This is a genomic window from Novosphingobium pokkalii (assembly GCF_014652855.1).
GTDB classification, from domain to species: Bacteria; Pseudomonadota; Alphaproteobacteria; order Sphingomonadales; family Sphingomonadaceae; genus Novosphingobium; species Novosphingobium pokkalii.
Genome location: NZ_BMZP01000002.1, coordinates 169,992 through 227,662, shown reverse-complemented (window position 1 = coordinate 227,662; position 57,671 = coordinate 169,992). Strand labels below are relative to the sequence as shown.

Genomic DNA, 57,671 nt, shown 5'->3' with positions numbered 1-57,671 from the left:
CCCGCGCCGTTCACGCTGGAAGGGCGGCTGCTGATGCTCGATCACGGCATGGGCCTGGGCAGCGCCTTTCTGCATTGCAGCACGCATCTGGTGCGCGAAGGTGACACCGTGGCGCAAGGCCAGCCGATCGGCACCGTTGGCATGACCGGCCGCGCCACCGGCCCACATCTGCACTGGGCGCTGGCCTGGCAGGTGGGCGACCGGCTGCGCCGGCTCGATCCCCTGCTGTTCCTCGCCTGAAATATCGCGAGGCAACCCGCCTTGCCCAGCGGCGAATGTCCGAGACATGCTGCATCTCGTCTCACCTGAAATCTTCGATGGTTTCATACGAAAGCGTCTGTTACGCGCGGGGACGTAATATTTCGCAATTAAACCTATAAATTTCATTCATTTGCGAATACTGTTGTCGCATTGTCACACAGGTGAAGCCATTTATTTTGGCTTTGCACAATGCACTTCCACGACAGCCGAAATCTCACAACAAACCGCGCCATCGATCCCGCCATTCGTGGAACTGGGCTGTGGTGCGCATCGTCGCAAAACAGCGCTGGAGTGTCGGGATTGCCGCTCTCGGCCGGTGCTTCGCGATGATGTTGCGGGGCACCGGCCTCAAAAGGGACAGTGATCGTGACCAAGACCCCCTCGTCGATCTATTATGCCGGCGCCGCCAGCCTGGCCATGGCGCTGGCTTCGCTCGCCAGCCCTGCTCTGGCGCAGGATGCCCCCGCTGCCTTGCCCACCACGCCTTCGGCCGATGTCGGTACCGTTGCCCCTGCCGACACCGGCAGCGAGATCGTGGTGACCGGTTCGCGCATTGAACGCCCCGACCTAGCCGCATCGAGCCCGGTCTCGGTGATCAGCGCGGACACGCTCAAGACCGTCAACACTGTTACGGTCGAGCAGATCCTGGCCGTGAACCCGCAGTTCGCCGCCGGGCTTAACGGCGCCAGCAACAACCCCGGCGATGGCTCGGCCACGCTCGACCTGCGCGGCTTGGGTTCCAAGCGCACGCTGGTGCTGGTCAACGGCAAGCGCCTGCCGGTCTACGACGCTTCGGGTTCGGTCGACGTCAACCAGATCCCCACCGCGCTGATCAAGAACGTCCAGGTCCTCACCGGCGGCGCTTCGGCGGTCTACGGGTCCGACGCCATCTCGGGCGTGGTCAACTTTGTGCTCGACGACAAGTTCACCGGCCTCAAGGCCGATGGCGGCGCCCAGGTTACCGGCTATGGCGATGGCGCCCAGTATGATGCCAGCCTGGTCGGCGGCTTCAATATCGGCGATCGCGGCCACCTGGTGCTGTCGACCAACTATTCCAAGCGCGAGGGCGTGAAGTATGCCGCGCGTAGCTTCTCCAACCGGACGCTCTGCTCCGACGACCTGACGGAAACCTGCGGCTCGTCGAACACCACGCCGACCGCATTCGACATTCCCGGCGCGACGCGCCAGCAGGTGACTGCTTCGGGCGGCCTCACCAGCGATGTCGCGGGCTACAATTACAACCCGGTCAACTATGCGCAGACCCCGTTCGAGCGCTGGGGTGGCATGGCGCTGTGGAACTATGACGTGAGCGACCACGTCGAGCTTTATGGCTGGGGTTCGTACCAGCACATCAAGACGGTGCAGACGCTCGCTCCCACGGCGACGGCGGGCTATCAGTTCAACATCTATTCGGACAACCCCTATCTGTCCGACGCGGAACGCACCGCGTTCTTCGACACGACCGCCAACCCCGATCTCCAGATCAACTCCGACGGTAGCTCCACGATCGGCATCCGCCGCCGCATTACCGAAACCGAAGGCCGCGTGGAACAGCACACCACCACCACCTGGCAGGCGCTGATGGGCCTGCGCGGCGATTTCTTCGATACCGGGTTCAAGTTCGATACCTCGGTGCAATATGCCCAGGTGCACAAGCACACCCTGCTCGAAAACGATCTGTCCTACACCAACCTGACCAACGCGATCGACGCGGTGTCCGACGGTAACGGTGGCGTTGAATGCCGCAGTGCCGCAGCGCGGGCTGCTGGCTGCGTGCCGATCGATGTGTTCTCGGTCAATGGCATCACCAGCAATGCGCTGTCCTACGTGTTGCAAAACGCCACGCAGGACGATCGCACCACGCAGTTCGTGGCCGAAGGCGACTTGTCGGGCGACCTGAAGTTCCTGCAAAGCCCGTTTGCCTCCGCGCCCGCCGCGCTGGCCGTCGGGGCAACCTATCGCCGCGAAACTGCCGACACCCGGGTGAGCGACAACTATGCTTCGGGCGACCTGATCTATTACGGCCAGGGCTTCAACATCCCGAACAAGAGCTATAACGTCAAGGAAGCCTACGCCGAGTTCAAGATGCCGCTGGTGCAGGACAAGCCCGGCATCCAGGCGCTCGATATCGAAGCTGGCTACCGCTATGCCGACTATTCCATCGCTGGCGGCGTTTCGGCGTACAAGTTCGGCGGTGACTATGCGCCGGTGGCAGGCCTCCGCTTCCGGGCCAACTTCCAGCGCTCGGTGCGCGCACCCAACCTTTACGAACTGTACCTGCCAACCACGGCGGGCACCGGCAACCTCCAGACCGATCCCTGCGCGGGCGCCAATGTTGCCGCTTCGATCCAGACGCTGTGCATCGCGCAAGGGGCCACGCAAAGCGAGCTGAACAAGGGCTTGATCCCCCAGCCGACCGCTGGCCAGGTCAATGCCTATTACGGCGGCAACGTTGATTTGAAGCCGGAAAAGTCTAACACCATTACGGTCGGTATGGTCGTCGAACCTCGCCGCGTGCCGGGTCTGTCGGCCACGCTGGACTATTACGACATCAAGATCGCCAATGCGATCACCTACAACTCGGCCACCACCGTGGTGAACCAGTGCTTTGCTTCGGGCGATGTCAACAACGTCTATTGCAAGATGATCCACCGCAGCACGGTCGACGGTTCGCTCAGCGGCGATACGTCGGTCGGTGTCGAAACGCTCTATGCCAACGTGGCAGTGATCCGCACGCGCGGCCTCGATGTCGGGCTGAACTATCATCGGGGCCCGCAATCCGGGTTCCACTACGGGTTCAACTTCGCCGGTACCTATGTGATCAAGAACTACTCGGTGATCGCTGGCGAAACCTATGAATGCGCCGGCAAGTTCGGCGCCCAGTGCGATACGCCCACGCCCAAGTGGAAGCATGTCGCCACGCTCAATGTCGGTTGGAAGAATCTCGATCTCACCACCCGCTGGCGCCTGATCGGTGCGGTGAAGGAAGACGAATACACCGATATCGAGAAGAGCCACATCCCGGCCTACAACTACTTCGACGAAACCGCGAATATCCGCGTCAACGACAAGTACACCTTCTCGCTCGGCATGCTGAACGTGTTCAACACCAAGCCGCCGATCGTCGGCGACACCAGCGGGGCCACCTCGGTGGCGGGCAGCACGTTCGCGACTGTCTACGACGTGATGGGGCGCACGTTCTTCGCGCGCGTGTCCGCCAGCTTCTGATCGAGCGCCCGGCAGAGCCGGTCCCGGCCTACCGGGGCTGACTGCCGCCAGCATCACATTCTGGGGGCAGGGTCATCGACCCTGCCCCTTTTTTGCGTGTGCGCCCTGTTCCAGCCCGATGCGCAGAGCAAAAGTCCGACACAGTTGAAACGAAATGTGGCTTTGGTGCCGCTTGGATTTGCATAAATTTCACACTGTTTGGTCAGCAGTCCTGCTTATGTTGCGTCGTTGCAACATAGCTGAAACGTTTTGAATCCGGGCGAGAGAACCTGCTTTCAATTGCGACAAAAAATCTCGCACAAGACGGGATCGGTCCCGGCTTTCGTGGAACGCTGCATGGTCCTGCGCTTGTGTGGGGGGTGCAATGGAAAGCCGGGATTGTCGCTCCTGGCAGCCCGCCTGGTCGGCTGCCATCAGAAGGGACTGAACAGTGACCAAGATCAAGACCACCGCCTATCGCGTCGGTGCTGCTGGCTTCGTGCTTGCCATCGCCTCGCTGGCCGCGCCTGCCTTTGCGCAGGATGCCGCCCCCGCCGATGCCGCGCCCGAGGGCCAGACCATCGTCGTCACCGGTTCGCGCATTGCGCGCCCCGACCTGACCAGCACCAGCCCGCTCAATGTTGTCACCGCCAGCGATATCGCGATGAAGGGCGGCTCTGCCAACATTGAAAACGTGCTGAACGATCTCCCGCAGATCACCCCGACCACCAGCAGCGCGTCGAACAACCCCGGCGGCGGTGTCGCCACCGTCAACATGCGCAACCTCGGCTCGCAGCGCACGCTCGTGCTCGTCGATGGTCGTCGCTACATGTCGTACGACGTCAGCCAGACGGTCGACCTCAACACCATTCCTTCGGCGCTGATCGAAGGCGTGGACGTGGTCACCGGCGGTCAGTCGGCGGTCTATGGTTCTGACGCCATTGCCGGCGTGGTGAACTTCCGCCTCAAGCGCAACTTCTCCGGCGTCCAGCTCAACAGCAGCTACAACCTCACCAGCAAGGGTGATGGCGCCATCTTCGACGTGAACGGCACGATCGGTGGCAACTTCAACGACAGCCGCGGCAACGTCGTGCTCTATGTCGGCTACACCAAGCGCAAGGGCGTGTTCGCCGCCGCGCGTGACTTCTCGAAGAACGCGCTGGTCGACAACGGCGAAGGCGGTTTCACGTTCGGTGGTTCGGGCTCCGTGCCGCAGGGCCGCGTCAACATTCCGGGCCTTGGCGCTGCCACCGGCCTGGGCTGCGACAGCCAAGACTTCGCCGGCAGCGTGAACTCGTGCTACGTCGGCGCCACCGATGCCTACAACTATGCACCGGTGAACTACCTGCAAGTTCCGCAGGAACGCTACATGGTCGCCGCGATGGCGCACTATGAAATCGACGAACACTTCGAGCCCTACCTTGAAGCCCAGTTCGTCAACAACCGCGTGTCTGCACAGCTCGCGCCGACGCCGATCAGCCAGGGCACGCCCTATGGCGATGGCACCATCGGCAGCATCAACCTGGACGTGAACTCGACGTTCTTCACGCCTGCGTTCCGCACGGCTCTGCAATCGCTGGACACCAACGGCGACGGCTACGTTACCGCGCCTTCGTGGGCGTATCGTACGCTCCAGCTCGGGCCGCGCATCAACAAGGATGACCGTAGCGCCTACCGCTTCGTCGCCGGCATGAAGGGCGATATCGGCGCTGGCTTCAGCTACGATGGCTACTACATGTATGCCCACACCAAGAACACCCAGCGCCAGTCGGGCAACGTTGCGATCGACAAGTTCATCAATGCGGTGACCACCACCACGGTTGGCGGCCAGACGGTTTGCGCCAGCGAAGCCGCGCGTGCAGCCGGTTGCGTCGCAGCCAACATCTTTGGCCTCAACAACCTGAGCCAGGCGGCCGTCGACTATCTGGGCATCACCGCCACCAACGTGGAAACCTACACCACGCAGGTTGCCTCATTCGCGGTGACCAACAACAATCTGTTCGATCTCGGTGCCGGCGGCGTGGGCCTCGCGTTCGGTGCGGAATGGCGCAAGGAAGAAGGCTCGGTCGAACCCGATACCTATCTCGCCTCGGGTAACGTGGCCGGCTTCAACCCCGGCAATCCGACCTCGGGCAGCTATTCGGTTCGCGAGTTCTTCGGCGAAGTCAACGTTCCGCTGCTGCGTGACCAGGTCATCCACCGCCTCGATCTGAACGGTGCGGCCCGCGCTTCGCATTACTCCAACGCGCCGGGCAACGTGTTCACCTGGGCGGCGGGCGTTGAACTGGCTCCCGTGCAGGACATCACGTTCCGTGCGCAGTACCAGAAGGCCGTGCGCGGCCCGAGCGTCAACGAACTGTACCTCGGCAACACCGTCAGCTTCGACGGCAACGCCGACCAGTGCGGCACCGCTGCGGCCACCGTGGCTGGCAGCGCGCTCAATGCGATCTGCGTTGCGCAGTTCAACAAGGCTGGCGCACCGCTGAGCAACATCGGCAACTCGGCGATCCAGGATCCGAACCTGGTGAATCCGCTGCGTCGTGTTGGCGGTAACGCCAACCTGCGGGAAGAAACGGCCAACACCTACACCATCGGCGTGGTGTTCCAGCCGACCTTCGCGCCGCGCTTCTCGGCAACGGTCGATTACTACAACATCAAGATCAAGAACTTCATCACCAGCGGCGTGGGTACCGATGCCATCGGTACGCTGTGCTTCGACAAGGGCATCCAGTCCTATTGCGACGCCATCACCCGCAACGCGCTTGGCGAAATCGACCAGTTCAAGGACGGTTACGTCAACAGCGGTGGTCTGAAGACCTCGGGCATCGACGTGAAGGCCAACTACGTGCTGCCGCTGGGCAATGCCTTGGGCACCAGCACCAAGCTCGTCTTCGCCTTCGACGGTACCCGCCTGATCAAGTATGACTTCACCAAGGTCATCGGTCTGGATCTGGTCTATCACTGCGCCGGTGCCTTCGGTGCCAACTGCGGCGTGCCCACCCCCAAGTGGCGCCACACCCTGCGCGCCACGCTGGCGACCCCGAAGATCGAGCTTTCGGGCATGTGGCGCTTCATCGGCGCTTCGAACGACGATGATCCGACGACCACGTATGCGTCGGAACACTTCGGCAGCGTCAGCTACTTCGACCTGGCGGCTTCGGCCAAGGTCAACAAGACCTTCACGCTTCGTGGTGGTGTGACCAACCTGTTCGACAAGACCCCGCCGCTCGCTGCCAGCACGCAGAACGGTGGTAACGGCGAACAGACCAACACCTTCCCGACCCTCTACGACGTTCTCGGCCGCCGCTTCTTCGTGAGCGCGACGATGAACTTCTGATCGGTCAGAAGTCGTTGATTGACGGAAAGGGCTCGGTCGAAAGACCGGGCCCTTTCTGTTTGCAGGGAGGTGATGCATCGCTTGGGCTGCCAGGGTCATGCTGCCCAAGGAATGCCAGCCCGGCCCTAGCCATGATTCTATCAGCTTGGCGATCCTGAGGCCGCATGCTGGGCAAACGCCATAGGGGCGCTCATCCCTGCCCAGATTGGCAACAACGCGCACCCATGCGCGCATAAAGAAAGCGCAGAAGCGACCGTCGCTTCTGCGCTTTCTTTATATTCCCGCCAGGGGCGAAACCTCGGCCGCGGTGCAGCCGGGCCGCGATACCTTACCGGTAGAACACGTGCCCTTCGATGCGGGCCACTTTGGTGCGGCCCTTCATCGGGCTGCTTACCGCGTGGAAGAACAGCGCGCCGGGAACCGGATTGTCGCCTTGGCCGTTGATGACCTGCGTGGCGATGGCAACGGCTTCGCGCCATTGGTCAGTGTCGCGCGGCGGGTTGTAGGCGTCTACGTCGAAGAACTGGCCGGGCTGGCGCACCACGGCGCAGGGCTTGGTGGCAAAGCGCGGGTCCTGGGTGCGGGCCTTGATCACCTGGGCCACGGCGGCGCGGCCGCGACGGGGCTGGTTGCCGGCTTCGTGAACGATGACCTTGGCCATGCATTCCACCTGGGCTTGGTCGACAGGTGCAGTGGTGGGCGCCAGAGTGGCGGCGTCAGCGGGCGATTCGGCCTCGGTCTGCTGGGCCGTGTCGGGGGCCAGAGCGGGCAGCGTGATCGCGGACTGGGAAAGAGGCTGGTTGGCCGCAACGGCGGGTGCGGACATTTGCAGCGCGGCCAGAACGGCGGCTGCGGAAAGAACACAAGCTATTTTGCCGATGGTACTTTTGGACATTCCTGGGCATCACACGGGCGCAAGGTCGCCAGGTCACACACGCGATAAAAACCCAAATCGAAAAGCGTGTGCGGGCTTCCCCACGTCTCGCCACCAGCAAGGGCCCCGGGCCCGGATTGACCCCTCCCCCCGGCTGGTCGGCTGAACGAAGGCGCCCCCCGTGGCCGCTGCGGCGCTCTGTGTCAATCATGTTGCGCCCATGCGCCGGGTGTCTGCGCCAGTCTGCGCGCGCCATTCATCGACGATTCAAGCCCGGAACGAACCGGCGCAGGCAAGGGCACCGTCCCCCTGCCGCGAGGTTTCCGTCATGCCTGCCATCCCTGCCGCCTACCGCTGGCTGGCCGATCTGCACCCCCTGCCCCGCATGATGCGTGAAGGATTGGCCCTGCTCGACACCGCCGAAGTACCCGGCCCGGCCAGCAATCCCGCGATCCTGCAATGGGCCGCCGAACTGGGCGGCGACATCGCCCGCGCCTATCGCGCCGACAGCACCGCCTGGTGCGGCCTGTTCGTGGCGCTGGTGGCGCAGCGGGCTGGCAAGCCGGTTCCCCCCGCGCCGCTCTGGGCGCTCAACTGGGCCAGGTTCGGCACCGGCGTGGCGCAGCCGATGCTGGGCGACGTGCTGGTGTTTCACCGCAGCGGCGGCGGCCACGTCGGGTTCTGCGTGGCGCAGGACGAAGCCGCCTATCACGTGCTCGGCGGCAACCAGGGCGATCGCGTCAGCATTGCCCGCATTGCCCGCCACCGCCTCTATGCCGCACGCCGGCCCGATTACCGGATCACGCCATCCACGGTGCGCGCCTATGCCGTGGCCGAAGGCGGCGCGCTCTGCACCAACGAAGCCTGAACAACGGGGCCTGAAGGCGGACAAACTGTCCCGTTGCCCCCTGGCGGTCATCGGCCTAACCATGGCGGCATGATCGCCAGCTATCCCCAAGCCCGCCTGCGTCGCACCCGTGCCACTGCCTGGAGCCGCGCCCTGCACCGTGAGGTGCTGATCACTCCGGCCGATCTGATCTGGCCATTGTTCGTGACCGAAGGCAGCGGCGTGGAGCAGCCGATCGCCTCGCTGCCCGGCGTGTCGCGCTGGTCGGTCGATGGCATCGTGGCGCGGGCGCGCGAGGCGGTGGACCTGGGCATTCCCTGCCTGGCGCTGTTTCCCAACACGCAGGCCGAGCGGCGCAGCGACGACGGGCGCGAGGCGCTCAATCCCGACAACCTGATGTGCCGCGCGATCAAGGCGATCCGCGATGCCTGCGGCGATGCCATCGGCATTCTCACCGACGTGGCGCTCGATCCCTATACCAGCCACGGCCAGGACGGGCTGGTCAACACCGCCGGCTATGTTGAGAACGACGCCACGGTGGACGTGCTGGTGGGGCAAAGCCTCAACCAGGCGGCCGCCGGTGCCGACATCATCGCCCCGTCCGACATGATGGACGGCCGCGTCGGCGCGATCCGCGACGCGCTGGAGCGCGACGGGCATGCCAATGTCCAGATCATGTCCTATGCCGCCAAATATGCCTCGGCCTTCTATGGCCCGTTCCGCGATGCGGTGGGCTCGCGCGGGTTGCTGAAGGGCGACAAGAAGACCTACCAGATGGACCCCGGCAATGCCGAGGAAGCGCTGCGCGAGGTGGAACTGGACCTGGCCGAAGGCGCCGACAGCGTGATGGTCAAGCCCGGCCTGCCTTATCTCGACATTGCCGTGCGCGTGAAGGAAGCCTTTGGCGTGCCGGTCTTCGCCTATCAGGTGAGCGGCGAATACGCGATGATCGAGGCCGCCGTGGCCGCTGGCGCGGGCGAACGCGATGCCCTGGTGCTGGAAACCCTGCTGGCGTTCAAACGCGCGGGCTGCTCGGGCGTGCTGACCTATCATGCCGCGCATGCCGCGCGGTTGCTGGGGGCCTGAGGCGATGACGCGCCCTGACGTCACCATCCTGCCGCTGCATGGCAAGGCGCCGCAGATCCATCCCAGCGCGTTCATCGCCCCGGGGTGCCGCATCGTGGGTGACGTCACCATCGCCGCGGGCGTATCCATCTGGTACAACTGCGTGATCCGGGCCGACGTCAACCGCGTGGTGATCGGCGCGCGCAGCAACGTGCAGGATGGCACGGTGATTCACTGCGACAGCCCCAAGCCGGGTCGCCCAGAAGGCTATCCCACGCTGATCGGGGAAGACGTGCTGATCGGCCATATGGCCATGGTCCACGGCTGCACGCTGCACGATCGCGCCTTCGTGGGGCTGGGCACCATCGTGATGGACGGCGCGGTGATCGAAAGCGATGCCATGCTGGCTGCCGGGGCCATGCTCACGCCGGGCAAGTGCATCCCGGCGCGCCAGTTGTGGAGCGGCCGGCCCGCTGCCTTCATGCGCGAGCTGACCGACGCCGCCCTGGCCGAGATGCAGCGCGGCGTGGCGCACTATGTGGACAATGGCGCGGCCCATGCCGCTGCCGTGGCGCAGGCTTGCGGTGGCGCGGCCCAAGGTTGAACTGCCGCCGGCCGCGGCCCTGCGCGCCCTGGCCGATGCCGAGAGCCGGCTGGCCGTGCGCGTCACCCCCGGCGCGCGGGCCGAAGGCGTGGCGATCGAGCAGGGCCGGGTGCAGGTGAAAGTGCGCGCCAAGCCGGAAGACGGCAAGGCCACCGCGGCCGTGATCGCGCTGGTGGCGCAGGCCCTGGGCGTCGCCGCCTCGCGCGTGGACCTGTTGCGCGGCGCAACTTCGCGCGAAAAGCTGCTCAGGCTTCCGCCGGAAGGGTAAGGCCGAGCGTGGCCATCAGCGCTGCCCACCCGGTGGCGATCCACAGGCAGCCGAGCGGCAGGCGATCCTGAAGGAACGCACCAAGCACGGCGCCGGCGAGCAGCCCGGCCCAGAGCAAGGCCCAGGAGCGCCATTCCCCGCCCCCGCGCTGCCGGCTCATCCCGGCCAGTTGCCGCGCCAGCCCCTGCCCCAGCTTGACCAGCGCCCCGGTCATGTAGGTCAGCCCCACGGCCACTTCGCCATCGCGCAGGAACGTGTTGTTGAGCACGCCCATCGCCAGCACCAGGCCTGCCAGCATGGCTTCATGCAGCCCGGCAACGCGGGCCAGGGCGGCGCCGAGCAGGGCGAGCGTGACCAGACCCAGCACCGCCGGCTTGCGCCGCGCCCCGGCGCGCAGGGCCACCAGCGCGCCCAGCGTGACGCCACTGACGAACCCCGCGATCAACAGCGCCGGCACCAGCGCACGCGGCACATCCGTGCCCAGCGCCACGCCCAGCCGAGTGGTGTTGCCCGACATGAACGAGACGAAATAGCCATCGGCCGAAAGGAAGCCGACGGCATCGACGAATCCGGCCATGGCGGCCAGGGCCATGGCAAAGCGGCGGCGGGATCGGTCGAGATTGTCCATCGCAGCGCCCTCTCAATACCCTTGCGCCCGGTCCACCAGACCCGCCACCGGCTGCCCGGCACGCCAGCGGGCGATGTTGGCGGCCATGGCGCGGGCGGCGGAACCGGGATCGGTGGGTGCGGCCACGTGCGGCGTGATGGTGACGTCAACGCGGCGCCACAGCGGATCGTCGGGCGGCAGCGGCTCTGCCGCGAAGACGTCGAGCACGGCGTGCGAGACCTGACCCGTATCGAGCGCGGCGAGCAGATCGGGCAGCACGACATGGTCGCCGCGCCCGGCGTTGACCAGCCCGGCGCCGCGCGGCAGGCGGGCCAGCGCGCGGGCATCGAGCAGCCCTCGCGTCTGCACGGTCAGCGGCAGCAGGTTGACCAGGATATCGGCCTGGGCCAGCACCCGCTCCAATCCCTCCGCGCCGCCTGCCACCGGCACGCCCGGCATGGCACCGCGCCCGCTGCGGCTCCAGCCGGTCACAGCAAAGCCGGTCCGCGCCAGCAGTGCCGCGCTGGCCTGGCCCATCGCGCCCATGCCAAGAATGCCCACGCGGCGCTCGGCCAGGCGCGGCTGGGGCAGCGGCGCCCACTGCGCCAGGGCCTGTTGCGCGCGATAGGCGGGCACCTGGCGATGCAGTATCAGGACATGGCCGAGCACGGCCTCGGCCATGTCGCTGGAAAGCTGTGGATCGATCAACCGCGCCAGCGGCACCTGTGGCAGCGTGCTGTCGGCCAACAGGCTGTCCACCCCGGCCCAGGCGCTCTGGATGAAGCGCAGGCCGGGGAGGCGCGCCAGGCAACCGGGGCGGGGATTGGCCGCCACGGCGACCTCCACATCGGCCAGAACATCCGGCGCGGGCGCGCTCGCCGCGTCTCCGGTCCAGGTCACGACCGGCTCGTCGCCCAGCGCTTCCTGCAAGGCGCTGGTCCAGGTGGCCAAGGCCGCCGGCGTCAGATCGGCGAGGAAGAGGATGGGCACGCTTTGTCGCTCCTTTCCGCCGCTCAATGCTTTCGCTGCGGGCGTTTCACGTGAAACAAGCCCCTTATTCCGCGCCGGTCTGCGCCAGGATCACGGCGGCAAACACCAGCAGGGCGATCATCGCGAAGACCAGCAGCGCCGCCGTGCGCCATAGCGCGCCGCCCACACCGCAGCCATAGGCGCCGCGCACCTGGCGGAACATGTGCAGCGGCGGCACCACCAGCGTCGCCAGGCTCACCCCGGGCAGCCCCAGCCGATCCGCCACCATCAGCACCACCGACAGCAGCGTCATGAACGACAGCGAATAGGTGACGAACACGGTATGATCGTAAAGCTGGAAGCGGCGGCTGAACGGAAACAGCAACCACAGCATCGGCACCGAAATCGGGATCAGCGCCCAACTGTATTTGTAGGCATAGGATTGCAGCTTGTAGAGTGCCAGGCCGGGGTTGGCGCGGAAGGCGGCGATCACATGGGCCAAGGCCGGAATGTCGCTGTCGATGTGGGGGCCGCTGTCCTTGCTGGCGCCGGGGTCCATGTTTTGCAGGATATCGAGCGCGGTCTTTTGCGAATCGATCTTGTCGTCGATCGCGGTGGTGTCTTCGTGCCGGCTCAGCATCTGCGCGCGTTGCGCCTGGAGCGTGGCCAGGGTGCGCTCGGTTTCGGCGCGGCCCTGTGCCAACGTCTTGCCATTGGTGCCAACGGCCGGGTTCCAGTGCCATTCGCCGCTGATCTGGTGGAACACCGCGAACATCAGGAACACGCTGAACAGGAACAGCGCCAGCGGCGACACGAAGCGCACCCGCTGCCCGTCGATATAGCGGCGGGTCAGTTCGCCCGGTCGCCACGCCAGCAGCGGCAGGGTGTGCCAGATGCGGCCCTCGAAGTGGAAAACCCCGTGGAGAAGATCGTGGAAAAACGCGCCCAGCGTGCGGTGTACGTGCGCCGCCTGGCCGCAGGCGTGGCAATGGCTGCCCACCAGCGGCGTGGCGCAATTGAGGCAGGTGGTTTCATGCGTGTGGCCATCCTGGCCAACCGCAAGCGCATTGTCCGACATCGCGTATTTCCCCGTTCGTCGGCATCAGAGTGCGGCGTTCCGCTGCCATCCGCAAGCCCCGCTGCGCCACTTTACGGGGTGTTAACCCTGATGCGGCAGGACAGCATCAGGGGTTGGGTTCAAGGCATCTGGTGAAGGGATCAGGCGGGCGTGCACGGCCCACGGGACACGTTTGGCAGCCACAGCAGCGGGATCGGCGGCGGCGGATTCGCCCGCAGCGCTGTGCCCGCGCGCTTTGGCACGCGCCGTGTCCCGGTGGCGCCGGCCTCCTCGCCGCCGGCCCCCTCGCCGCCGGCTGATTGGCGGCAATCGGCCCATCCCCTTGCCCGCCGCTGGCTCGCCACCTGTCTGCGCATCGAGCGTGCCGCCGCGCGCTGGTTGCACGTGCACGATCTGGCGCAGGATATCGGCAGCCGTCGCTGGCTGCATGGCGCCGCCACCTGCGCCACGCTTGCCGCTGCCGCGCTGGCGCTGTGGCCATCGTTCGCCCCGCTCCAAGCCGCGCCGCTCCAGCCGCTGGACGATGGCATGGCGCAGGAATTTGCCGCGCAGGGCATCCGCCCGCTGGCGCAAGGGGGAGGCAATGGCCGCCATTTTGCCGCCACCGCGCGCGTCGTCCACCTCGCCGCCGCGCCCGAGCGGCCCAGCATCACCATGACCGGCACGCTGGGCGAGAATGACAGCCTGGCGCGCATGCTGCAACGCTCCGGCCTGGCACCGGGCGACGCCGCGCAAGTATCCGGCCTGATCGCGCGCGCGCTTCCTCCGGACCAACTCGCGCCCGGCACGCGCTTCCAGATGACGCTGGGCGCCCATGCCAGCCCGCTCGATCCGCGCCCGCTGGAAACCCTGAGCGTGCGCGCGCGCTTCGATCTCGCCATCGATATCGTCCGCGCCGGTGGCGGGCTGGCGCTGCGCCAGCGTGCCATTCCGGTCGATACCGCGCCGGTGCGGCTGACCGGCATCGTCGGCAGCAGCCTCTATCGCTCGGCCCGCGCCGCCGGGGCCAGCCCTCAGGCAGTGCAGGACTATCTGCGCACGATCGACACGGTCCTGCCGTTCGAGGATATCGCCCCCACCGACGAATTCGACCTGGTCGTGTCCTACAAGCGCGCGGCCGATGGCCAGGGGCAGATGGGCGATCTGCTCTATGCCGGGGTGCGCCGGGGCGGGCAGCCGCGCGCGCAATTGCTGCGCTGGGGCAGCCAAGGCGAATTCATGAGCCCCGAGGCGATGAAAGGCACGATGGGAGGCGCTTCCTCCAGCCTGCTCGCCGCCCCGGTGGAGGGGCACATCACCTCCGGCTTCGGCTGGCGGCGCCACCCCATCCTGGGCTATGTGCGGATGCACGCGGGCATCGATTTCGGCGCCGCCTGGGGCGCGCCGATCCACGCGGTGAGCGACGGCACGGTCACCTTTGCCGGCTGGCACGGCGGCCATGGCGAATATGTCCGCCTCGATCACGGTGGCGGCATCGGCACCGGCTATGGCCACATGAGCCGCATCGCCGTGGCGCCCGGCAGCCATGTCGTGCGCGGGCAGGTGATCGGCTATGTCGGCTCCACCGGCCTTTCGACCGGGCCGCACCTGCATTACGAACTCTATCGCGGCGGCCAGGTGGTCGATCCCGCCTCGATCGGCCAGATCGTCCGCACCCAGCGCGTCGATCCGGCGCAACTCGCCGCCTATCGCACGCGGCTCCAGGCGTTCCTGGCGCTGCGTCCCGGCCTCTCGCGCTGATCCTTCGCGCTGATCGGCTGGTCCGGGCCGGCCGACCGATCCGATCGCCGCGAAGGCGTTGACGCCCTTGCTCGCCCTCCATAGGGACGGCGGCAGAAAGGCGGGACGGACTTCTTGGGCAAGCGCAGATGGATCATGGTGCTGGATCGCGGGGCGGTCCTGTTCATCGGCATTGCCGTGGGCGCCGTGCTGGGCCTGTCGTTCCGCACCGGGGGCAAGCCGTGGCAGGCCCTGCCCGGCTGGGAGCAGCCCCTGCCCGCCGATCTGACGACCGATAGCGGTGCCGATCGCCCGGCGGCGGCGGGTCCGGTGCCCGCCACCGCCCCAGTGCAACCGATTCTCGCACCGGGCTGCGGCGGGCAGTTCCCCAAGGGGCCGCGCGTGGCCGAAGCCTTGGCCGCGCATCGGCCGCTGCACATCGGCGTGTTCGGCGATTCGTTCGGCGATGGCCTGTGGGCCGCCACGGACCAGGCCTTCCGCAAGTATCCTGACGTCAAGGTCCACCAGTTCAGCCATGAAGGCACCGGTTTCACCCGCTATCGCACGCGCGACCTGCTGGAAGATGCCAAGGCCAGGGTGGCGGCCCAGCCTATCGACCTGGCGCTGATCAGCATCGGCGCCAACGATACCCAGGGCCTGTTCGTGGACGGCCACGCCGCGCCTTACATGAGCGCGGCCTGGCAGCAGACGATCGAGGGGCGGATGACGGCGCTGGTCCGCATGCTGCAACAGCGCGGTGTGGCCGTGGGCTGGGTCGGCCTGCCGCGTATGCGCGACGCTGATTTCGATCGCGATATCCAGGCGATGAACCGCTTCCAGGCCAAAGTCACTTGCCGGCTGGGCGTGCCCTTCGCCGATGCCGTCCCGGTCAGCCAGGATCGCCAGCGCCGCTTTGCCCTGCGCCTGATCGATCCGGCCACGGGCAAGGACTATCTGGCCCGCGCCAACGATGGCAAGCACATGACGTTCCACGGCTATGAAGTGATCAGCCGCCCGGTGGTCCAGCCGATCCTCGCGCTGCTGGCGCCACCTGCGGCCAAGCCGGCCGCTCCGGCGCCTGCGCCAACTGCGCCGGCCCCCAGTGCCACGGGAACGCCGCCGGTGCATCGCAAGCGGCCGCCGGTTGAAGCGCCTCACCCCGCCCCAACGGCCAAATCCACCGATTCGCCCACAGAGTTGTCTCCGCACAAGCCCACAGACTTGTCCACAGCGCCGGCCCGTTCCAGTGCCGATTCCAAGGAGGCCGGCAAGGACAAGGAAAAGGATCGCGACAAGGATCGAGACCGGGCCGAGCCCCGGACCAAGCCTTCGACGCCTGCCCCCACTGCATCGGCCAGCCCTGGCCCCTCCAGCCGGACACGCCCATGATCGCCCACCCTTCTGTCGGCCCATCTGCCCGCATCCGGCTTGCTCTGGCCGCCCTGGCAGGGGCCGTGCTCAGCCCTGCGGCAGTGGCGGCGCAAAGCGGAGCGCCGGTCGATCTGACGCTGCCGGCTGCGCCTTCTGCGCCACCCCTGCCCGCGATCACCGCGGCCGTGCCCGGGCAGTTGAGTAACGCCGCGGCGATCGCGCCTTTCCTCGCGCAACTGGCCACGGCACCGGCCACAGGCGTGCTTTCGATCGTGCAGATCGGTGACAGCCACACCGCCGGGGACATGGTCAGCCAGGGCCTGCGCGCGGCGCTCCAGGCGCGGCTGGGCAATGCCGGGCGCGGCATGATGCCGGCGGGCAAGCCCTACCAGGGCTATCTCTCGTGGGGAGTCACCGCGCGGCAGAGCGCCGAATGGCAGGGCAATGCCCTGTTCGGCCCGGAACGCCATGCCGATGGCGCGCTGCTCGGCTTTTCGGGCTTCACCCAGACCACGACGATGCCCGCCGCCACGATGAGCCTGACCGCCGATGGCCCGGCCACGCGCTTTACCCGCTTCACCCTGTGCGGGCTGACCGGTCCCGATGCCGGGGCGGTAACGGTCACTTTCGATGGCGAGCCGGCCGAACCGATCAGCTTTTCCGCCCCGGCGCCGGGGGCGGCCTGCTTCGTGCGCAATTCGGCCGTGCCGGTGACGCAGGCCACCGTCGCCACGCTCGATACCCGCACCGTCAGCCTCACCGCGTGGGAAACCCGCACCGGCACGCCCGGCGTGATCGTGGCCAATCTGGGCGTGGTCGGCGCGCGGGCGATGCACCTGGCGCGGGCAGACGATGCCGTGGCGGGGGCCGAACTGGCCGCCGCCCGCCCCGATCTGGTGATCCTGGCCTTTGGTACCAACGAAGGGTTCGATCCCGCGCTGGGCCTGGCTGATACCGAAGCCGTGCTGCGCAATGCCGTGGCGCGGGTGCGGCGCCTGGCCGGGCCTGCCGTGCCGATCCTGCTGGTCGGCCCGCCCGATGCCGCCAGCAGCCGCCCGGTCGTGGCTTTGCCCGCCCTGCCCGAAACCGTGGCCTGCGGCGGCGGCTGGTCGGTGCCGGGGCACCTGGCGCAGATGCGCACGCTCGAACGGCGCCTGGCGACCACGCTGGGCCTGGCCTTCTGGGACTGGCAGGGCGCCATGGGTGGCCCCTGCACCACGATGGGCTGGGTGGCGCAGGGCCTGCAACGCGGCGATCACGTGCATTTCACGCGCGAAGGCGGGCGCCTGATCGGCGGTGGCCTGGCGACAGACCTGCTGGCGGCGGCCCGCGCCCTGCCCGTGGCACGGGGGCATTGAGCCAGCCGCGATGCTCTTTCCCACGCTGGCCTTTCACGTCTTCTTCCTGGCGGTCTTTGCGCTCAACCGCCTGATGGCGCGCGCGCGCGATTGGCGCGTGATCCTGCTGCTGCTCGCCTCCTGGCTGTTCTATGGCCTGTGGGATGCGCGGTTCGTGGCGCTGCTGATGGCCAGTTCGCTGTGGAACTGGCTGTGGGCGCGGGTCATTGCCTGGGGCAAGGGGCCACGCCTGCTGTGGCTGTGGCTGGCGATCCTGGGCAATCTCGGCGTGCTCGGCTGGTTCAAGTATGCCGGTTTCCTGGCCGATCTGGCGGGCATGCCGCTGGCGCAGGCGATCATTCTGCCGGTCGGCATCTCGTTCTTCACGTTCCAGGGCTTGAGCTATGTGATCGATGTCTACAACGGCCGCACGCGCCCGGCGCGGCTGCTCGATCTCACTTTGCTGATGAGCTTCTTTCCCCATCTCGTGGCCGGGCCGATCGTGCGGCCCAGCCACCTCCTGCCACAATTGCGCCACGCCCCGCGCCTCGGGCGGCAGGAAGCGGCGGCCTGCCTCATCCTGATCCTGTGGGGCACGGTGAAGAAGGCGGTGATCGCCAACGACATTTCTGTGCACCTGGTCGATCCGGTGTTTGCCGATCCGGCGGCCCATTCCAGCCTGGAACTGGCGCTCGCGGCTTATGGCTATGCCGTGCAGATCTACTGCGATTTTTCCGCCTATACCGACATGGCGATCGGCCTTGCTGGCCTGCTCGGCTTCCGCTTCCCGCGCAATTTCGACCAGCCCTATCGCGCCGCTTCGCTCCAGGATTTCTGGCGCCGCTGGCACATCAGCCTGTCGAGCTGGCTGCGCGACTATCTCTACATCGGTGCTTTCGGCGGCTCGCGCCAGGCGCTGTGGCGCACCTGCTTCGCGCTGTTCGGCACGATGGTGCTGGGCGGGCTGTGGCACGGGGCGAGCTGGAATTTCGTGATCTGGGGCGCGCTGCACGGCGGCGTGCTGGTGGCCGAACGGCTGTGGCAGCGCGCGCGGCCCGCCGCCTGGCCCACCCTGCCCGCCTGGGCGGGCACGGTGATCACGTTCCATATCGTCGCGCTGGGCTGGATTTTCTTCCGCTGCACCGAGTTTTCCGGCGCGATTGCCTTCCTGCGCGGCATCGCGGCAGGCCGGGGCGGTGGCGCGCCGCTGGCCAGCGCCTGGGTGCTGGCGCTGATCGCGCTGGGCATGGCCTGCCACTTCGGCCCGCGCCATGCGGTGCAGCGCTCGGCCCGCGCGCTGGCGGTGCTGCCCGGCTGGGCGGTGGGCCTGATCGGCACCCTGGTGCTGCTCGTGGTCGAAGGCCTGCGCGGCGGGGGCATTGCCCCGTTCATCTATTTCCAGTTCTGAAGGTGGCGTGATGGACGATGGACTTCCCTGGGGCGAATCGCCGATCGACCTGGCAGAGGAAGACAGTGCCCCGATGCAGGCCGGCGTGCAGACCGGCTGGCGCTGGGCTTGGGGCGTGCTGGGCAGCAGCAGCCTGGCGCTGGTGCTGTTCAATTCCCACGCCCTGGCCAACTGGGCCGATCAATTGCCGCCCAACGACCTGACGGCGCCGATCGTCACGGCCGCCGATGCCTGGCATGATCAGGCGGGCAAGCTCGGCCTCAACACCGTGGTCGATAGCGTGGACCGCTGGACCAAGTCCGCGCGCGGCGACGAGCGGGCCAGCGAATAGAAAAGGGCCGGGAAAGCGTGGTGCTTTCCCGGCCCCGTTTTTCAGTCCGTCCTTGCGGGCCTCATGCCTCGTCGGCGTTGGGCTCGCTGGCGGCATCGCTCGCCTTGCGCTTGCCGGCCTTCTTCTTGACCAGCTTGGGCGCCGCCGGGGTCAGCTCGAAGTTCAGCCCGTCGTCCTTCAGGCTGACGTGCACTTCCCCGCCATTGGCCAGCTTGCCGAACAGCAGTTCCTCGGCCAGCGGCTTCTTGACCTTTTCCTGGATCAAGCGGGCCATCGGCCGCGCGCCATAGAGCCGGTCATAGCCGCGCTTGGCCAGCCAGGCGCGGGCATCGCCATCGAACTGGATATGCACGTTCTGCTCGGCCAGTTGCAGTTCGAGTTGCAGCACGAACTTGTCGACCACGCGGCTGACGACTTCGGGCGGCAGATAGCCGAACGGCACGATGGCATCGAGGCGGTTGCGGAATTCCGGCGTGAACAGGTTCTTCACCGCTTCGTCGCCCGCATCCTGCTTGGACACGTCGCCGAACCCGATGCCCTGCTTGGCCATGTCCGAAGCGCCGGCATTGGTGGTCATGATCAGCACGACATTGCGGAAATCGACCGTCTTGCCGTGGTGATCGGTCAGGCGCCCGTTGTCCATCACCTGCAACAGGATGTTGAACAGGTCGGGGTGGGCCTTCTCGATCTCGTCCAGCAGCAGCACGCAATGCGGTTGCTGGTCGATGGCATCGGTCAGCAAGCCGCCCTGGTCGAACCCGACATAGCCCGGAGGGGCACCGATCAGGCGGCTGACCGAATGGCGCTCCATGTATTCCGACATGTCGAAGCGTTGCAGCGGAATGCCCATGATCTGGGCCAGGCTGCGCGCCACTTCGGTCTTGCCCACGCCGGTGGGGCCGGAGAACAGGAACGAGCCGATCGGCTTGTCCGGATCGCGCAGGCCGGCGCGGCTCAGCTTCATCGCGCTCGACAGCACTTCGATCGCCTTGTCCTGGCCGAACACCAAGCGCTTGAGGTCGCGCTCCAGGTGCTCCAGCACCTTCTTGTCGTCGCTGCTGACGGACTTGGGCGGGATGCGCGCCATCGTCGCGATCACCGCCTCGATCTCGCGCGCGGTGATGGTCTTCTTGCGCTTGGACGGCGGCACCAGCATCTGCATCGCGCCCACTTCGTCGATCACGTCGATCGCCTTGTCGGGCAGCTTGCGGTCGTTGATATAGCGCGCGGAAAGCTCCACCGCCGTCTTGATCGCCTCGGGCGTGTACTTGACCTTGTGGTGCTCCTCGAACGCGGTGCGCAGGCCTTTGAGGATCTTGATCGTGTCTTCCACGCTGGGTTCGTTCACGTCGATCTTCTGGAACCGGCGCAGCAGGGCGCGGTCCTTCTCGAAGTGGTTGCGGAACTCCTTGTAGGTGGTCGAACCGATGCAGCGGATCGTCCCGCCCGACAGGGCAGGCTTCAACAGGTTCGATGCGTCCATCGCCCCGCCACTGGTCGCGCCGGCGCCGATCACGGTGTGGATCTCGTCGATGAACAGGATCGCGTGCGGCATCTTTTCCAGTTCGGAAACGACCTGCTTCAACCGCTCTTCAAAGTCCCCGCGATAGCGCGTGCCGGCCAGCAGGCTGCCCATGTCGAGCGAATAGATCACCGCCTTGGTGAGCACTTCGGGCACTTCGCCTTCCACGATCTTGCGCGCCAGGCCTTCGGCGATCGCCGTCTTGCCCACGCCCGGATCGCCCACGTAAAGCGGGTTGTTCTTGGAACGGCGGCACAGGATCTGGATCGTGCGGTCCACTTCCGGGCCGCGCCCGATCAGCGGATCGACCTTGCCCGAAAGGGCCTTGTCGTTGAGATTGACGCAGAACTGGTCGAGCGCCGAATCCTTCTTGTTGCCGCCCTTGGCTTCGGCCTTTTCCTCCTGCTTGGGGGTCTCTTCCTCGGTCGGCTTGGCCGTGCCGGAATTGACCTGGCGACCGCCCTTGCCGATGCCGTGGCTGATATAGCTGACGGCATCCAGGCGGCTCATGTCCTGCTGCTGGAGGAAATAGACGGCATAGGAGTCGCGCTCGGAAAACAGCGCGACCAGCACGTTGGCCCCGGTCACCGTGTCCTTGCCAGAAGACTGGACATGCAGGATCGCGCGCTGGATCACGCGCTGGAACCCGGCGGTGGGCTGGGGATCGGCTTTCTCGGCCGTCTTGAGCGACTGGTATTCCTGGTCGAGGTACTGGCGTACCACGTCGCCCAGATCGCCGAGGTCCACGCCGCAGGCCTGCATCACCTGCGCCGCGTCTGCATCGTCGATCAGCGCCAGCAGGAGATGTTCGAGCGTCGCGTATTCATGGCTGCGCTCCGAGGCATTGGCCAGGGCGCTGTGCAACGTCTTTTCGAGGCTCTGGGCGAAACTGGGCATAGGCTCGCTTTCTGGGGCTCACTCTTGGCCATGACGGAAGTATTCCGCCACGGGATGGTTCCCTCGCGGGAGGAAAGCACGGGGTTGGTTAACCGCCGCCGAACCAGGCTGGGCGGTCGCCACGGATGCTTCAATCGATGGTTGGGGCCACGGCCCCATGGAAAGGCAGGCCGGGCGCGTTGCTGGGGGCTTAACCGTTTTACGGGTCAGAACCGCTATATGGGGACGCCGCCCCGCAAGGTGAAGGGCGGCACTGCTCATCGTCCGGTTTCGCCGGAAGGGGGCGGGGCTGGTGGCCGGGCGCCGAACAGCGCGTCGGCAGCGGCGCGGGTGCGTCCGGCCTGGTCGCGGTGGCGGGCGGTGCGGGCGATTTCCGCTTCGAGCAGGGCGATGCGCGCGGTCAACTCGTCCACCGAAAGCGAATCGAGCGGCTCGGTGGCCAGGTGCCCGGCCAGGTCGCCCTTGCGGCGCGGAAGGTCGTCTGCGTCCATCGCACTGCACAATGTTGGACGGCAAACGCTTGCTGTCAACCTGTCCCATGGGTAGAGCCGGCGTCTGACACGATTATGACGTCAAAACATGGGGCGGCTGATGCTGGATCTTCCGGTGACGATGACGGCAGTGGGGTTTGCGGAGCATGGCGGGCCAGAGGTCTTGCGGCCCGAAACCGTGCCCGTGCCCCTGCCCGGCCCCGGCCAGGTGCTGGTCAAGGTGGCCTATGCCGGGGTCAACCGGCCTGACGTCATCCAGCGCCAGGGGCTCTATCCGCCCCCGCCCGGTGCCTCGCCCTTGCCCGGGCTGGAAGTGTCCGGCCAGGTCGTGGCGCTGGGTCAAGGTGTCGTCGCGCCGCTGCTCGGCCAGAATGTCTGCGCGCTCGTGGCCGGCGGCGGCTATGCCCAATATTGCCTGGCGGAAGCCGCGCAGTGCCTGCCCGTGCCCGATGGCCTGCCGCTCGATGCGGCCGCCGCCCTGCCCGAAACCCTGCTCACCGTGTGGCACAACGTGTTCGAGCGCGGCTGGGCCTGCGAAGGCGAAAAGATCCTGGTCCACGGCGGCACCAGCGGCATCGGCAGCATGGCAATCATGCTGGGCAAGCTGTTCGGGCTGACCGTGATCGTCACTTGCGGCGGGCCGGACAAGTGCCGCGCCGCGCTCAAGATCGGCGCGGATCACGCGATCGATTACAAGGCCGCCGATTTCGTCGAGGAAGTGCGCGCGATCACCGGCGGTGAAGGCGTGAACCTGGTGCTCGACATGGTGGCGGGCGATTATGTCGCGCGCAATCTCCAGTGCCTGGCCATGGACGGCCGCCACGTCACCATCGCGGTGCAGGGCGGCGCCAAGGCGCAGATCAACATGGCCCAGGTGATGAGCCGGCGCCTCACGCTCACCGGCTCCACCCTGCGCGCCCGCTCCGCCAGCTTCAAGGCGCTGCTCACCCAGGAAATCGCGCAGACCGTGTGGCCGCTGGTGGAACAGGGCAAGCTGCGCCCCATCATGGACCAGGCCTTTCCGCTGGACCAGGCTGCCGCCGCCCACACCCGCATGGAGGCGGGCCACCACATCGGCAAGATCGTGCTGAAAATGCCCTGATTGTGGCGCAATTGCAGGGGCATGCCGGATTGCTCTTGCCGTTTGGGCCGGGCTCGCTTACATCTCCACAGGCAAGTGGCCGCTCCGTGAAGGGGCGGCCCTTATTGTTTCCGCGCCATAAACACCGTTCTTCGCAACACAGCCGAACGCGCACGAAAAAAAGAGGACCATGCCGTGAGCAACCAGCCCACGTATCCGCTGATGCCGCATGCCACTGCTTCGTGGCTTGTCGACAATACGGCCCTGACGTTTGAACAGATCGCCGAATTCTGCGGGCTGCATATCCTTGAAGTGCAGGCCATGGCCGACGATCTGGCCGGCGCCAAGTACACCGGGCGCAACCCGCTGCACTCGGGCGAGCTGAGCCAGGGCGAAATCGATCGCGGCCAGGAAAACCCCAACTATCGCCTCAAGATGCAGCGCGCCCCGCTGGCCGTCAGCCGCACCAAGGGCCCGCGCTACACCCCGGTGTCCAAGCGCCAGGACAAGCCCGACGGCATCGCCTGGATCCTGCGCCACCACCCGGAAATCTCCGACGCGCAGATCGGCAAGCTGATCGGCACGACTCGCACCACCATCGCCGCGATCCGCGATCGCAGCCACTGGAACATCGCCAACATCAATCCCAAGGACCCGGTCACGCTGGGCCTGTGCTCGCAGCGCGAGCTGGACATGCTGGTGAGCAAGGCATCGAAGCGCGCCGGCGTGCCGGCCGAAGAGGAAGGCGCCGTGACCGATCGCCTGGGCTCTGACCGTGACGCCCTGATCGAGGAACTGCGCGCCCAGCGCGAGGCCCAGTCCAAGGCCGCTTCGGAAGCCGCCCAGCACGCCGAAGCCATGGCCTGGCTCGAAGCCCGCCGCGCCGAAGGCATCTCGGACAGCTAAGTTTACTGGAACGTCCTTCTCCCTCCCGCCAGCGGGAGGGGTTTTCGACGCCTGCATCACCCGGAAATCCGTTCGGGCTGAGCTTGTCGAAGCCCCCAGCGCTGTGCTCTGGCCCTTCGACAGGCTCAGGGCGAACGGGGGGCGGGATGCTTTCCTCTCCGCCCGCCCCCGGCGCTCAGGCCGACTGAATATAGACGCGCATCGCGTCGGCTTCCGCCTCGATCCGGTCGAGTCGATACTTCACCAGGTCGCCGATCGAGATGAAGCCGATCATCCGCCCGTCTTCCAGCACGGGCAGGTGGCGGAACCGGCGCCGGGTCATCAGCGCCAGCGCTTCCATCACCGAGGTTTCCGGGCTCACCGTCACCACCGGCGCGGTCATCACCGCGCTCACCGGCAGGCGCAGCGCATCCTCGCCATGGGCAGTGAGGGCGCGAATCACGTCGCGTTCGGAAAAGATCCCGGCCACGGCGTTTTCGCCATCGTGAACCGGCAGCGCGCCGATCTTGTGGCTGCTGAGCATCTCGATGGCATCGGCCACCGTGTCTTGCGCGTGGACAGACCAGACTTCACCGGAACGGCCGGCGATCAACCGTGCAATGGTCATCAGTTGGCTCCTCTTCCCCTTGGGGCAGTTGGTCCCGCCTCCGCCTGCAATCATGCCACGTTCCGGTTGCGCGGCAAGGGCCTTCCTGTACGCAATGCCATCGGGGAGAATGCACGATGGCAAACCGGTCTCCGCTGGACGATCCGCACAACGCAAGCCATGCCTGGGCGCGCTATCGCTGGCTGCTGCGGCGCATGGCGCTGGCCACGCTGCTGGTGATCGCGGCGGTGGATGGCTGGCTCTATGCCGGGGTCGGGCTGGTTTCGATCCACCTCTACATCGCCACGTCGCTGGGCGTGGGGCTGACGATGATGCTGATGGCCGCGCTGATGGGGCTGGTGTTCCTGTCCAGCGGCACCGGCCACGATGAAAGCATCGAGGATCGGCTCGACAGCTCGCACTGGGACGAATCCTGAAATTGACCTTGCCGCCCGGCAGCGCGCGCGGCAACGGGAGGGTCTGTTTCCACCCGGAGTGTGACCCATGAACCGCCGCCAAGTGCTTGCTTCCACCGGGATGGCCGCGCCGCTGGCGCTGGGCGGCGCGCGCGCGATGGCGCATGGCGGCCCGGCGTCTGGCCGCGCGCCGTCTGGTGGCCCGGCTCATCCTGGCCGTACCGGTCCGCGCAACCTGATCACTGATGTTCCCGGCATCACGGTCGGCTGCGCGCAGGATGCCGCCGTGCGCACCGGCACCACCGTGATTCTGGCCGAAGGGCTGGTCACCGCCGCGATCGATGTGCGCGGCGGCGGCCCCGGCACGCGCGAAAGCGACGCACTGGAAAGCCACAACCTGGTCCATGCCTGCAATGCCGTGGTGCTGTCGGGCGGATCGTCATGGGGCCTGGCTGCGGCCGACGGTGTGGCGGCGCAGCTTGGCGCGCGCGGCATCGGTTATGGCGGGCTGGCCGCCGATGGCGTGCCGGTCTCGCCGATCGTGCCGGCAGCGATTCTCTATGACCTCGGCAATGGCGGCAACAAGCGCTGGGGCACCCTGCCGCCTTATCGCGACCTCGGCATGGCCGCGCTGGCCGCTGCCGGCCCCGATTTCGCGCTCGGCACCAGCGGCGCGGGCTATGGCGCCATGGCCGGCGCACTCAAGGGCGGGCTGGGCTCGGCCTCCACGCGCACCCGCGATGGCGTCATGGTCGGCGCGATCGTGGCGGTGAACGCGCTCGGGTCCAGCGTGGTGCCCGGCACGCGCCATTTCTGGGCCGGTGCCTTTGAAATGGGCGATGAATTCGGTGGCCTCGGCCCGGTGGCCGCGCGCGTGGGGGCAGAGGAATGGGGCGGCACCAAGCTGCCCGCCCCGCGCGAGAATACCACGATCGCCTGCATCGCCACCGATCTCGATCTCACCGCCGCCGAAATGAAACGCGTGGCGATCATGGCCCAGGATGGCCTCGCCCGCGCGCTGCGCCCGGTGCATACGCCATTCGATGGCGATGTCGTGTTTGCCCTGTCCACCGCGCGTCGCGCGGTGACCGGCTCGCGCGATCTTGCCGTGCTCACCGTGGGCGCAGTGGCGGCCGATACGCTGGCCCGCGCCATCGCACGCGGGGTTCACGCCGCCAGCGCGCCGGCCGGCTGGGCGGTGCCCACCTGGTCGGCCCTACCCACCTTTTCGGCCATGCCGCAGGGCTGATCGCCGTGGCCCGCGCGCTGATCACGCTGGCGGTGCCGGCCCTGCTGGTGCTGCTTGCCGCGCTGGCGGTGCCGGCCGATGGCGGCGCGCTGCTCGGCATCGGTGCGCGCACCTGGGCGCTGTTTGCCTGCGCCCCGTTGACCAGCGCCTGGCTGTGGTGGCGTCAGCGCGGGATCGCGGCATGACGGCGGCGTTCCTCGCAGTCTTGGCGCTGTCGCTGGCCATTGCCGTCTGGGCACGGCGCGGAGCGGGACAGGGGCCGCGCGCCTATTTCGTGGCGGGCGGGCAGCTTGGCGCGATCCTGTTCTTCTTCCTCAGCGTGGGGGAGACCTATTCGATCGCCACGATGCTCGGCTTTCCCGGTGGGGTCTATGCCGGGGGCGAAGGCTTCGTGCTGTGGTTCTTCGGCTATATCCTGCTCGCGGCACCGGTGCTGTTCGTGCTGGGCCCGTGGATCTGGCGCGCCGGGCAGCTTCACGGCGCGGTGACCATTCCCGATTTCTTTGCCGCCCATTTCGGCAGCCGCGCGCTGGAGCGGGTGATCGCGCTGGGCGCGATTGCCCTGCTGCTGCCGATCGGCACGATGCAGTTTGCCGGCATCCGCCTGGTCCTGGGCGCGCTGGCGCCAGGGGTGCCGATGCCGCTGCTGCTGGCCGGGGCCGGGCTGGTCACGCTGGGCTATGTCCTGCTCGCCGGCCTGCGCGCGGCTGCGTTCGTCGCCGTGCTCAAGGATGCGCTGATGCTGGGCGCGATCGTGCTGGTCAGCGCCCTGGCCCTGGCGCATTGGCCGTCTGCCCCGGCGCCGCAGGTCGTGGCGGCGCCGCAAGTGCCGGTCGGCCTGCCTTTCGCGCTCAGCACCATTTTCGTCCAGGCGCTGGGCTTTGCCATGATTCCGCAGAACTGGGCCTTCCTGTTCGCCGCGCGCGGGCCGCAGGCGATTGCCCGCGCCCAGGCCGCCGCGCCGCTCTACATGGTGATGTTTCCGCTGCTGATGGCCGTGGCGGTGTTCGCGCGGCGGCTGGGCCTGCCTGTTGCCAAGCCCGATTTCGTGTTCCTGGCCACGGCGCAGCACGTGCTGCCCGGCTGGGCGGTGGGCGTGGTCATGGCCGCCGTGGTGCTGGCGGGGCTGGTCATCCTCTCCAGCGTGTGCCTGGCGATTGCCCCGCTGCTCACCCGCAATGTCCTGCCCGGGCTCGACGGCGCGGCGCAACAGCGCTGGGCCAAGGCGGTCATGGCGCTGTTCATCGCGCTTTCGGCCGCCGGCGCCCTGGCGCAGGTGCCCTTGCTGGCCACGCTCAACACCGTGTTCTACTTCGGCATCGTGCAGACCCTGCCCGGCTTCCTCGCCGCCCTGTGGGCACCGCGCGCCAGTGCCGCCGGCTTGCTCGCCGGCCTTGCCGCTGCGGCCCTCGCCATTCTCGCCATGAAGCTTGCGGGGCTGGGCCTCGGCGGCATCAATCCCGGCCTGATCGGCCTGATCGCCAATGGTGCGGTCCTGGCGCTATGGACCCGGGCCAGGCCGCGCCGCGATGGGCGCAGCGTGATCGAACTTCTGGGATAGGGGGCAGGGGGCTTCGACAAGCTCAGCCCGAACGGCTGTTGTTTTGAATTTCCGAGAGAAACCCGTTCGCCCTGAGCTTGTCGAAGGGCCTGTCCAGAGCCCGCCGAAGGGCGCTGGCGCAAGGCTGCGCTCAATCCTCGGGCGGATTGAGCCGATAGTCGGTCACGGGCACGCCGCCGATCACGTGTTCCTGGATGATCCGCTCCAGCACCGGCGGCGTGCAGGAATGATACCATACGCCCTCGGGATAGACCACTGCCACCGGCCCGGCGGCGCAGACGCGCAGGCAGCCGACCTTGCTGCGCAGCACGCCCTGCTTGCCGCCCAGCTTCAATTCGCCCAGCCGCTTTTTCAGGAACGACCAGGCCGCATCGCTGTCCTTGGCGGAACAGCACTTGTCCTTGTCCGAATCGGCGCAGATGAAGATGTGCCGCTGCGGGGCAAAGCCGCCCAGCTTGGCCAGCGTGCTTTCCGCTTCGGCAATGTCCTTGTCGGGCGTGTTGCTGCTCTGGCCCTTGCCCATCAGCCGCGCTTGCCGGCGATGCGGGCGATTTCGGCAGCGACCATCTTTTCCACCATCACCGGCAGGTTGCGTTCCAGCCACTGCGCCAGCATCGGGCGCAGCATGTCGCGCACCATGCCTTCCAGCGAGGTTTCGCCCGAGCGCACGATCTGCGGCTGCGCACCGGGCTGGGCCAGCATGGCCAGCGCCGCCAGCGAATCGCGCATCGAGGCGGCGGCTTCCTGCGGCACCAGGGCCTCTTCCTCGTCGTCCTCGTCCGATGCTTCGGACGAAGGCTTGCCATATTCGCCCATGATCTGCGCGGCCACGTCGGTCAGGTCCAGCACATCGGCGGGGCTGGCGGCGCGGGTCATGGCAATGGCCGGATTGGACGCGGCACGCGAAGCAGGCGCCCCTTCGCGCCCGGCCTGGGCCTGAAGCGCGGGGGCAATCGCGGCAGCGGCGGCGGCGGCCGACATCGGCGCACGCGGCGCGGCGGCCGTGGCCGGGGCATCGCCGCGCGCGTCACGGGCGATCACCTTCTTGATCGATTCGAGAATGTCCTCGACCGAAGGTTCACCGGCCTGACGCATGCTTGACCCCCATATTCCTTGCGCAACCGATCCGGCCTGATTGATCAGGGCAGCGGCTGGTCGGGGATTGTCGCATCCTGCGCGGGTGTGTCAACCGTGGCGGTTGCGCGGGCCACCGGCGCAGGGTCGCTGTCCCAGTCCCAGATGCGGTGGTGCACCCGTTCATAGTTGGACACCGGATCGTACAGCACCCCGCCGTCCAGCCCCAGGTCCTTGGCCTGGGCCTTGCCCATGGCCGAAAGCAGGGCAAAGCCGGCGACATATTCGTTGCGCTTGGCCGTCACCAGTTGCACCTGCGCGTTGAGCAATTCCTGCTCCGCGTCCAGGATGTTGAGGATCGTGCGGTTGCCTACGGTGTTTTCCGCGCGCACGCCCTCAAGGCTCAGCGCCGCCGCATCCACCGCCGTCTGGTTCAGCCCGATCACTTCCTTGGCCGCCAGCCAGGCCGACCAGGCCGATCGCACCGTGGCGATCACGGCCCGCTCGGTGCCGATTTCCTGCTCCATCGTCGCGCCTTGCGTGGCCTGCGCCTGGCGCACCCGCGCGCCGGGGGCGCCGCCCTGGAACAGCGGGATCGAGGCGGTCACCCCGGCCACCATGTTGCGATAGGCGTTGGGCACGCCGGGCAGATAGCTGCTCAGGTAATTGGTGCTGTTGGTCGATGCGCTGGCCGAAACCGTCGGCAGGCGGCTGGCGCCCGCCACTTTCACGTCATAGCCGGCGGCCTTGCTGGCCTCGCGCGCGGCGATCAGGTCGGGGTTGTTGTCCAGCGCATAGTCCACCGCGTCTTCCACGCTGGCGGGCATGCCGGCCAGGGCCGGCGGCGCTTCCAGCGTGCCCGGCGCGTGGCCGATGATCCGCACATAGGTTTCGCGGCTGGCCACCAGGTTGGCTTCGGCCGAACGCAGGCTGGCGCGGGCCAGCGCCAGGCGGCTGCGCGACTGCGCCACGTCGGTGCGGGTCACGTCGCCGATCTCGAAGCGGTCGCTGGTCGCCTGGAGGTTGACCTCCAGCACCTGCACGTTGTTCTTTTGCAGGCCCACGATCGCGGCATCGCGGATCACGTCCATATAGGCCGTGACGGTGTTGGTGAACACGCTCGATTCGGTGCCGCGCAGGCTGGCGCGCCCGGCTTCCACCCGCGTCTTGGCCGCCGCGATGCCGTTCTTCACCGCGCCACCGTTGTACAGCGGCAGGCCGGCATTGGCGCCCAGGCCCATCACCCGGTCGGGATAGCTCGTGGAGAAATACGAGCCGCCCTTGTCGACATATTCGTTGTAGCTGACACTGCCCGACAGCGAAGGCAGGGCGGCGGCCCGCGCGATCGGCACGTTCTCGTCGGTGGCGCGCAAGCTGTCGCGCGCGGCCTGGAGATCGGGGTTGGTCTGGTATGCCGCCGTCAGCGCGCTGCGCAGGTCATCCGCCAGGGCCGGGGCGCCCGGCGTTGTCGCCAGCGCCACCAGCAAGGGGGCCGCTGCCGCCGTGCGCCACCGGCTCTGCCGTGTCATGGGTTTCAGAAGCTCCAGCCCTTGGCGGCGGCGAATTCGGGCAGCACGGCGAAATCGGCATCGCCCAGCGCGGCCAGCGCCACTTGGCCCGCTGCCTTGCGGCCCAGCGCCAGGCGCGTCACGCGGCGGTCCACCAGGCCGGTCACCAGGCGGCCGTCATCAGCTACGGTCGCTTCCAGGGCGGGGGTGGCCTGCTCGATCGCGCCATCGACCAGGACCAGCACGAACTGGCCCAGCGCGGCGAGATCGTCGGCCGGGCTGGCCACGGTAACCACCAGGCCCAGTTCGCGCAGCAGCGCAGCCAGATAGGTGCCGGGCTTGCCCACCACCAGCGCGCGTTCGCCGGCCACCGGGGCAGCGGCGATCAGCATCTGCCCGTGGGTCAGCGCCGGGGCGAGCACGGTGCCATCGCCCAGCGGCACGGCGCGGTCCATATAGGCCAGGGCGCGGCGCTCGGCCGGAACGAAGTCTTCGCGCGGCACGGCGGCAAAGGCGGCCAGCACGGCCGGATCGTTCACGCCGCTCACGCGAAGCTGGCTTTCGATCATGGCCTTGCGTTCGCGCACCATTCCGGTCTCGGCTGCCTCAGCTACTGCCACGCTCATCGGTATTCCTCATCAAGTTCCGGGTGCGTGGGCATCGCTTCGCAGGTGCACACGCCATTGCCCAGCGTCTCTAGAATATTGCCCGCGCCGCGCCAAGCGTCTTGCATGCTGTTGATCGGGGCGTAATGGGCTTTGGCAGATTGCTGTAGCAGGAGCACAATTGCGATGGCGGAAATGGTGACGATCCGGGAAGCGGATCTGGTCGAAAGCGTGGCCGATGCGCTGCAATACATCAGCTACTTCCACCCGATGGATTACATCCGCGCCCTGGGCGATGCCTATGAGGCCGAACAAGGCCCCGCCGCCAAGGACGCCATCGCCCAGATCCTGACCAACAGCCGGATGTGCGCCGAAGGGCACCGCCCGATCTGCCAGGACACCGGCATCGTCAACGTCTTCGTCGAATGGGGCCAGGATTGCCGCCTCGAATCCGACAAGTCGTTGCAGGACGTGGTCGATGAAGGGGTGCGCCGCGCCTATCTCAACGCCGACAACAAGCTGCGCGCCTCGGTCCTGGCCGATCCGGCCTTCACCCGCCGCAACACGCGCGACAACACGCCCTGCGTGCTCCACGTGGAAATGGTCAAGGGCAACAAGGTGACGGTCGATGTCGCGGCCAAGGGCGGCGGCAGCGAGAACAAGTCCAAGTTCAAGATGATGAACCCCAGCGACTCGATCGTCGACTGGGTGCTGGACATGCTGCCCCAGATGGGCGCCGGCTGGTGCCCGCCGGGCATGCTCGGCATCGGCATCGGCGGCACGGCCGAACACTGCGTGCTGCTCGCCAAGAAAGCGCTGATGGAGCCGATCGACATGGCCCAGCTCAAGCAGCGCGGGCCCCAGACCGATATCGAGCGCCTGCGCATCGAGATCTTCGACAAGGTCAACGCGCTGGGCATCGGCGCGCAGGGGCTGGGCGGGCTTTCCACCATCCTCGACGTCAAGATCATGGACGCGCCGTGCCATGCCGCTGGCAAGCCGGTGGCGATGATCCCCAACTGTGCCGCCACCCGCCACGCGCACTTCACCCTCGACGGCAGCGGGCCGAGCTATCTGGAACGGCCCAAGCTCGATGAATGGCCGCAAGTCCACTGGGCGCCCGATGCCGCGGCCAAGCGCGTCAACCTCGACACGCTGACGGCCGAGGAAGTCCAGAGCTGGAAGCAGGGCGACCGCCTGCTGCTCAACGGCAAGATGCTGACCGGCCGCGACGCCGCGCACAAGCGCATCCAGGACATGCTCGCCAAGGGCGAGGAACTGCCGGTCGAATTCAAGGGCCGCGTGATCTATTACGTCGGCCCGGTCGATCCGGTGCGCGACGAAGTGGTCGGCCCCGCCGGCCCGACCACGGCCACGCGCATGGACAAGTTCATGGACATGATGCTCGACCAGGGCCTGCTCGCCTGCGTCGGCAAGGCCGAGCGCGGCCCGGCGGCCACCCAGTCGATAGCCCAGCACAAGTCGGCCTATCTCATGGCCGTGGGTGGCGCTGCCTATCTCGTGGCGCGCGCGATCAAGGAAGCCAAGGTCGTCGGGTTTGAAGACCTGGGCATGGAAGCGATCTATGAATTCACCGTGGAAGACATGCCGGTGACCGTGGCCGTCGACAGCGAAGGCCAGAACGTCCACCAGCTCGCCCCGCTGGTGTGGAAGAAGAAGATTGCCGACGAAGGCCTGTTGCCGGCCTGAAAACGGCACACGGTAGAGCCCCCTCGTGCGCCGCGCAGGAGGGGGCTTTGTTAACGGCGTCATGCTAAGGCCCTCCGCCATGAGGCAGATGGGGCAGAGGGCGTGGGTCTGGCTGGTGCAGGGGCACCGCACGGTGGCGATGCTGTTCGCGCTGGCGCTCGCCTTGCGCGCGCTGGCGATCCTGGCGGCGGTGGAGCCGACGTCGGACGCGGCGTGGTATTTCTCGCGCGCGGCGATGCTTGCCGATGGCCGGGGCTATCTGGGCGATCACGGTGCGCCCACCGCCTATTGGCCACCGGGCTGGCCGCTGGCGCTCAGCCTGGTGTTTCGCCTGTCCGGTCCGTCGATCTGGGCGGTCGGCCTGTTCAACCTTGCCCTCGCCGCGCTGGCCGGCTGGTTGACGCTCGCGCTCGGGCGGCGGCTCGGTGGGGAAGCGGTCGGTCGGCTCGCCCTGCTGCTCTGGGCGGTCTATCCCAATGCCGTGCTCTATGTGCCGCTGGCGCTGACCGAAGTGTTCTACACCACGCTGCTGCTGGCGCTGTGCTGGATCGTGGTGACGCGGCAGGATGCTGGGGCCAAGCGCGGCGGTTGGGGCTGGACGCTGCTGGCCGGCCTCGTGCTGGGGCTGGCCACGCTGGTCAAGGCGCAAAGCCTGATCCTGGCGCCGCTGCTGCTGCTCATCGCCTGGCTACGCGCGCCTGCGCTCTTGTCGAAACTGCCGCGCGTGGTGGGGCAGGGGCTGGTGATGGCGGCGGCGGCGCTGCTGGTGATCGCGCCATGGACGCTGCGCAACCATCGCGAACTCGGCGCCTGGGTCATGGTCTCGACCAATGGCGGTATCACGCTGCTCACCGGCAACAACGCCAGCGCGCGCGGCACGTTTACGCCCGATGACCCGGTGGTCCATGCGCTCGACGCGCGCCGCGACTTGTCCGAGCTGGCTTACGATGCCGAGGCGCGGCGCCTGGGGATGGACTGGATTCGCGCTCATCCGGCCGCGTTCCTCGCGCTGATGCCGCAAAAGCTGGTGCGGCTGTGGGGGCCGGATGGCGAAGGGCAATGGGCCTATGAAACCGGCTCTGCCGCCTATGCCGCCGCGCCGCGCGCGTTCCTGGCGCTGCGCCTGGCCAACCAGGCGTGGTACTGGGCGCTGCTGGCGCTGTTCGTGGCGGCGCTTCCCGTCATGATCCGCGCGCGCCGCCGCGCCGGGCAGCGGCTGATCGACTGGTGGCTGCTGCCCTATGGCATTGCCGCCTATCCCAGCGTGATCGCCATGGTCTTTTCCGGGCAATCGCGCTTCCACTATCCTGCCATGCCCTTCGTGGCGATCATGGCCGCCTGGCTGGTCGTGCATCTGCTGCGCGGGCGTGACAGGGCGTTGCCCTTGCGCTAAAGGCCCTGGCCATGGCCAGCCGTCTCGCCACGCTCACTACCACCACCCCGGTGCGCCGGGGGTGGGTTCGCGTGGGCGCCTGACCGGCTTTCCCCGCAACGCCGCCGCCCCGGTCCGGGCGGAACGGCATCTTCCTCCCGGATAGCGCGAAACCCGAGATGCCGCCCCTTTCGGCGTCGCGGCACTTGTGCCATGGCGCGCGTCATATCCCGCAAGAGAGATCCGATGTCAGACCTGCTCAAGATCACCCTGCCCGATGGCTCGCTGCGTGAAGTGGCGCCGGGCACCACGCCGGCCGATATCGCCGCCGCGATCGGCCCCGGCCTCGCCAAGGCCGCCATCGGCGCGCGCGTGAATGGAGAGCTGTTCGACATCACCCGCCCGTTCGAGGGCGACGCGCAACTCGCGCTGGTCACCGCGCGGGACGAGGCCGACGCCCTGGAACTGGTGCGGCACGATTATGCCCACGTCCTGGCCGAAGCGGTGCAGGCGCTGTTCCCCGGCACGCAGATCACCTTCGGCCCGGCCACGGACGACGGGTTCTATTACGATTTCGCCCCGGCAGAACGCCCGTTCACCGAGGAAGACCTGCCGGCGATCGAGGCAGAGATGCGCAAGATCATCGCCGCCGACAAGCCGCTGCGCCGCGAAGTGTGGAGCCGTGCGGACCTGATCGCCCGCTGGACCGAGCAGGGTGAGACGTTCAAGGCGCAATGGGCGGCCGAACTGCCGGAAAACGAGGAACTGACGGTCTACTGGTCGGGCAGCGACTGGCTCGACATGTGTCGCGGGCCGCACCTCGCCTCCACCGGCAAGCTCGATCCCAATGCCTTCAAGCTGACGCGCGTGTCGGGCGCCTATTGGCGCGGCGACCAGAAGAACGCAATGCTCAGCCGCATCTATGGCACCGGCTGGCTCAACAAGAAGCAGCTCGACGCGCACCTCACCCGGCTGGAGGAAGCGGCCAAGCGCGACCACCGCAAGCTGGGCGCGGAAATGGACCTGTTCCACCTCCAGCAGGAAGCCCACGGTTCGGTGTTCTGGCACCCCAAGGGCTATCGCATCTGGCGCGAGCTCGAAGCCTACATGCGCCGCGCCATCGACGGCGCCGGCTATCGCGAGGTCAAGACCCCGCAGGTGATGGACGCGCGCCAGTGGGAGCAGTCCGGCCACTGGGGCAAGTATCGCGAAAACATGTTCGTGATCCCCGATGAAGTGCCCAACACCGACGATGAAGGCCCGGTGATCAGCGGCGAGGCCGACTGGATGGCCCTGAAGCCGATGAACTGCCCGGCCCACGTGCTGATCTTCCGCCAGGGCCTCAAGTCCTATCGCGAGCTGCCGCTGCGTCTCTATGAAAACGGCTGCTGCCACCGCAACGAGCCGCATGGCGCGCTGCACGGGCTGATGCGCGTGCGCCAGTTCACCCAGGACGACGCGCATATCTTCTGCCGCGAAGACCAGATCGTGGACGAAGTGCGCGCCTTCTGCGAACTGGCCGACCGCATCTACAAGGATTTCGGCTTCACTTATTCGATCAAGCTCGCCCTGCGCCCGGAAAAGCGCTTTGGCAGCGAAGCAATGTGGGACAAGGCCGAGGCCGAGCTGCGCGACGCCGTGGCCACCGCCGGCCTCGCCACGCCGGACTATGGCTGGGAAGAACTGCCGGGCGAAGGCGCCTTCTATGCGCCCAAGCTGGAATGGCACCTGACCGATGCGATCGGCCGCACCTGGCAGGTCGGCACGATCCAGTCCGACCGCGTGCTGCCCGAGCGGCTCGACGCGGGCTATATCGCCGAGGATGGCGAGCGCCATCGCCCGGTCATGCTGCACCGCGCGATCTTCGGTTCCTATGAACGCTTCATCGGCATCCTGATCGAGCATTTCGCCGGCAAGCTGCCCACCTGGCTGGCGCCGGTGCAGGCGGTGGTGGCCACGATCGTGTCCGACGCTGATGGCTATGCCCTGGAAGCGACCGAGGCGCTGCGCGCGGCGGGCATCCGCGTGGAAAGCGACGTGCGCAACGAAAAGATCAACTACAAGGTGCGCGAACACTCGCTGCAAAAGGTGCCCTACCTCCTGGTGGTGGGCAAGCGCGAGGCCGAGGAAGGCACCGTCGCCATCCGCCGCCTGGGCGAGCAGGCGCAGCAGGTGCTCCCGTTGGCCGAGGCGATTGCCCTGATCCGGCAGGACGGCACCCCGCCCGATCTGCGCGGCTGACCATTGGCTTGATGTGCGGGCGAGGGCCGGCCCTTGCCCGCACATCGGTTCGGCACCATAGCTTGCACCTATGGACAAGCGCCCCAGCATCGATCCGCGTGCCTTGCTCACGTTCCGCACGGTCTGCCGCGAAGGATCGATCTCGGCCGCAGCGCGCGTGCTCAACATTGCCCAGCCTTCGGTTTCGGCCGCGATTGCCCAGCTTGAGGCGCGGCTGGGCGTGCAACTGTTCGAACGCCACCAGACGGGGGTGCGTCCCACCAGCGAAGGCGCGCTGCTGGCCGAGCGCGCCGAGGCGATGCACCACGTGCTGGTGGGCGCGCAGGAGGAACTGGACAACCAGGCGCGCGGCCTGGCCGGGCCGCTGCGCATCGGCGGCACCCCCGGCGCGCTGGTCAGCCTGCTGCCGTTCGTGATCGGCCGGCTGGAGGCGCGCATCGGCCCTTGCGCGCTCAGCGTGGTGGAGCGGCCCGATGGCGTGCTGGTCGATCTGCTGCGCCAGCGCCAGATCGATCTGGCTTTCGTCACCACCGAGATCGAAGCGCCACCCCCCGATCTCGCCGAGCGCACCTTTGCCCGCGATCCCTTTGCCCTCCTGGTCGGGCGGCGCCACGATGCGCTGCCTTCGGCGGTGTCGCTGCGCGACGTGGCGGCGCTGCCATGGGTGCTGCCCGAGGCGCAGGGCGCGTTCCGCCGCCAGGTGGATGCGCTGTTCATCGCCGCGCAGACGCCGGTGCCGGCCAACGTGGTGCGCTGCGATTCGCTGCTGACCACCAAGGCGATCGTGCGGCTGAGCGACCGCATCACCATCCTGCCGCGTCAGGTGGCCGCCTCCGAACTGTCGATCGGCGTGCTGCGCGGCATCGAGATTCGCGAGGCTGCGTTCCAGCGCAGCATCGGCGTGCGCCTGCGCGCGGGGGAGGCGCCGTCGCTGGCCGCCCAGGCCCTGCTCGATGTGCTGGCGGCCCGCTATAGTCAGGAGCTATAGCAAGATAGATAGATAATATTTTGAGCCGATAGACAACTTGCGCGAAAAGGCGGCAGCGGCCCACCGCGCCCGGCCATCGGGCCTTGATCGGGGGCAACGCCAGCGCGGGAGAGCAAGCGATGCGGACCCTTATCCGCAATGTCAGTATTTTCGATGGGAGCGGCAGCGCTCCCTATGCCGGCAGCGTGCTGGTGGAGGGCGAGCGCATTGCCCGCGTCGCCGCCGGGGCCGATGCCCTCGATGGCGAAGCCTGCGACACGCGCATCGATGGCGCCGGCCGCACCCTGATGCCCGGCCTGGTCGATGCCCACGCCCATCTTACCTGGGCTTCGTCGATCGAGAAGATCTACCACCAGTTCATCCTGCCGCCCGACCAGCTCAAGGAAGCGGCCTGGCGCAACGCCCGCGTGCTGCTCGACCAGGGCTTCACCAGCCTCTATTCGGCCGGCGCACTGGTCGACGGGATCGAGCCCGAACTCGCCGCCGCAATCGCTTCGGGCGAAACGCCCGGCCCGCGCTACGTGCCCTCCACCATCGAGCGCAGCCCGGAAGGCGATGAAGGTGTCGACACCGGCAACGTGTTCAACGGCCGTGGTGCCGAGGCGATGCGCGCGTTCGTCGGCTATTGCGCGGATCAAGGCGTGAAGTCGATCAAGCTGGTCGTTTCGGGCGAAGACGCGCTCAAGCCCGGCACGGCGCAGCACGTACTCTACACGCACGAGGAAATGGCGGCGGCGGGCGAAGCCTGCCGCGAGGCCGGGCTGTGGATTGCCGCCCACGCCTATTACCCTGAAGCGATCGGCCTGGCGCTCGATGCCGGTGCGCGGGTGATCTACCACGCTTCCTATGCTGACGAGGCCGCCCTGGCGCGGATGATCGCCGCCAAGGACACCACGTTCTATGCCCCCGGCCCCGGCGTTTCGGTGGCCGCGCTGGAAGCCAATCCGCCGCCGCATGTCAACATGGCGTCGATGAAGGCCAGCGCCGCCGACCGGCTGGAGCGCGAAAAGCGCATTGTCCCCGCGCTCAAGGCGGCCGGGGTCAAGGTGCTGATCGGCGGGGACTATGGCTTCCCGTTCAATCCCAATGGCCGCAACGCCCGCGATCTGGCCCATTTCGTCGAATACTACGGCTTTACCCCGGCCGAGGCGCTGGTTTCCGCCACGCGCCTGGGCGGCGAGCTGATGGGGCTGGACGTGGGCGAGGTGCGCGAGGGCTTCCTCGCCGATCTGCTGCTGGTCGATGGCGATCCCACGCAGGACGTGGCGATCCTTCAGGACGCCACCCGGCTGGCGATGATCATGAAGGGCGGCGCACTGTACAAGGCGCCTGCCACTGCTGAGGCCGCGTAAATGAACGAGCGTTGCGATGTGGCGGTGATCGGCTGCGGGCCGGTGGGGGCGCTCGCGGCCAACCTGCTCGGCCGTGCCGGCCTGCGGGTGGTGGTGCTGGAAAAGGAGCGGGAGCATTATCCCCTGCCGCGCGCCGTCCATCTCGATCACGAGATGATGCGCCTGTTCCAGACCGCCGGCGTGATTGACCGTGTGCTGGCCGACATGGTCGCCACCGACGGGCATCTGCATGTGGGCGCCGATCACGGCGTGATCCGCTACATGGGCACGGTGGGCAAGCCCAAGCCGTTCGGCTGGTCCAACGACTATTTCTTCTACCAGCCCGAACTCGAAGCGCATCTGCGCGCCGCCTTTGCCGACAATGGCGCGATCGATCTGCGCCTGGGCGCCACGTTCACTGCGCTGGAGCAGCAGGGCGATGGCGTCACCGTGCACTATGACCAGGATGGTGCCAGCCACACCCTGGCCGCGCGCTGGGTGATCGCCACCGACGGCGCGCGCAGCCCGGTGCGCAAGGCGCTCGGCATCGCGCTCGACGATCTCGATTTCGAGGAGCCCTGGCTGGTCGTCGATGCCGAAGTCGAAGGCCCGGTCACGTTCCCGCCGATCACCGGCGTGCCGGCCGATGCCGATCTCCAGCGCCTGTCGGTGATGATGTGCGATCCGGCGCGCCCGGCCACGGTGGTGCCCGGTCGTGGCAACCATCGCCGCTGGGAATTCATGCTGCTGCCCGGCGAAGACGACCAGGCGATGATGCAGCCCGAAAAGGTGCGCGAACTGGTCGCCGCCTGGATGAAGGACGTGCCGCACACCATCGTGCGCGCCGCCACTTATCGCTTCCATGGCCTGGTGGCCGAGCGCTGGCAGGCGGGCAACGTGTTCCTGGCCGGCGATGCCGCGCACCAGACGCCGCCGTTCTTCGGCCAGGGCATGTGCCATGGCCTGCGCGACGTGGCGAACCTGGCGTGGAAGATGGACGCCATCGCCAACCACGGCGCCGATCCGGCGATCCTCGACACCTACCAGCCCGAGCGCGACCCGCACGTGCGCGGGGTGATCGGCGCGGCGGTGGCCGCCGGGCGCTATATCTGCGAACTCGATCCGGCCAAGGCCGCCGCCCGCGATGCCGCGATTCGCGCCACGGCCGCGCAAAAGGCCGGCGAGACCGCGCATGACCTGATTCCGGCGATTGCCACCGGCCTCGTCATGCCCAGCCCGGCTGCCGGCGCCCGCTTCATCCAGCCGATCCTGGCCGATGGGCGCAAGCTGGACGACGTGGCCGGGCAAGGCTGGCGCCTGTTCGTGCGGGATGACAGCGTGACGGGAACCTCTCCCCTCGTCACGCGCCTGGTGGCCGCGTCGCTCGACGATGCCGGCGCGGTCACCGCCTGGCTCGATGCCCATGGCGTCGATGCCGTCCTGCTGCGCCCCGATCACTGCGTGTTCGGCACGGCCAGCGGCACGGGCGTAGATCTGATCGAGGCGCGCGCCCGTGCGCTCGGCCTCGCACTGGAGACCGCATGATGACCGCGTTGAACCTTGCTGCGGCCCAGGCCGTGATCGAAGCCACGCTGGCCAGTGCCCGCGCCCGTGCCGCCCGGCCGCTGGCGGTGATCGTGGTCGATGCCGGGGGCCATCCCCTGGCCTTTGCGCGCGAGGATGGCGCCAGCTTTGCCCGGCTCGACATTGCCCGCGCCAAGGCCAGCGGCGCCCTGGCAATGGATGCCGATACCCGCGTGCTGGCGCAGCGCGCCGCCGGCAACCCGGTGTTTTTCCAGAGCGTGACCGTGGCGCTGGGCGGGCAGATCGCCTTTTCGCCCGGCGGCGTGCTGGTGCGCGATGCGCAGGGCCTGGTGCTGGGCGCGGTGGGCGCCAGCGGCGATACCGGCGATTGTGACGAGGAATGTGTTCTGGCCGGCCTGCGCGCCGCCGGGTTCAATCAGGAGATGGTCCCATGAAACTGCGCAGCATCGAACTGGCGCTGCCCGATCCGGCCGCTGCGGCGCGCTTCATGCTCGATATCTGGGGCATGGCGCCGGGCGAAGTGCGCGGGCAGACTCATTACCTGCGCGGCTCCGGCCCTTATCCCTATCTCGTGGCGTTCGAGCAGGCCGACGCCGAATTCGTCCGCCACACCACCTTCGTCTGCACCGCAGAGGAACTGGCCGGCATCCGCGCCAAGGCGGCGCAGGCCGGCTGGCCGCTGACCGACACGGTCTCGGCCGATCCGGGCGAAGGCCATGGCGTGATCGTGGAACTGCCCGAAGGCGAGTTGCTGCGCTTCCTGGTCGATACCACCGAAGTGGCGCCGATCACCGGGCGCGACCTGCCGGTCAAGCTCACCCATATCGTGTTCAATTCCGCCGATGCCGAAGCCTCGGGCCATGCGGTGGAAGACGTGCTCGGCTTCCGTGTGTCGGACCGCACCAAGGGCATGGTCTTCGTGCGCTGCAACGACAGCCACCATTCCACGGCCTTTGCCCGCGCCGGGTTTTCCAGCCTCAACCACATCGCGTTCGAGATGGAAGACCTGGATGCGGTGATGCGCGGCATCGGCCGCATGCGCGACCATGGCTTTGCCCCCGCTTGGGGGCCGGGGCGCCACGGTCCGGGCGCCAATGTCTATGCCTATTACATCGCGCCGTTCGGCCCGGTGATCGAATATTCCACTGCCGTGGAAAAGGTGCCCGACGATTATCAGGCGGGCGCCCCCGAAGACTGGACCTGGCCGCCCAATCGCATCGACCAGTGGGGCATTTCCGACAAGGATTTCGACGGCCTGCGCAAGGCCGAGGAACGCTTCCGCTTCCGCCGCGAATGGCAGCCGGCTGCACCGGCCGCAAATCTGGCCTGATTCTCGGGGCCTGAACCGAATTTTTCCGGAGTGATCCCAACGTCATGACCCGTCTCATCAGCTTCCGCCGCCCCGATGGCCAGCCCAGCTTCGGCCGCCTCGATGGGCAAACCGTGCACGATCTCGGCGCGGCGGGCGGCCCGGCCTTCCTCAAGGACGTGATCGACCAGGACCTGGCCGCCCTGCCCGCCACGGGCACGTTTGCCCTGGCCGATGTCCGCCTGCTGCCGGTGGTGCCCAACCCCACCAAGATCCTCTGCGTCGGCCTCAACTATGCCACCCACGTGGCCGAGACCGGCCGCGAGCAGAAGGAATTCCCGGCGATCTTCACCCGCTGGGCCGATACCCTGATCGCCGATGGCGAACCGCTGGTGCGCCCGCGCGAGACCGAACGGTTCGACTATGAAGGCGAACTCGCCGTGGTCATCGGCAAGGGCGGGCGCCGCATCGCGCGGGCCGATGCCATGGCCCATGTCGCCGGCTTCTCGATCTTCAACGATGGCTCGGCCCGCGATTGGCAGCGCCACAACATCCAGTTCACGCCGGGCAAGAACTATCCCGCCACCGGCGCGTTCGGTCCGGCGTTGGTCCTGGCCGACGAGATCGACGATCTTGCCAGCCAGCGCGTGCAGACCCGCCTCAACGGCGAACTGGTCCAGGACCAGCCGATCAGCGACATGATCTGGGATATCCCGTTCGTGATCGAATATTGCAGCACGTTCACGCCGCTGGAGCCGGGCGATGTCATCGTCACCGGCACGCCGGGCGGCGTGGGCGATAAGCGCAAGCCGCCGCTCTACATGAAGGCCGGCGATGTTTGCGAGGTTTCCGTGGGCGTGATCGGTACGCTGACCAACCCGGTCATCGACGAAATCTGATCCACCCGACCCGTCCCATCCATGCCACCGCGCCCGCATAACGGCGGGCGCGGACCGATAAACACATGCCCATTGGGGAGAGAAGAACCATGAATTTGCGCCATAGAACCGCCCTGCTGACCGGACTTTCCCTGGCCGTGCTCACCACGCCCGCCCTGGCCCAGACGGCCGCGCCCGCTGCCCCTCAGGCGACGGATGCCGCGTCCGACGGCGCCATCGTCGTGACCGCGCAGCGCCGCGCCGAAAAGGTGACGGAAGTGCCGATCTCGATCACCGTCGCCGATGCCAGCCAGCTCGAACGCCAGCAGGTCAACACCGTCAACGACCTGAACCGCATTGCCCCCAGCCTGGAAATCCAGTCCGCGCCGGGGCAGAACACCGGTGGCGGCGGCGCGATCCGCGGCATCGGCACACAGACCTTCTCGCCCGGCGCGGTTGCCTCGGTCGGCGTGGTGGTCGACCAGGTCAGCCAGGGCAATGCCAACATTTCCGACCTGTTCGACGTGGCCCGCATCGAAGTGCTGAAAGGTCCGCAGGGCACCCTGTTCGGCCTGACCACTTCGGCCGGGGTGATCAACATCACCACCAACAAGCCCGAATTCGGCAAGGTTTCGGTACGCATGCGCACCGAGTTGTCGGCGGCTGGCTTTGCCGGATCGCAATCGGGCAACCAGGTGGTCCAGGGCGTGGCCAACGTGCCGATCGCCGATAACGCCGCGATCCGCGTGGCCGGCTATGCCAACCTGCGCCAGGGGCCGGACTACAACGTGACCACTGGCAAGTATGACAAGAACGAGACCATGGGCGGCCGCGCCCACCTGCTGTGGGAACCCACCGACAAGCTGACGGTCAACCTGATCGGCGACTATTCCGATACCCGCACCACCAACGGCGGCAACTTCTTCACCTTCCTGCACAGCGAGACCTTTGCCGATGCGCTGGCCGCGTGTGGCGTCACGCCGGGCACTGGAAACCGCAACTACTGCACGTCTGAACAGTATACCGATCGTACCTACGGCGGCGGTGCCTCGCTGCAACTGGACTACCAGTTCGAGCCGTTCACGCTGACTTCGATCAGTGCCTATCGCGGTTCACACGAACAAGGTTCGGGCGTGGCCTACAATGTGTTTCGTGCAGACACTTTGCCGGTGAATGTCCACAACTCCTACGTCGACCGTCCGCTTGATCTGGTCACCCAGGAAGTGCGCCTGTCCTCGCCGGCCAACCAGACGGTGGAATATACCGTGGGCGGGTTCTATTCGCGCCAGATTCAACATCGCGGCCAAGAAGGCGCGACCGTGGTGCTGTTCGGCCAGTCGGTTCCTTCGACGCCGGTCAATGCCTATCGAGTCAGCGACGAATCGATCGCCGCGTTTGGACAGATGACCGTTCACGTGAACGACAAACTGCGCCTGATTGCCGGCGGTCGTTACACCGACGACGTGCTGTCCTTGCAGTTGCAGAACGATGCCGGCACCGCCATTGCCTCCACCACCCGCCTGCACATGGGCAAGGTTTCGTGGAAGGGTGGCGTCCAGTACGATATCGATCCGCGCACCATGGCCTACGCCACGGTGGCGCGCGGCTTCAAGGGCGGGCAGATCGCCACGCCGTCCGATGCCGATCCCTATATCGTCCTGCCGGAAATCCCCACGTCCTATGAACTGGGTTTCAAGACCACGCTGTTTCGCAGTTGGGTGCTCGATGCCAGCCTGTTCTATCAGAAGATCCAGAACTTCCAGGCGCAGCAGTGCACGGTAGACAAGGTCACCACGGTCATTTCGTGCGTTCAGACCAATATCGACGGGGTCAAGTCGCGCGGGGCGGAAATCAACCTGTTCGGCAAGATCAACCGCGATCTGTCGCTCAACACCGGGTTCATCTGGTCCAAGGCGACCTATCCCAAGGGCTATATCGGCACCGACGGTTCCGACATCGGCGGCACCCAACTTGCCTATGCGCCAGAGTTCAAGTTCACCGCTGCGGGCGAATATTCCCACGACGTGGGCCACGATCTCAAGGGCTTCCTGGCAGTCGACGGCGTGTGGAAGTCGCGCCTGCGGTATGAAGCCAATTCTTATGCCGGCTCCACCTTCGGCCCGCACTGGATCACCGGTGGCCGGATCGGCGTGCGCACCGCCGACGAACGCTTCACCCTGGCGGTGTTCGCCCGCAACCTGTTCAACGTTCACGAACCCTCGCTGATCCAGACCAGCTTCCCGTTCGGGGCCGAGGCGAACACTGGCGCCATCTATGGCCCGCAGTCGTTCCGCTCGGTGGGCCTGTCGCTCGACGGCAAGTTCTGATTTGGTAGCGTCAGCCCACACCAGGCCGCCCCGCAAGTCCATGCGGGGCGGCCCTGTCCGTTCCCTGTCCAGAGAAAGTCGCCATGCCGTTTGAACCGACCCGTGCCGCGATTGCCGCCATGGGCACCACGCTCACGCCCGATCTGCTGGGCCGGGTGCGCGCGCTCTACGATGCCGAGCAGGCGGCGCTGGTCCGGGCCGTGCCGGCGGCGGCCACCGACCTGGCCTATGGCCCGCACGAACGCCATCGGCTCGATCTCTATGGCGCGGCAGACGGCGCGCTCAAGCCGGTGCTGGTCTTCGTGCATGGCGGGGGCTTCCTGCGCGGGGACAAGGGTGGAAGCCAAGCCGAGACCTGGCCCAATGCCTCGGTCGGCCGCATGGCCGCGCAGGCCGGCCTGATCGGCGCGGTGATCAACTATCGCCTGGCGCCCGATCACACCTGGCCGGCCGGCTCGGAAGACGTGCTCGCCGCGCTTGATTGGCTGGTGGCCCATGTCGCCGATCATGGCGGCGATCCGCAGCGCATCGTGCTGATGGGAACGTCCGCCGGCGCGGTCCACGTGGCCGGGGCAATCCGGCTGCGCCCCGATCTCGCCGTGCGCGGGGCGGTGCTGCTCTCGGGCCTCTATGGCCATACCCCGCTCGATGAACGTGACATGGCCTATTACGGCCCGGCCGAAAGCTATGCCGCGCGCGCCCCGCGTGAAGCCATGGCCACCACCGCGCTGCCGCTGCTGGTGGCGATTGCCGAATTCGATCCGCCCCGGTTCCAGGCCGAATACCTTGGCCTGATGGCCGATCGCCTGGCCCGCCACGGCACCATGCCGCGCGCGCATGTCGCCTCGGGCCACAACCACTATTCCATGGCCATGCACCTGGGCACCGCCGATCGCCGCCTGGCTGACGAGATCGTGGCCTTCGTGCGTGAAACCTGCGCCTGAAACAGAAAGATTTCCCGATGCTTGATCGCCGCACCATGATCGCCAGCGCCGCCGCGCTGGCTGCCAGCTCGCCTGCTCTGGGCAAGGTTGCCAAGGCAGCAAAGGCTGCCGCTGCGCCCACGTTCCCGCAGGGCTTCCTGTGGGGCGCCTCCACCGCGCCGCACCAGATCGAGGGCAACAACACCGCCAGCGATCTGTGGTTCATCGAGAACCAGCAGCCCACCGTGTTCGTCGCGCCGTCGGGCGATGCGGCCAACAGCCTGCTGCTGTGGGAGCAGGATCTCGACCTTGCCAAGGGCATGGGCCTCAACACTTATCGCTTCGGCATCGAATGGGCGCGGATCGAGCCGGAGAAGGGCCTGTTCTCGCAGGCCATGCTTGATCACTATGCCCGCGTGATCGACGGCTGCCGCGCGCGCGGCCTCGCCCCGGTGGTCACGTTCAGCCACTTTACCGCGCCGCGCTGGTTTTCCGCAAAAGGTGGCTGGGCCAATCCGGAGAGCGCGAGCCTGTTCGCGCGCTTTGCCGACAAGGCCGCCCGCCACTTCGCGGACCGCATCCACGCCGCGATCACTTTCAACGAACCCAACATCCTGCTGCTGTTGCAGAACGCCAATGTGCCGCCGCAACTGTGGGACATCCAGAAGCTGACGCTGGAAACCGCTGCCAAGCGCCTGGGCGTGCCGCGCTTCCTCTGCGCCAACGTGGCGGGCAAGGACGATCTGCCCGATCTGCAACGCGGGCTGCTCGCCGCGCACAAGGCCGGCAAGGCGGCGATCAAGGCGGCCGCGCCCAGCCTGCCGGTGGGCTTCTCGCTGGCGATGATGGATGACCAGGCGGTGGGCCAGGGTTCGCAGCGCGACATGCGCCGCCAGCAGATGTACGGCACTTGGCTGGAAGTGGCCAAGGGCGACGATTTCCTTGGCGTGCAGAACTATGAGCGCGCGCTGTGGGGGCCGCAGGGCCGCCTGCCGGCGCCGGCCGGATCGGTGGTCAACTGGTCGGGCAGCGAAGTCTGGGCGCCCTCGCTGGCGGGCGCGGTGCGCTATGCCCACGCGGCCACCGGCGTGCCGATCCTGGTCAGCGAACATGGCGTGGGCACCGATGACGACAGCATCCGCGCCGCGTTCATTCCGGCCGCACTCACCCACCTGAAAGCCGCGATCGACGATGGCGTGCCGGTGCTCGGCTATTGCCACTGGAGCCTGATCGACAACTTCGAATGGATCTTCGGCTATAAGCCCAAGTTCGGCCTGGCCAGCTATGACCCGGTCACCTTCGCCCGCACCCCCAAGCCCAGCGCGGCGGTGCTGGGGGCGATCGCACGAGCCAATCGCGTGTGATTTCGCGGCTCTGAAAAGATCGCAGGCATGAAAAAGCCCGGCTGGCACAGCACCAGCCGGGCTTTTTCAATGTTCGATAAACGGCCGATCAGGCCAGCGCGGCCTTGAGATCGTCCACCAGGTCGGTGCGTTCCCACGGGAACAGATCGCCTTCGGGGGTGCGGCCAAAGTGGCCATAGGCCGCCGTCACGCCATAGATCGGCTTGTTGAGCGAGAGCCCGGTGCGGATGCCGCGCGGGGTCAGGCCGCCCAGACGCGCCTTGGCCACGGCTTCCACCGCGCGTTCCAGCGCAGCGTCGTCCACCGTGCCGGTGCCATGGGTATCGACATAGAGCGACAGCGGCTGCGACACGCCGATGGCATAGGCCACCTGGATCGTGCAGCGCTTGGCCAGGCCCGCCGCGACGATGTTCTTGGCGATATAGCGCGTCACATAGGCGGCCGAACGGTCCACCTTGGTGGGATCCTTGCCCGAAAACGCGCCGCCGCCATGGGGCGCCGCGCCGCCATAGGTATCGACGATGATCTTGCGCCCGGTCAGGCCCGCGTCGCCATCCGGGCCGCCGATCTCGAAGCTGCCGGTGGGGTTGATGTGATAGACCGTCTGGTCCGACAGCAGCTCGGCCGGGATCACCGCGGCCACGGCCTGCTTCACCCAGGCTTTCAGCTCGGCATCCTTGGCGCCTTCGTCATAGCCCGGCTTGTGCTGGGTGGAGACGACGATGGCGGTGCAGGCGGCGGGGCGGCCATCCTGGAAGCGCAGGGTCACCTGGCTCTTGGCGTCGGGCTCCAGGAACGGGGCCGCGCCGGTATGGCGGTCCTGCGCCAGGCGCTGGAGAATCTTGTGGCTGTAATCCAGCGTCGCCGGCATCAGATCGGGCGTCTCGTCGCAGGCAAAGCCGAACATGATGCCCTGGTCGCCGGCGCCTTCGTCCTTGTTCTCGCCCGCGTCCACGCCCTGCGCGATGTGGGCCGATTGCGCGTGCAGGTTGTTTTCAAAGCGGAAGGTTTCCCAGTGGAAGCCATCCTGCTCATAGCCGATGCGCTTGACCGTGGCGCGCACCACGGCTTCCACTTCCTCGCGCACGCCGGGCGCCCATTCGCCGCTGGTGTCCATGATGCCGCGCCCGCGAATCTCGCCGGCCAGCACCACCAGGTTGGTGGTGGTCAGGGTTTCACAGGCAATGCGGGCTTCGGGGTCCTTGCTCAGGAACAGGTCGACGATGGCGTCGCTGATCTGGTCCGCCACCTTGTCGGGATGGCCTTCGGAGACGCTTTCGGAAGTGAACAGGTAATCGCTGCGCATGGGCAAAGGGTCCGATATAAAGCAATCTTTATGTCCCGCCTCTAGCGCGGGCGGCGGCGCGAGGCAACCAGCGCGGCCAAAAGAAGCGCTGCGGCCCACAAAAGCGGCAATATGTTGCCCATTCGCGCAAACGGCGTAGGGGCCAGCGCGGGGGGCACCAATCCTTCGAGCCGGCCGGCGACGTGGCGGGGGACAAACCCGCGCACCCCGCCGCGCGCGTCGATCACCGCGGAAATGCCGTTGGTGGTGGCGCGCAGCACCGGCAGCCCTTCCTCGATCGCGCGCAGCCGCGCCTGGGCCAGGTGCTGCGGCGGGCCCCAGGCGCCGAACCAGCCATCGTTGGTGGGGTTGAACAGCAGCGCGGGGCGATGCGCGCGGTCCACCACCTGGCCGGAAAAGACGATTTCATAGCAGATCTGCACGCCCACGCGCGGCAGGCCCAGCGCCGAAAAATCCAGCGTGCGCGGCCCCGGTCCGGACCAGTAGTCGAAATCGCCGGCGACCAGCCGTGAGAGGCCGAGCGGCGTGAGCAGGCCGCGCATCGGCAGGTATTCGCCATAAGGCACGAGATGCGCCTTGGCATAGCTGGCACGGATCGTGCCCTGGCTGTCGAGCGCGGTGACCACGTTCCAGGCGCCGATCGGCATGGTCGCCGGCCCGGCATCTGGCGGGAACGTCATGTCCACCGCCCCGGTCAGCAGCAGTGCGCCCGGCCCGATCACCCGGCCCATGCGCGCGCGCGCCAGCCCCGGATCGCCGCCATAGGTGGTGCCGGCATACCAGGCGCGGGGATAGCCCGGTTGCAGGTAATCGGGCACCGCGCTTTCGGGCCAGAGCACCAGGCGCCGCTGCCCCGGCTGGCGCGGCAGGCTGAGCGCGGCGAGCCGCTGGAACTGCGCTTCATAGCGGGTGGCGTCGTTGATCTCGTCCTGGCCGATATCGGGCTGGACCAGAGTGAACGGCACGGTGCCCACCGCGTTCTGCCCGCCCAGCGGCAGCAGGAACAGCACGGCCGGCAGGGCAAGATGCGCGGCGGCCAGGCCCCAGCGGCGCTGCGCCCCGGCGCGCAAGGCAAACAGCCATTGACCGGCGAGCAGCACGACCAGCCCCGAAAGCGCATAAGTGCCCAGCCAGGGCAGCGCACGGGCAAGGCCGGGGCGATCGAACCCGCCCAGCGCGGTGGCCGCCAGCGGGTTCCACGGAAAGCCGGTGCAGACCCAGCCGCGCGCCCATTCGGTCACGATCCACAGCGCGGCCAGCGTCGGCACCGGCGCCGCGCGCCAGCGCCGCCCCAGCCACCAGGCGCCCAGCGTGGCAGCGGCGGGAAACAGCGCAAGATAGACCGCCAGCAGCAGCACCGCGATCCAGCCCAGCCAGGCCGGCATCTGCGCCTGATAGGTAAAGGCCGTGGCGATCCAGCCATTGCCCACCGAAAAGTGGCCCCAGCCCCACAGCTCGCCCACCAGAAGGGCCTGCCATGCCCCGCGCGCGCGCTGCATCCGCGCCGCCAGCACGGCGAGCCCGAGCAGGGTCAGCGGCCACCATCCCAGCGGGGCAAAGCCCAGCGCCGCCAGGCCACCGGCACCCACCAGCACGGCCACTTCTCCACGGCGGGACAGACGATCATCACCCAGCGCGAGCAGCGCGGCGAAACGGGAGCGGAGCCAGGCCTTCATTGCCCGGTTCTATGCGGCGGCCGGCGGGGGAGGGCAAGCGCGCTTGCGGCAGAGCGAGGCCACCCTCGAGGGCAAGCGGCGCGGCTGCATACGAAAAAGGCGCCCGGGATGCGGGCGCCTTCTCGTTGTTTTCACCTGGCCGGGTTTCAGCCCTCGGCGCTTTCCGGCAAGGGGTTCTTGCGCGGGCGGCCGCGACGCTTGGGCGCCGGCGCGTCTTCGGCCGCAGGGGCAGGCTCGGCGGCCGGAGCCGGAGCAGGTGCCGGGGCTTCGGCTGCCGGGGCCGGCGCGGGTTCGCTGCGCACGCCGATGGCGGGCGGCAGGCTGGCCGGATCGAGCCCTTCGCTGGCCGGCGCGCTGCGGCGCGGACGGCGCTCGGTGCGCTGGCGCGTCCCGCGCGGGCTGCGGCTTTCGCGGATGAACGGGTTGTCGCTGCCGTCGGTCACCGGCTCGCCTTCGTCGGCGCGCACGCCTTCGAGCGGCACGGGCTGGTCGGCCACGGCCTCGCCCGGCGCGGCGGCCTGGGCGGACGGGCGGCGTTCCTCGAAGCGACGGCGGGGCGAACCGCGATCGTTTCCACGATCGCCATCGGCGTTGCGGTCTTGGCGGTCACCCCGGTCGGCGCGCTCGCTGCGGTCCTGCCGTTCGGGGCGATCCTGACGTTCCGGGCGCTCTTGGCGTTCGGACCGTTCCGGCCGATCCTGGTTGCGCGCTTCGCGCTCCTCGCGGCGGACATAGGGACGATCGAACGCGGGGAAATCGCCTTCGATCGAGAAGTCCATGCCGTCGTCCTCGGCCTCGCCCTCGTTCCAGCGCTCGCCATTGCCGCTGTGGCGCTGGCGGGCTTCTTCCTGGCGCAGCCGGGTGTCGGCGATCACGCGGAAATAGTGATCGGCAAATTGCAGATAGTATTCGGCCTGGACGCGATCCCCGTTGAGGTGGGCATCCTGCGCCATCTTGCGATACTTTTCGAGCAACTGCGGGGCATTGCCCCGGGCGCGGCTGTCGATACGGTTGAGCTGCTGGCCGCCACCTTGCGGACGGTTGTTACCGCGGCCGCGCCGGCGGTTGTTCCCACGATTGTTGTTCAACTCAGGCACGTCCTTGTTTGGGGCGGCTGTCGGTATCTTGTGCTGATCCTGTCGCCGCGCAACCCTCCGCCACGCGCCCGCAACGCGCGGGTGCGCAGATTCCCAGCATCTGCCAGCCGGAAGCCCCTGCAAGAGGGCCGATGCGGGCGCAAATGGTGGAGTCGGCCGGGACGGGAAGCCTTCATCCGTCGCCCTGCCTAGGGGGACAATTAGTGATCGCCGGGCGGCTTGCCAAGCGAAATGTTGGGACAAAACGTGATTTCCACAGCCCTGTCGCGCCCGGCAAGATCGGGATGAACCCGAGCGGAGAGGCCATGGGCCTGCGCCAGGGCCATGACGGCGGCGCCCTGCTGCCAGCCGATTTCCACCACGGCAAGCCCGCCCGGCGCCAGAAGATCAGGCAGTTGCGGCACCAGCACGGCATAGTCGGCCATGCCGTCAGGCCCGGCGAACAGCGCGCTGGCCGGCTCGAAATCGCGCACATCGGGATCGAGCGGCGCGGCCTCTTCCACATAGGGCGGATTGGCCAGGATCAGGTCGAACCGGCCCAGCGCCACGGCCCAGTTGGGCTTGGTCCAGTCGCCCGGCTGCATCCGCGCGCGCGCGTCCAGCCCCAGCCGCAGCGCATTGCCCGCCGCCACCACGCGCGCCGCGTCGGATCGCTCGATGCCCGTGCCCATGGCCTGGGGCCACAGCGAAAGCGCCGCCAGCAGCAGCGCGCCCGAGCCAGTGCCGAGATCGAGAATCCGAGCCGGGGGGCGTCCTTCCAGCGCGCGCTGCGCCACTTCGATCAAGGTCTCGCTGTCGCCGCGTGGGATCAGCACGGCCGGGCTTACGGCCAGTTCCAGGCCATAGAATTCCTGGGTGCCGGTGATGTAGGCCACCGGCTCATGCGCCTGCCGCCGCGCCACCAGCACGGCAAACCCCGCCGGCTCGGGCGCATCCATCTGCCGCAGCAGCACATCGGTGCGGGTGCATCCCAGCGCATGGGCCATCAGCACTTCGGCATCGAGGCGCGCGGTGCCGCTGGTGGGGGCGAGGGTTTGTGCGGCTTGGAACAGCGCTTGGCGGACGGTTCGTGCGTGGCTTCCACCACCCCCAACCCCCTCCTCTGAAGAGGAGGGGGCTTTTGCTGCGTTCTCCTCCCCCTCCTCTTCAGAGGAGGGGGGCGGGGGGTGGTGGGAAGCCTTGCGCCGCCCCGGCCAGCGATCCGCCAATCCCTCGGCCACCTCGACAATCCGCGTCAAAACGCCCTCCAGATTGCCCATCACCTCTTCGTTGGTGAAGCGCAGCGTGGTCAGCCCATGGTCGCGCAGTAGCGCTGCATCGCGGCGTTCGTCCACGCGGGCATCATGGGTCACGCCGTCGATCTCGATCGCCAGCCCTTTGGCCGGGCACAGGAAATCGAGGATGCGCTGCTCCACCGCAGCCTGGCGGCGGAATTTCAGGCCGGTCTGGCCCGCGCGCAGGGCCTGCCACAGGCGGTGTTCCGGCTCGGTCGGGGCGCGGGGCATGGTTCTGGCATAGTTGCGCAGAGTTTGCGCTGGGCTTCCACCACCCCCCGACCCCCTCCTCTGAAGAGGAGGGGGAGTTCCAGCGCCATCATTCCCCCCCTCCTCTTCAGAGGAGGGGGTCGGGGGGTGGTGAGGCCCCTGGCGCGACGCCCGCTCAGTCATCCATCGCGGCCAGGCGCTTGGCCTGGTCTTCGGCGGTCAGCGCGTCGATCAGTTCGGCAAGGCCCGGCCCGGCGAGCACTTCGGGCAGGCGGTGCAGGGTCAGGTTGATGCGATGGTCGGTCACGCGCCCTTGCGGGAAGTTGTAGGTGCGGATGCGTTCGGAGCGGTCACCCGAGCCGACCAGCGCGCGGCGGGCTTCGGCTTCGGCGCCCTGGGCCTGTTCGCGGCGCAAGTCGTAGAGCCGGGTGCGCAAGACCTGCATCGCCTTGGCGCGGTTCTTGTGCTGGCTGCGCTCGTCCTGCTGGGTCACCACCAGGCCGGTGGGCAGGTGGGTGATCCGCACGGCCGAATCCGTGGTGTTGACGTGCTGGCCGCCGGCGCCGCTGGCGCGGTAGATGTCGATCTTGAGGTCCTTGTCCTCGATCGCCACGTCCACTTCGTCGGCTTCGGGCAGCACGGCGACCGTGGCGGCGCTGGTGTGGATGCGCCCGCCGCTTTCGGTCACGGGCACGCGCTGCACGCGGTGCACCCCGCTTTCGAACTTGAGCCGGGCAAACACACCCTGGCCCGCGACATGGGCGATCACTTCCTTGAGCCCGCCCAGTTCGCTGGCATTGGCGCTGATCACGTCCACTTTCCAGCCCTGCTCGGCGGCAAAGCGTTCGTACATGCGGAACAGATCGGCGGCGAACAGCGCGGCTTCGTCGCCGCCGGTGCCGGCGCGGATTTCCAGCATGGCCGGGCGCACGTCGGCCGAATCGCGCGGCAGCATGGCGATGGCCAATGCGCGCTCGGCTTCGGGCAACTGGCCGCGCAGGGCCTGCATTTCCTCGTCCGCCAGCGCGCGCATCTCCGCGTCCGGCTCGTCCAGCGCGGCAAGGCTCGCCAGCTCGGCGCGCATGGTCTGCACTGCGCGGGCAGCGCGGGCCACCGGCTCCAGCTCGGCATAGTCGCGGCTGGCCGCGACGAAGCCTTCGCCTTCGAGCGTGCCCGAAGCCAGGCGCGCTTCCAGTTCGGCAAAGCGCGCCGCGATCTGCGCGAGGCGAGCGTCGGAAACGGCCATCAGGCGGCGATGTGGGCGGGGATCGCGTGCAGGGGCAGGCGTTCCTGCGTGCCGGTGACCAGGTTCTTGACCGTGGCTTCACCGGCGGCCAGTTCCTCGTCGCCCACGATCAGGGCAAAGCGCGCGCCGCTTTCGTTGGCGCGGCTCATCCGCTTCTTCATGTTGCCGCGATAGCCCATGTCCACGGTCAGCCCGCCGCGACGCAGCGTGGCGGCGAGGCCGAGGCACGCCGCTTCCGCCGCCGCGCCCATCGGCACGATCGCCACGTCGGCCGCGGGTTCGGCAATCGTGCGCGCGTCGGCCACCAGCATGGCCAGCCGCTCGATCCCTGCGGCCCAGCCCACCGCCGGGGTGGCCGGGCCACCCAGCGCCTCCAGCAGCCCATCATAGCGCCCGCCGCCCAGCACGGTGCCCTGCGCGCCCAGCCGGTCGGTGATGAACTCGAACGCGGTGTGGCGGTAATAGTCTAGGCCGCGCACCAGCGCTGGCGCGCGCACCCAGGCCACGCCGGCCGCATCAAGGCCGGCGGTGACTGTGGCGAAGAAGTCCTGTGCTTCGGCGCTCAGGAACTCGTCGATCATCGGCGCGTCGGCGGTGAACACCTTGTCGCGCGGATCCTTGGAATCGAGGATGCGCAGCGGGTTGCGCTCCAGCCGGTCCTGCGAATCTTCGGAAAGCTCGGCTTTGTGGGCGCGGAAGTATTCGATCAGCGCGGCGCGCCAGGCTTCGCGGCTGGCGGCATCGCCCAGGGTGTTGAGATTGAGCGTCACGCCATCGGCAATGCCCAGCTCGCGCAGCAACTGGTCGGCCATGACCAGCAGTTCCACGTCGGCCTGCGGTTCGGCCGCGCCGATCACTTCGGCGTCGATCTGGTGGAACTGGCGGTAGCGGCCCTTTTGCGGGCGCTCATAGCGGAACAGGGGCCCGTGCGTCGCGATCTTGAGCGGGGCGTGCTGCTGCCAGCCATTGGTCAGATAGGCGCGGGCGAGGCCGGCGGTGAATTCGGGGCGCAGCGTCAGCGATTCGCCGCCGCGATCCTCGAACGAATACATTTCCTTCGATACCACGTCGGTGGTTTCGCCCAGCGAGCGGGAGAACACCGTGGTCTTTTCAAAGACCGGCATTTCCACGCGGCGAAAGCGGTAGAGCTTGCGCACGCGCTCGAACGTCTCGACGACATGGCCGAAGGCTTCCGCCTCGGCGCCGAAGATGTCCTGGGTGCCACGGATGGCCTGCGGTGTTGCGATACCTTGCTTGCTCATGGCGCGCGCGGATAGCGGCTTTCCGCGCGCGGGGAAAGCATATGCCGCATATTGGCGTATTCCGTGCCCAACTGGCCGTTGCGAATGAGACTTTATCACGGCATGACAGGCGCCATGCGCAAGACCCCCCCAGGCATCGGCCTCCTCTCCGCCCTCTCGCTTTCCACCCTTGCTCTGGCCCAGCCCGCGCTGGCGCAAGTGCAGCCGGCCGGCAACAGCCGCCCGATGGCCGTGCCGATCACGCCCGGCGTGCCCGATGCCCAGGACGTGCCCTATCCGGGCACGATCGGCTTGCAGATCGACGCGACCGACCTTGCCACCGGCGCGTTCCGCGTGGTGGAGACGGTGCCCGTCGCGGCCGATGCCAAGGAACTGATCCTGCAATTGCCGGCCTGGCTGCCGGGCGAGCACGGCAATCGTGGCCCGGTGGCCGCGCTGGCCGGCATCACGTTCGAGGCCAAGGGCCAGAAGCTCGCCTGGACGCGCGATCCGGTGGAAGTGAATGCGTTTCACATCACCCTGCCCGCCGGCACCAGCGAAGTCGTCGCCCGCTTCGTCCACACCTCGCCGCTGCGCGACAGCGAAGGCCGCATCACCGTCACCCGCGAAATGCTCAACCTGCAATGGGAGAAGATGAGCCTCTATCCCGCCGGGCATTATGTGCGCCAGATCAAGGTGCGCCCGACGGTGACGTTCCCGCAAGGCTGGACGGTGTTCACCGCGCTGGACGGCAAGACCCAGAGCGGCAGCGGCAACACCGTGACCTGGGCCGAAACCGACTATGAAACCCTGGTCGATTCGCCGATCTTTGCCGGCCTCTACACCGCGCGGCACGATCTGGGCCATGACGTCTACCTCGATCTGGTGGCCGACAAGCCCGAACTGCTGGCGATCAAGCCGGAAAACCTCCAGGCCTATCGCAACCTGGCCGACGAGGCCGTGGGCGCGTTCGGTGCGCGCCATTTCGATCACTACGATTTCCTGCTCGCGCTGACCGACCGCATGGGCGGCATCGGGCTGGAGCATCACCGCTCCAGCGAGAACCAGCAGGAGCCCAAGAGCCTGACCGACTGGGCCGGCTATGACTGGGACCGCAACGTGATCGCCCACGAATTCAGCCATAGCTGGGACGGCAAGTATCGCCGCTCGGCCAAGCTGTGGACGCCCGACTATCGCCAGCCGATGCAGGACAACCTGCTGTGGGTCTATGAAGGGCAGACGCAGTTCTGGGGCCTGGTCCTGGCCGCGCGCTCGGGCGTGCAGAGCAAGGACATGGTGCTGGGCAGCCTGGCGAACTATGCTGGCACGTTCAGCCAGATGGCGGGCCGCGACTGGCGCTCGGTGGAAGACACCACGATGGATCCCATCTTCGCCGCGCGCAGGCCCAAGCCCTTCGCCTCGCTCACCCGTGGCGAGGACTATTACACCGAAGGCGCGCTGGTGTGGCTGGAAGCCGACCAGATCATCCGCGACGGCACTGGCGGCAAGAAGGGGCTGGATGATTTCGCCAAGGCTTTCTTCGGCGTGCGCGATGGCGACTGGGGCGTGCTGACCTATGAATTCGACGACGTGGTCAAGACGCTGAACGGCGTCTATCCCTATGACTGGGCGAGCTTCCTCAAGACCCGGCTGCAGACGCCGGGCCAGCCGGTGCCGCTCGGCGGGATCGAGCGCGGCGGCTACAAGCTGGAATTCAAGGACGAGCCCAACCCCTATGACAAGGCGCGGATGGCCGATGGCAAGTATCTCAACTTGTTCAATTCGCTGGGCGTGACGCTGGACAAGGACGGCAAGGTCACCGCCTCGCGCTGGGACGGGCCGGCGTTCAAGGCCGGGCTGGTTTCGGGCATGCAGGTGGTGGCGGTGAACGGCGACGCCTATGACGCCGACAAGCTCAAGGCCGCGATCACCAATGCCAAGACCGGCAACCCCGGCGCGGGCCGCCCGATCGAGCTGCTGGTCAAGCGCGACGATCGCTTCGTCACGCTGCCGATCACCTATGCCGACGGGCTGCGCTGGCCCTGGCTGGTGCGCGCCGCGCCCGGCACGGCGCCCACCGGCCTCGACAAGCTGCTCGCCCCGCATGCCGCCAAGGCGGGCAAAGCCGGCAAGTCGGCCAAGTGATGGCGCGGGCCGGGCTGCATCTGGGCCGCCTGGCCCCGCCCCGCTTCCTGCTGTTCCTGGTGCTGCTGGTGGGCGGCACCGGGGGCTGGTGGGTGTGGCATCCGCTGACCGAAAAAGGCGCCGAGCTGGCGGATTCGCTGGCCATGGGCTTCGATTTCGCAGCGCTTGCCTTCCTGCTCTCGCTGGTGCCGCTGGCACGCTGCGCCGATGCCGACACGATGCGGCAGAGCGCGGTGGACAACGATGCCAACCGCGTGCTGGTGCTGTGCATCACCACGGTGCTGACCGCCGTGGTGATGGCCGCCATCG

General features: G+C 67.7%; 49 protein-coding genes and 1 pseudogene (2 of these 50 cut by a window edge). 32 read left to right on the top strand and 18 right to left on the bottom strand.

Going from position 1 to position 57,671, the window contains the following annotated elements:
- The 3 genes from IE191_RS02995 to IE191_RS02985 all read left to right on the top strand — a co-directional run.
- Positions 1-240: the final stretch of a M23 family metallopeptidase gene (locus tag IE191_RS02995; RefSeq protein ID WP_191322860.1), read on the top strand. The gene continues 594 nt to the left of window position 1, outside the view; the window shows 240 of its 834 coding nt (coding positions 595-834); the start codon falls outside the window, past its left edge; its stop codon occupies positions 238-240.
- A 387-nt stretch (positions 241-627) separates the two neighbouring features.
- Positions 628-3,489 (top strand): TonB-dependent receptor, encoded by a 2,862-nt coding sequence (locus IE191_RS02990; protein WP_229815066.1) that lies wholly within the window; start codon positions 628-630, stop codon positions 3,487-3,489.
- A gap of 430 nt (positions 3,490-3,919) precedes the next feature.
- The gene (locus tag IE191_RS02985) at positions 3,920-6,805 is read left to right on the top strand and encodes a TonB-dependent receptor domain-containing protein (RefSeq protein ID WP_191322859.1); all 2,886 of its coding nucleotides are present in this window, start codon (positions 3,920-3,922) and stop codon (positions 6,803-6,805) included.
- Positions 6,806-7,133: 328 nt separating this feature from the next.
- Here the strand turns inward: IE191_RS02985 and IE191_RS02980 are convergent, their stop codons facing one another.
- The gene (locus IE191_RS02980) at positions 7,134-7,631 is read right to left on the bottom strand and encodes a cell wall hydrolase (protein ID WP_191322858.1); all 498 of its coding nucleotides are present in this window, start codon (positions 7,629-7,631) and stop codon (positions 7,134-7,136) included.
- Between the two features lie 376 nt (positions 7,632-8,007).
- Between IE191_RS02980 and IE191_RS02975 the strand changes: the two genes are divergently transcribed.
- The 4 genes from IE191_RS02975 to IE191_RS02960 all read left to right on the top strand — a co-directional run bounded on the left by IE191_RS02975 (position 8,008) and on the right by IE191_RS02960 (position 10,463).
- Positions 8,008-8,547, top strand: coding sequence for a TIGR02594 family protein (locus tag IE191_RS02975; protein WP_191322857.1), 540 nt, complete (start codon positions 8,008-8,010; stop codon positions 8,545-8,547).
- Between the two features lie 69 nt (positions 8,548-8,616).
- The gene (hemB, locus tag IE191_RS02970; RefSeq protein WP_191322856.1) at positions 8,617-9,612 is read left to right on the top strand and encodes a porphobilinogen synthase; all 996 of its coding nucleotides are present in this window, start codon (positions 8,617-8,619) and stop codon (positions 9,610-9,612) included.
- Between the two features lie 4 nt (positions 9,613-9,616).
- Positions 9,617-10,195 (top strand): gamma carbonic anhydrase family protein, encoded by a 579-nt coding sequence (locus IE191_RS02965; RefSeq protein ID WP_191322855.1) that lies wholly within the window; start codon positions 9,617-9,619, stop codon positions 10,193-10,195.
- Positions 10,176-10,463, top strand: coding sequence for a DUF167 domain-containing protein (locus IE191_RS02960; protein ID WP_191322854.1), 288 nt, complete (start codon positions 10,176-10,178; stop codon positions 10,461-10,463). Before IE191_RS02965 ends, IE191_RS02960 begins: the two co-directional genes overlap by 20 nt.
- On the opposite strand, the gene IE191_RS02955 is transcribed toward IE191_RS02960, so the two are convergent.
- The 3 genes from IE191_RS02955 to IE191_RS02945 form a co-directional block, all read right to left on the bottom strand.
- On the bottom strand, positions 10,441-11,091 hold the full coding sequence (locus IE191_RS02955; RefSeq protein WP_191322853.1) for a YoaK family protein: 651 nt from the start codon (positions 11,089-11,091) through the stop codon (positions 10,441-10,443). The two genes, IE191_RS02960 and IE191_RS02955, sit on opposite strands and share 23 nt — an antisense overlap.
- A gap of 12 nt (positions 11,092-11,103) precedes the next feature.
- Positions 11,104-12,060, bottom strand: coding sequence for a 2-hydroxyacid dehydrogenase (locus IE191_RS02950; RefSeq protein ID WP_191322852.1), 957 nt, complete (start codon positions 12,058-12,060; stop codon positions 11,104-11,106).
- A 64-nt stretch (positions 12,061-12,124) separates the two neighbouring features.
- Entirely contained in the window at positions 12,125-13,117 is a 993-nt protein-coding gene (locus IE191_RS02945; RefSeq protein ID WP_191322851.1) for a DUF3667 domain-containing protein, read from the bottom strand.
- A 150-nt stretch (positions 13,118-13,267) separates the two neighbouring features.
- On the opposite strand from IE191_RS02945, the gene IE191_RS02940 reads away from it, so the two are divergent.
- The 5 genes from IE191_RS02940 (at position 13,268) to IE191_RS02920 (ending at position 19,283) form a co-directional block, all read left to right on the top strand.
- Complete coding sequence (locus IE191_RS02940; protein WP_191322850.1) at positions 13,268-14,857, top strand: M23 family metallopeptidase; 1,590 nt, start codon at positions 13,268-13,270, stop codon at positions 14,855-14,857.
- Between the two features lie 114 nt (positions 14,858-14,971).
- Positions 14,972-16,225, top strand: a complete 1,254-nt coding sequence (locus IE191_RS02935) for a DUF459 domain-containing protein (RefSeq protein WP_191322849.1) — start codon at positions 14,972-14,974, stop codon at positions 16,223-16,225.
- Entirely contained in the window at positions 16,222-17,565 is a 1,344-nt protein-coding gene (locus IE191_RS02930; RefSeq protein WP_191322848.1) for a GDSL-type esterase/lipase family protein, read from the top strand. Before IE191_RS02935 ends, IE191_RS02930 begins: the two co-directional genes overlap by 4 nt.
- Positions 17,566-17,575: 10 nt before the next feature.
- On the top strand, positions 17,576-18,952 hold the full coding sequence (locus IE191_RS02925; RefSeq protein ID WP_191322847.1) for an MBOAT family O-acyltransferase: 1,377 nt from the start codon (positions 17,576-17,578) through the stop codon (positions 18,950-18,952).
- A gap of 10 nt (positions 18,953-18,962) precedes the next feature.
- Positions 18,963-19,283 carry a hypothetical protein gene (locus tag IE191_RS02920; RefSeq protein WP_191322846.1) on the top strand — a complete coding sequence of 107 codons (321 nt, stop codon included), beginning with the start codon at positions 18,963-18,965 and terminating at the stop codon, positions 19,281-19,283.
- Between the two features lie 61 nt (positions 19,284-19,344).
- Here IE191_RS02920 and clpA read toward each other — a convergent pair whose 3' ends face one another.
- Both clpA and IE191_RS02910 read right to left on the bottom strand, forming a co-directional pair.
- Positions 19,345-21,702 (bottom strand): ATP-dependent Clp protease ATP-binding subunit ClpA, encoded by a 2,358-nt coding sequence (gene clpA / locus IE191_RS02915; protein ID WP_191322845.1) that lies wholly within the window; start codon positions 21,700-21,702, stop codon positions 19,345-19,347.
- A 257-nt stretch (positions 21,703-21,959) separates the two neighbouring features.
- Positions 21,960-22,193: a DUF1192 domain-containing protein gene (locus IE191_RS02910; RefSeq protein ID WP_191322844.1), complete on the bottom strand. Its 234-nt coding sequence runs from the start codon at positions 22,191-22,193 to the stop codon at positions 21,960-21,962.
- 100 nt (positions 22,194-22,293) lie between these two features.
- On the opposite strand from IE191_RS02910, the gene IE191_RS02905 reads away from it, so the two are divergent.
- Positions 22,294-23,295 (top strand): NAD(P)H-quinone oxidoreductase, encoded by a 1,002-nt coding sequence (locus IE191_RS02905; RefSeq protein ID WP_191322843.1) that lies wholly within the window; start codon positions 22,294-22,296, stop codon positions 23,293-23,295.
- 174 nt (positions 23,296-23,469) lie between these two features.
- Positions 23,470-24,180, top strand: coding sequence for a DUF1013 domain-containing protein (locus IE191_RS02900; protein WP_229815065.1), 711 nt, complete (start codon positions 23,470-23,472; stop codon positions 24,178-24,180).
- A 175-nt stretch (positions 24,181-24,355) separates the two neighbouring features.
- Here the strand turns inward: IE191_RS02900 and IE191_RS02895 are convergent, their stop codons facing one another.
- On the bottom strand, positions 24,356-24,787 hold the full coding sequence (locus tag IE191_RS02895; protein WP_191322842.1) for a CBS domain-containing protein: 432 nt from the start codon (positions 24,785-24,787) through the stop codon (positions 24,356-24,358).
- A gap of 116 nt (positions 24,788-24,903) precedes the next feature.
- Here IE191_RS02895 and IE191_RS02890 point away from each other — a divergent pair, with 116 nt between their 5' ends.
- From IE191_RS02890 to IE191_RS02875, 4 genes are all read left to right on the top strand, one after another.
- Entirely contained in the window at positions 24,904-25,203 is a 300-nt protein-coding gene (locus tag IE191_RS02890; protein WP_191322841.1) for a hypothetical protein, read from the top strand.
- 67 nt (positions 25,204-25,270) lie between these two features.
- Entirely contained in the window at positions 25,271-26,431 is a 1,161-nt protein-coding gene (locus IE191_RS02885) for a P1 family peptidase (protein ID WP_229815064.1), read from the top strand.
- Positions 26,432-26,436: 5 nt separating this feature from the next.
- On the top strand, positions 26,437-26,616 hold the full coding sequence (locus IE191_RS02880) for a hypothetical protein (RefSeq protein ID WP_191322840.1): 180 nt from the start codon (positions 26,437-26,439) through the stop codon (positions 26,614-26,616).
- The gene (locus tag IE191_RS02875) at positions 26,613-27,992 is read left to right on the top strand and encodes a sodium:solute symporter family protein (protein WP_191322839.1); all 1,380 of its coding nucleotides are present in this window, start codon (positions 26,613-26,615) and stop codon (positions 27,990-27,992) included. The genes IE191_RS02880 and IE191_RS02875 overlap by 4 nt, the downstream gene beginning before the upstream one ends.
- Before the next feature lie 130 nt (positions 27,993-28,122).
- Here IE191_RS02875 and IE191_RS02870 read toward each other — a convergent pair whose 3' ends face one another.
- From IE191_RS02870 to IE191_RS02855, 4 genes are read right to left on the bottom strand one after another with little or no spacing between them, the layout of a single operon-like run.
- Positions 28,123-28,515 (bottom strand): (2Fe-2S) ferredoxin domain-containing protein, encoded by a 393-nt coding sequence (locus IE191_RS02870; RefSeq protein WP_191322838.1) that lies wholly within the window; start codon positions 28,513-28,515, stop codon positions 28,123-28,125.
- Positions 28,515-29,087, bottom strand: coding sequence for a DUF2497 domain-containing protein (locus IE191_RS02865; RefSeq protein WP_191322837.1), 573 nt, complete (start codon positions 29,085-29,087; stop codon positions 28,515-28,517). Before IE191_RS02865 ends, IE191_RS02870 begins: the two co-directional genes overlap by 1 nt.
- A 44-nt stretch (positions 29,088-29,131) precedes the next feature.
- On the bottom strand, positions 29,132-30,595 hold the full coding sequence (locus IE191_RS02860) for a TolC family outer membrane protein (protein ID WP_191322836.1): 1,464 nt from the start codon (positions 30,593-30,595) through the stop codon (positions 29,132-29,134).
- A gap of 5 nt (positions 30,596-30,600) precedes the next feature.
- Entirely contained in the window at positions 30,601-31,200 is a 600-nt protein-coding gene (locus tag IE191_RS02855) for a protein-L-isoaspartate O-methyltransferase family protein (RefSeq protein ID WP_229815063.1), read from the bottom strand.
- Positions 31,201-31,365: 165 nt separating this feature from the next.
- Here IE191_RS02855 and IE191_RS02850 point away from each other — a divergent pair, with 165 nt between their 5' ends.
- The 12 genes from IE191_RS02850 (at position 31,366) to IE191_RS02795 (ending at position 47,167) form a co-directional block, all read left to right on the top strand.
- Positions 31,366-32,889 (top strand): fumarate hydratase, encoded by a 1,524-nt coding sequence (locus IE191_RS02850; RefSeq protein WP_191322835.1) that lies wholly within the window; start codon positions 31,366-31,368, stop codon positions 32,887-32,889.
- A 79-nt stretch (positions 32,890-32,968) separates the two neighbouring features.
- Positions 32,969-34,282, top strand: a complete 1,314-nt coding sequence (locus IE191_RS02845) for a glycosyltransferase family 39 protein (protein ID WP_191322834.1) — start codon at positions 32,969-32,971, stop codon at positions 34,280-34,282.
- 225 nt (positions 34,283-34,507) lie between these two features.
- A complete protein-coding gene (gene thrS / locus IE191_RS02840; protein ID WP_191322833.1) occupies positions 34,508-36,502 on the top strand; it encodes a threonine--tRNA ligase in 1,995 nt (664 codons plus the stop codon).
- 70 nt (positions 36,503-36,572) lie between these two features.
- Positions 36,573-37,490: a LysR family transcriptional regulator gene (locus IE191_RS02835; protein ID WP_191322832.1), complete on the top strand. Its 918-nt coding sequence runs from the start codon at positions 36,573-36,575 to the stop codon at positions 37,488-37,490.
- Between the two features lie 119 nt (positions 37,491-37,609).
- Positions 37,610-38,842: an amidohydrolase family protein gene (locus IE191_RS02830; protein ID WP_191322831.1), complete on the top strand. Its 1,233-nt coding sequence runs from the start codon at positions 37,610-37,612 to the stop codon at positions 38,840-38,842.
- Positions 38,843-40,366, top strand: coding sequence for a bifunctional 3-(3-hydroxy-phenyl)propionate/3-hydroxycinnamic acid hydroxylase (locus IE191_RS02825; protein WP_191322830.1), 1,524 nt, complete (start codon positions 38,843-38,845; stop codon positions 40,364-40,366).
- Positions 40,366-40,800: a GlcG/HbpS family heme-binding protein gene (locus IE191_RS02820; protein ID WP_191322829.1), complete on the top strand. Its 435-nt coding sequence runs from the start codon at positions 40,366-40,368 to the stop codon at positions 40,798-40,800. The genes IE191_RS02825 and IE191_RS02820 overlap by 1 nt, the downstream gene beginning before the upstream one ends.
- Positions 40,797-41,696: a VOC family protein gene (locus IE191_RS02815; RefSeq protein ID WP_191322828.1), complete on the top strand. Its 900-nt coding sequence runs from the start codon at positions 40,797-40,799 to the stop codon at positions 41,694-41,696. The genes IE191_RS02820 and IE191_RS02815 overlap by 4 nt, the downstream gene beginning before the upstream one ends.
- 44 nt (positions 41,697-41,740) lie before the next feature.
- On the top strand, positions 41,741-42,574 hold the full coding sequence (locus IE191_RS02810; RefSeq protein WP_191322827.1) for a fumarylacetoacetate hydrolase family protein: 834 nt from the start codon (positions 41,741-41,743) through the stop codon (positions 42,572-42,574).
- 89 nt (positions 42,575-42,663) lie between these two features.
- Positions 42,664-44,880, top strand: a complete 2,217-nt coding sequence (locus IE191_RS02805) for a TonB-dependent receptor (RefSeq protein WP_191322826.1) — start codon at positions 42,664-42,666, stop codon at positions 44,878-44,880.
- 83 nt (positions 44,881-44,963) lie between these two features.
- Positions 44,964-45,824, top strand: coding sequence for an alpha/beta hydrolase (locus IE191_RS02800; RefSeq protein ID WP_191322825.1), 861 nt, complete (start codon positions 44,964-44,966; stop codon positions 45,822-45,824).
- Positions 45,825-45,841: 17 nt separating this feature from the next.
- Positions 45,842-47,167 (top strand): family 1 glycosylhydrolase, encoded by a 1,326-nt coding sequence (locus IE191_RS02795; protein WP_191322824.1) that lies wholly within the window; start codon positions 45,842-45,844, stop codon positions 47,165-47,167.
- 88 nt (positions 47,168-47,255) lie between these two features.
- Here IE191_RS02795 and metK read toward each other — a convergent pair whose 3' ends face one another.
- The 7 genes and pseudogenes from metK to hisS all read right to left on the bottom strand — a co-directional run bounded on the left by metK (position 47,256) and on the right by hisS (position 55,238).
- Positions 47,256-48,473: a methionine adenosyltransferase gene (gene metK / locus IE191_RS02790; RefSeq protein WP_191322823.1), complete on the bottom strand. Its 1,218-nt coding sequence runs from the start codon at positions 48,471-48,473 to the stop codon at positions 47,256-47,258.
- Positions 48,474-48,514: 41 nt separating this feature from the next.
- Positions 48,515-50,149, bottom strand: coding sequence for an apolipoprotein N-acyltransferase (gene lnt, locus IE191_RS02785; RefSeq protein ID WP_191322822.1), 1,635 nt, complete (start codon positions 50,147-50,149; stop codon positions 48,515-48,517).
- Between the two features lie 146 nt (positions 50,150-50,295).
- Positions 50,296-51,237 (bottom strand): DUF4167 domain-containing protein, encoded by a 942-nt coding sequence (locus tag IE191_RS02780; protein ID WP_191322821.1) that lies wholly within the window; start codon positions 51,235-51,237, stop codon positions 50,296-50,298.
- 209 nt (positions 51,238-51,446) lie between these two features.
- A complete protein-coding gene (prmC, locus tag IE191_RS02775) occupies positions 51,447-52,298 on the bottom strand; it encodes a peptide chain release factor N(5)-glutamine methyltransferase (RefSeq protein ID WP_229815088.1) in 852 nt (283 codons plus the stop codon).
- A 177-nt stretch (positions 52,299-52,475) separates the two neighbouring features.
- Positions 52,476-52,913 (bottom strand): annotated as a pseudogene (locus IE191_RS21235) (endonuclease domain-containing protein); the annotation flags it as partial.
- Positions 52,906-53,976, bottom strand: coding sequence for a peptide chain release factor 1 (gene prfA, locus IE191_RS02770; RefSeq protein WP_191322820.1), 1,071 nt, complete (start codon positions 53,974-53,976; stop codon positions 52,906-52,908). The pseudogene IE191_RS21235 and the gene prfA, both read right to left, overlap by 8 nt.
- The gene (hisS, locus tag IE191_RS02765) at positions 53,976-55,238 is read right to left on the bottom strand and encodes a histidine--tRNA ligase (protein ID WP_191322819.1); all 1,263 of its coding nucleotides are present in this window, start codon (positions 55,236-55,238) and stop codon (positions 53,976-53,978) included. Before hisS ends, prfA begins: the two co-directional genes overlap by 1 nt.
- 114 nt (positions 55,239-55,352) lie before the next feature.
- Between hisS and IE191_RS02760 the strand changes: the two genes are divergently transcribed.
- Complete coding sequence (locus IE191_RS02760; RefSeq protein WP_191322818.1) at positions 55,353-57,362, top strand: M61 family metallopeptidase; 2,010 nt, start codon at positions 55,353-55,355, stop codon at positions 57,360-57,362.
- Positions 57,362-57,671, top strand: the start of a protein-coding gene (locus IE191_RS02755) for a DUF1345 domain-containing protein (RefSeq protein WP_191322988.1). It continues 362 nt past the right edge of the window; 310 of the gene's 672 nt are visible here — the first part of the coding sequence; it begins with the start codon at positions 57,362-57,364; the stop codon falls past the right edge of the window. Before IE191_RS02760 ends, IE191_RS02755 begins: the two co-directional genes overlap by 1 nt.

Coding starts and splice junctions, on each gene's coding strand:
- lnt (WP_191322822.1), bottom strand. CDS start 50,149: ATGAAGGCCTGGCTCCGCTCCCGTTTCGCCGCGCTGCTCGCGCTGGGT.
- IE191_RS02810 (WP_191322827.1), top strand. CDS start 41,741: ATGACCCGTCTCATCAGCTTCCGCCGCCCCGATGGCCAGCCCAGCTTC.
- IE191_RS02920 (WP_191322846.1), top strand. CDS start 18,963: ATGGACGATGGACTTCCCTGGGGCGAATCGCCGATCGACCTGGCAGAG.
- IE191_RS02910 (WP_191322844.1), bottom strand. CDS start 22,193: ATGGACGCAGACGACCTTCCGCGCCGCAAGGGCGACCTGGCCGGGCAC.
- IE191_RS02890 (WP_191322841.1), top strand. CDS start 24,904: ATGGCAAACCGGTCTCCGCTGGACGATCCGCACAACGCAAGCCATGCC.
- IE191_RS02845 (WP_191322834.1), top strand. CDS start 32,969: ATGAGGCAGATGGGGCAGAGGGCGTGGGTCTGGCTGGTGCAGGGGCAC.
- metK (WP_191322823.1), bottom strand. CDS start 48,473: ATGCGCAGCGATTACCTGTTCACTTCCGAAAGCGTCTCCGAAGGCCAT.
- hemB (WP_191322856.1), top strand. CDS start 8,617: ATGATCGCCAGCTATCCCCAAGCCCGCCTGCGTCGCACCCGTGCCACT.
- prfA (WP_191322820.1), bottom strand. CDS start 53,976: ATGGCCGTTTCCGACGCTCGCCTCGCGCAGATCGCGGCGCGCTTTGCC.
- IE191_RS02875 (WP_191322839.1), top strand. CDS start 26,613: ATGACGGCGGCGTTCCTCGCAGTCTTGGCGCTGTCGCTGGCCATTGCC.
- IE191_RS02975 (WP_191322857.1), top strand. CDS start 8,008: ATGCCTGCCATCCCTGCCGCCTACCGCTGGCTGGCCGATCTGCACCCC.
- IE191_RS02805 (WP_191322826.1), top strand. CDS start 42,664: ATGAATTTGCGCCATAGAACCGCCCTGCTGACCGGACTTTCCCTGGCC.
- IE191_RS02865 (WP_191322837.1), bottom strand. CDS start 29,087: ATGCGTCAGGCCGGTGAACCTTCGGTCGAGGACATTCTCGAATCGATC.
- IE191_RS02825 (WP_191322830.1), top strand. CDS start 38,843: ATGAACGAGCGTTGCGATGTGGCGGTGATCGGCTGCGGGCCGGTGGGG.
- hisS (WP_191322819.1), bottom strand. CDS start 55,238: ATGAGCAAGCAAGGTATCGCAACACCGCAGGCCATCCGTGGCACCCAG.
- clpA (WP_191322845.1), bottom strand. CDS start 21,702: ATGCCCAGTTTCGCCCAGAGCCTCGAAAAGACGTTGCACAGCGCCCTG.
- IE191_RS02885 (WP_229815064.1), top strand. CDS start 25,271: ATGAACCGCCGCCAAGTGCTTGCTTCCACCGGGATGGCCGCGCCGCTG.
- IE191_RS02965 (WP_191322855.1), top strand. CDS start 9,617: ATGACGCGCCCTGACGTCACCATCCTGCCGCTGCATGGCAAGGCGCCG.
- IE191_RS02850 (WP_191322835.1), top strand. CDS start 31,366: ATGGCGGAAATGGTGACGATCCGGGAAGCGGATCTGGTCGAAAGCGTG.
- IE191_RS02760 (WP_191322818.1), top strand. CDS start 55,353: ATGCGCAAGACCCCCCCAGGCATCGGCCTCCTCTCCGCCCTCTCGCTT.
- IE191_RS02830 (WP_191322831.1), top strand. CDS start 37,610: ATGCGGACCCTTATCCGCAATGTCAGTATTTTCGATGGGAGCGGCAGC.
- IE191_RS02815 (WP_191322828.1), top strand. CDS start 40,797: ATGAAACTGCGCAGCATCGAACTGGCGCTGCCCGATCCGGCCGCTGCG.
- IE191_RS02945 (WP_191322851.1), bottom strand. CDS start 13,117: ATGTCGGACAATGCGCTTGCGGTTGGCCAGGATGGCCACACGCATGAA.
- IE191_RS02860 (WP_191322836.1), bottom strand. CDS start 30,595: ATGACACGGCAGAGCCGGTGGCGCACGGCGGCAGCGGCCCCCTTGCTG.
- IE191_RS02855 (WP_229815063.1), bottom strand. CDS start 31,200: ATGAGCGTGGCAGTAGCTGAGGCAGCCGAGACCGGAATGGTGCGCGAA.
- IE191_RS02930 (WP_191322848.1), top strand. CDS start 16,222: ATGATCGCCCACCCTTCTGTCGGCCCATCTGCCCGCATCCGGCTTGCT.
- thrS (WP_191322833.1), top strand. CDS start 34,508: ATGTCAGACCTGCTCAAGATCACCCTGCCCGATGGCTCGCTGCGTGAA.
- IE191_RS02835 (WP_191322832.1), top strand. CDS start 36,573: ATGGACAAGCGCCCCAGCATCGATCCGCGTGCCTTGCTCACGTTCCGC.
- IE191_RS02980 (WP_191322858.1), bottom strand. CDS start 7,631: ATGTCCGCACCCGCCGTTGCGGCCAACCAGCCTCTTTCCCAGTCCGCG.
- IE191_RS02955 (WP_191322853.1), bottom strand. CDS start 11,091: ATGGACAATCTCGACCGATCCCGCCGCCGCTTTGCCATGGCCCTGGCC.
- IE191_RS02895 (WP_191322842.1), bottom strand. CDS start 24,787: ATGACCATTGCACGGTTGATCGCCGGCCGTTCCGGTGAAGTCTGGTCT.
- IE191_RS02800 (WP_191322825.1), top strand. CDS start 44,964: ATGCCGTTTGAACCGACCCGTGCCGCGATTGCCGCCATGGGCACCACG.
- IE191_RS02795 (WP_191322824.1), top strand. CDS start 45,842: ATGCTTGATCGCCGCACCATGATCGCCAGCGCCGCCGCGCTGGCTGCC.
- IE191_RS02925 (WP_191322847.1), top strand. CDS start 17,576: ATGCTCTTTCCCACGCTGGCCTTTCACGTCTTCTTCCTGGCGGTCTTT.
- IE191_RS02905 (WP_191322843.1), top strand. CDS start 22,294: ATGCTGGATCTTCCGGTGACGATGACGGCAGTGGGGTTTGCGGAGCAT.
- IE191_RS02820 (WP_191322829.1), top strand. CDS start 40,366: ATGACCGCGTTGAACCTTGCTGCGGCCCAGGCCGTGATCGAAGCCACG.
- IE191_RS02870 (WP_191322838.1), bottom strand. CDS start 28,515: ATGGGCAAGGGCCAGAGCAGCAACACGCCCGACAAGGACATTGCCGAA.